Origin of the sequence: Solibacillus sp. FSL W7-1436, from assembly GCF_038007305.1 — a bacterium.
Lineage (GTDB): Bacteria > Bacillota > Bacilli > Bacillales_A > Planococcaceae > Solibacillus.
Genome location: NZ_JBBOWV010000001.1, coordinates 3,621,000 through 3,678,670, shown reverse-complemented (window position 1 = coordinate 3,678,670; position 57,671 = coordinate 3,621,000). Strand labels below are relative to the sequence as shown.

Annotated in this window: 54 protein-coding genes and 1 pseudogene (2 of these 55 cut by a window edge); 50 read left to right on the top strand and 5 right to left on the bottom strand. The window is 41.4% G+C overall.

Translation table 11 applies throughout. The features are described 5' to 3' along the window. The 16 genes from MKX73_RS18230 to ltrA all read left to right on the top strand — a co-directional run. Positions 1-448, top strand: partial view of a glycerol-3-phosphate dehydrogenase/oxidase gene (locus MKX73_RS18230; protein WP_340718677.1) — the final stretch only. 1,193 nt of this gene lie to the left of the window's left edge; the window shows 448 of its 1,641 coding nt (coding positions 1,194-1,641); its start codon lies beyond the left edge, outside the window; its stop codon occupies positions 446-448. 18 nt (positions 449-466) lie between these two features. Beyond that, positions 467-1,276 carry an MIP/aquaporin family protein gene (locus MKX73_RS18225; protein ID WP_340718676.1) on the top strand — a complete coding sequence of 270 codons (810 nt, stop codon included), beginning with the start codon at positions 467-469 and terminating at the stop codon, positions 1,274-1,276. After that, on the top strand, positions 1,276-2,766 hold the full coding sequence (gene glpK, locus MKX73_RS18220; protein WP_340718675.1) for a glycerol kinase GlpK: 1,491 nt from the start codon (positions 1,276-1,278) through the stop codon (positions 2,764-2,766). Before MKX73_RS18225 ends, glpK begins: the two co-directional genes overlap by 1 nt. 108 nt (positions 2,767-2,874) lie before the next feature. Next, positions 2,875-3,141, top strand: a complete 267-nt coding sequence (locus MKX73_RS18215; protein ID WP_340718674.1) for an aminopeptidase — start codon at positions 2,875-2,877, stop codon at positions 3,139-3,141. Positions 3,142-3,565: 424 nt separating this feature from the next. Further along, positions 3,566-3,952, top strand: a complete 387-nt coding sequence (nusB, locus tag MKX73_RS18210; protein WP_340718673.1) for a transcription antitermination factor NusB — start codon at positions 3,566-3,568, stop codon at positions 3,950-3,952. 142 nt (positions 3,953-4,094) lie between these two features. Continuing rightward, the gene (gene folD, locus MKX73_RS18205) at positions 4,095-4,958 is read left to right on the top strand and encodes a bifunctional methylenetetrahydrofolate dehydrogenase/methenyltetrahydrofolate cyclohydrolase FolD (protein ID WP_340718672.1); all 864 of its coding nucleotides are present in this window, start codon (positions 4,095-4,097) and stop codon (positions 4,956-4,958) included. A gap of 193 nt (positions 4,959-5,151) precedes the next feature. Beyond that, entirely contained in the window at positions 5,152-6,510 is a 1,359-nt protein-coding gene (gene xseA, locus MKX73_RS18200; protein ID WP_340718671.1) for an exodeoxyribonuclease VII large subunit, read from the top strand. Then, complete coding sequence (xseB, locus tag MKX73_RS18195; protein WP_008404237.1) at positions 6,507-6,734, top strand: exodeoxyribonuclease VII small subunit; 228 nt, start codon at positions 6,507-6,509, stop codon at positions 6,732-6,734. The genes xseA and xseB overlap by 4 nt, the downstream gene beginning before the upstream one ends. A gap of 3 nt (positions 6,735-6,737) precedes the next feature. Further along, positions 6,738-7,622, top strand: a complete 885-nt coding sequence (locus MKX73_RS18190; RefSeq protein ID WP_340718670.1) for a polyprenyl synthetase family protein — start codon at positions 6,738-6,740, stop codon at positions 7,620-7,622. An 89-nt stretch (positions 7,623-7,711) separates the two neighbouring features. After that, the gene (gene dxs / locus MKX73_RS18185; protein WP_340718669.1) at positions 7,712-9,610 is read left to right on the top strand and encodes a 1-deoxy-D-xylulose-5-phosphate synthase; all 1,899 of its coding nucleotides are present in this window, start codon (positions 7,712-7,714) and stop codon (positions 9,608-9,610) included. Positions 9,611-9,613: 3 nt separating this feature from the next. After that, positions 9,614-10,432 carry a TlyA family RNA methyltransferase gene (locus tag MKX73_RS18180; RefSeq protein WP_340718668.1) on the top strand — a complete coding sequence of 273 codons (819 nt, stop codon included), beginning with the start codon at positions 9,614-9,616 and terminating at the stop codon, positions 10,430-10,432. A gap of 407 nt (positions 10,433-10,839) precedes the next feature. Further along, a complete protein-coding gene (ahrC, locus tag MKX73_RS18175) occupies positions 10,840-11,289 on the top strand; it encodes a transcriptional regulator AhrC/ArgR (RefSeq protein ID WP_079527588.1) in 450 nt (149 codons plus the stop codon). Positions 11,290-11,305: 16 nt separating this feature from the next. Further along, a complete protein-coding gene (gene recN, locus MKX73_RS18170; protein ID WP_340718667.1) occupies positions 11,306-12,997 on the top strand; it encodes a DNA repair protein RecN in 1,692 nt (563 codons plus the stop codon). Between the two features lie 197 nt (positions 12,998-13,194). Further along, the gene (locus MKX73_RS18165) at positions 13,195-14,121 is read left to right on the top strand and encodes a SpoIVB peptidase S55 domain-containing protein (protein WP_340718666.1); all 927 of its coding nucleotides are present in this window, start codon (positions 13,195-13,197) and stop codon (positions 14,119-14,121) included. Between the two features lie 349 nt (positions 14,122-14,470). After that, entirely contained in the window at positions 14,471-15,262 is a 792-nt protein-coding gene (gene spo0A, locus MKX73_RS18160) for a sporulation transcription factor Spo0A (protein WP_340718665.1), read from the top strand. A 651-nt stretch (positions 15,263-15,913) separates the two neighbouring features. Next, positions 15,914-17,176: a group II intron reverse transcriptase/maturase gene (gene ltrA, locus MKX73_RS18155; protein WP_340718832.1), complete on the top strand. Its 1,263-nt coding sequence runs from the start codon at positions 15,914-15,916 to the stop codon at positions 17,174-17,176. 103 nt (positions 17,177-17,279) lie between these two features. Here ltrA and MKX73_RS18150 read toward each other — a convergent pair whose 3' ends face one another. After that, the gene (locus MKX73_RS18150) at positions 17,280-17,753 is read right to left on the bottom strand and encodes a DNA polymerase III subunit alpha (RefSeq protein ID WP_340718664.1); all 474 of its coding nucleotides are present in this window, start codon (positions 17,751-17,753) and stop codon (positions 17,280-17,282) included. A 344-nt stretch (positions 17,754-18,097) separates the two neighbouring features. On the opposite strand from MKX73_RS18150, the gene MKX73_RS18145 reads away from it, so the two are divergent. From MKX73_RS18145 to MKX73_RS18135, 3 genes are all read left to right on the top strand, one after another. Continuing rightward, complete coding sequence (locus tag MKX73_RS18145) at positions 18,098-18,532, top strand: hypothetical protein (protein ID WP_340718663.1); 435 nt, start codon at positions 18,098-18,100, stop codon at positions 18,530-18,532. 149 nt (positions 18,533-18,681) lie between these two features. Next, a complete protein-coding gene (locus MKX73_RS18140) occupies positions 18,682-20,253 on the top strand; it encodes a DUF342 domain-containing protein (RefSeq protein WP_340718662.1) in 1,572 nt (523 codons plus the stop codon). Next, positions 20,253-20,972, top strand: a complete 720-nt coding sequence (locus MKX73_RS18135; RefSeq protein ID WP_340718661.1) for a glycerophosphodiester phosphodiesterase — start codon at positions 20,253-20,255, stop codon at positions 20,970-20,972. The genes MKX73_RS18140 and MKX73_RS18135 overlap by 1 nt, the downstream gene beginning before the upstream one ends. A gap of 140 nt (positions 20,973-21,112) precedes the next feature. Here the strand turns inward: MKX73_RS18135 and MKX73_RS18130 are convergent, their stop codons facing one another. Continuing rightward, a complete protein-coding gene (locus MKX73_RS18130; RefSeq protein ID WP_251687080.1) occupies positions 21,113-21,346 on the bottom strand; it encodes a DUF2627 domain-containing protein in 234 nt (77 codons plus the stop codon). A 402-nt stretch (positions 21,347-21,748) separates the two neighbouring features. Here MKX73_RS18130 and MKX73_RS18125 point away from each other — a divergent pair, with 402 nt between their 5' ends. The 10 genes from MKX73_RS18125 to MKX73_RS18080 all read left to right on the top strand — a co-directional run bounded on the left by MKX73_RS18125 (position 21,749) and on the right by MKX73_RS18080 (position 34,348). Further along, positions 21,749-22,843, top strand: coding sequence for a Leu/Phe/Val dehydrogenase (locus MKX73_RS18125; RefSeq protein ID WP_251687082.1), 1,095 nt, complete (start codon positions 21,749-21,751; stop codon positions 22,841-22,843). A gap of 55 nt (positions 22,844-22,898) precedes the next feature. Then, positions 22,899-24,308, top strand: coding sequence for a dihydrolipoyl dehydrogenase (gene lpdA / locus MKX73_RS18120; RefSeq protein WP_340718660.1), 1,410 nt, complete (start codon positions 22,899-22,901; stop codon positions 24,306-24,308). A 20-nt stretch (positions 24,309-24,328) separates the two neighbouring features. Next, on the top strand, positions 24,329-25,339 hold the full coding sequence (locus MKX73_RS18115) for a thiamine pyrophosphate-dependent dehydrogenase E1 component subunit alpha (protein WP_340718659.1): 1,011 nt from the start codon (positions 24,329-24,331) through the stop codon (positions 25,337-25,339). Next, complete coding sequence (locus tag MKX73_RS18110; RefSeq protein WP_340718658.1) at positions 25,339-26,322, top strand: alpha-ketoacid dehydrogenase subunit beta; 984 nt, start codon at positions 25,339-25,341, stop codon at positions 26,320-26,322. The genes MKX73_RS18115 and MKX73_RS18110 overlap by 1 nt, the downstream gene beginning before the upstream one ends. Positions 26,323-26,393: 71 nt before the next feature. Beyond that, a complete protein-coding gene (locus MKX73_RS18105; protein ID WP_340718657.1) occupies positions 26,394-27,752 on the top strand; it encodes a dihydrolipoamide acetyltransferase family protein in 1,359 nt (452 codons plus the stop codon). A 126-nt stretch (positions 27,753-27,878) separates the two neighbouring features. Further along, positions 27,879-29,561 carry a methylmalonyl-CoA mutase family protein gene (locus MKX73_RS18100; RefSeq protein ID WP_340718656.1) on the top strand — a complete coding sequence of 561 codons (1,683 nt, stop codon included), beginning with the start codon at positions 27,879-27,881 and terminating at the stop codon, positions 29,559-29,561. After that, positions 29,558-31,708, top strand: a complete 2,151-nt coding sequence (gene scpA / locus MKX73_RS18095; protein WP_340718655.1) for a methylmalonyl-CoA mutase — start codon at positions 29,558-29,560, stop codon at positions 31,706-31,708. The genes MKX73_RS18100 and scpA overlap by 4 nt, the downstream gene beginning before the upstream one ends. A 2-nt stretch (positions 31,709-31,710) precedes the next feature. After that, on the top strand, positions 31,711-32,799 hold the full coding sequence (gene meaB / locus MKX73_RS18090; RefSeq protein WP_340718939.1) for a methylmalonyl Co-A mutase-associated GTPase MeaB: 1,089 nt from the start codon (positions 31,711-31,713) through the stop codon (positions 32,797-32,799). Between the two features lie 74 nt (positions 32,800-32,873). Then, positions 32,874-33,314 (top strand): BrxA/BrxB family bacilliredoxin, encoded by a 441-nt coding sequence (locus MKX73_RS18085; protein ID WP_251687094.1) that lies wholly within the window; start codon positions 32,874-32,876, stop codon positions 33,312-33,314. Between the two features lie 77 nt (positions 33,315-33,391). Then, complete coding sequence (locus tag MKX73_RS18080) at positions 33,392-34,348, top strand: aromatic acid exporter family protein (RefSeq protein ID WP_340718654.1); 957 nt, start codon at positions 33,392-33,394, stop codon at positions 34,346-34,348. 90 nt (positions 34,349-34,438) lie between these two features. Here MKX73_RS18080 and prli42 read toward each other — a convergent pair whose 3' ends face one another. After that, complete coding sequence (gene prli42 / locus MKX73_RS18075) at positions 34,439-34,534, bottom strand: stressosome-associated protein Prli42 (protein ID WP_008404197.1); 96 nt, start codon at positions 34,532-34,534, stop codon at positions 34,439-34,441. Between the two features lie 119 nt (positions 34,535-34,653). Between prli42 and mce the strand changes: the two genes are divergently transcribed. The 4 genes from mce to MKX73_RS18055 all read left to right on the top strand — a co-directional run bounded on the left by mce (position 34,654) and on the right by MKX73_RS18055 (position 37,755). Next, positions 34,654-35,067, top strand: a complete 414-nt coding sequence (mce, locus tag MKX73_RS18070) for a methylmalonyl-CoA epimerase (protein WP_251687099.1) — start codon at positions 34,654-34,656, stop codon at positions 35,065-35,067. Positions 35,068-35,069: 2 nt separating this feature from the next. Continuing rightward, the gene (locus tag MKX73_RS18065; protein WP_340718653.1) at positions 35,070-36,638 is read left to right on the top strand and encodes an acyl-CoA carboxylase subunit beta; all 1,569 of its coding nucleotides are present in this window, start codon (positions 35,070-35,072) and stop codon (positions 36,636-36,638) included. A gap of 229 nt (positions 36,639-36,867) precedes the next feature. Then, positions 36,868-37,359 carry a tetratricopeptide repeat protein gene (locus tag MKX73_RS18060; RefSeq protein ID WP_340718652.1) on the top strand — a complete coding sequence of 164 codons (492 nt, stop codon included), beginning with the start codon at positions 36,868-36,870 and terminating at the stop codon, positions 37,357-37,359. Between the two features lie 45 nt (positions 37,360-37,404). After that, positions 37,405-37,755 carry a hypothetical protein gene (locus MKX73_RS18055; protein ID WP_340718651.1) on the top strand — a complete coding sequence of 117 codons (351 nt, stop codon included), beginning with the start codon at positions 37,405-37,407 and terminating at the stop codon, positions 37,753-37,755. 2 nt (positions 37,756-37,757) lie between these two features. On the opposite strand, the gene MKX73_RS18050 is transcribed toward MKX73_RS18055, so the two are convergent. Beyond that, entirely contained in the window at positions 37,758-38,144 is a 387-nt protein-coding gene (locus tag MKX73_RS18050) for a general stress protein (protein ID WP_340718650.1), read from the bottom strand. A 147-nt stretch (positions 38,145-38,291) separates the two neighbouring features. Between MKX73_RS18050 and MKX73_RS18045 the strand changes: the two genes are divergently transcribed. The 5 genes from MKX73_RS18045 to MKX73_RS18025 all read left to right on the top strand — a co-directional run bounded on the left by MKX73_RS18045 (position 38,292) and on the right by MKX73_RS18025 (position 42,693). Further along, entirely contained in the window at positions 38,292-38,984 is a 693-nt protein-coding gene (locus MKX73_RS18045) for an AIM24 family protein (RefSeq protein WP_251687110.1), read from the top strand. Positions 38,985-39,263: 279 nt separating this feature from the next. Further along, the gene (locus MKX73_RS18040; protein WP_340718649.1) at positions 39,264-40,007 is read left to right on the top strand and encodes an AAA family ATPase; all 744 of its coding nucleotides are present in this window, start codon (positions 39,264-39,266) and stop codon (positions 40,005-40,007) included. A gap of 54 nt (positions 40,008-40,061) precedes the next feature. After that, the gene (locus tag MKX73_RS18035; RefSeq protein WP_340718648.1) at positions 40,062-41,042 is read left to right on the top strand and encodes a hypothetical protein; all 981 of its coding nucleotides are present in this window, start codon (positions 40,062-40,064) and stop codon (positions 41,040-41,042) included. Between the two features lie 47 nt (positions 41,043-41,089). Further along, positions 41,090-42,199, top strand: coding sequence for a M20/M25/M40 family metallo-hydrolase (locus tag MKX73_RS18030; protein WP_340718647.1), 1,110 nt, complete (start codon positions 41,090-41,092; stop codon positions 42,197-42,199). A gap of 11 nt (positions 42,200-42,210) precedes the next feature. After that, complete coding sequence (locus MKX73_RS18025; protein WP_340718646.1) at positions 42,211-42,693, top strand: chemotaxis protein CheW; 483 nt, start codon at positions 42,211-42,213, stop codon at positions 42,691-42,693. Positions 42,694-42,734: 41 nt separating this feature from the next. On the opposite strand, the gene MKX73_RS18020 is transcribed toward MKX73_RS18025, so the two are convergent. Continuing rightward, on the bottom strand, positions 42,735-43,388 hold the full coding sequence (locus MKX73_RS18020; protein WP_340718645.1) for a DedA family protein: 654 nt from the start codon (positions 43,386-43,388) through the stop codon (positions 42,735-42,737). 105 nt (positions 43,389-43,493) lie between these two features. Between MKX73_RS18020 and MKX73_RS18015 the strand changes: the two genes are divergently transcribed. From MKX73_RS18015 to MKX73_RS17960, 12 genes and pseudogenes are all read left to right on the top strand, one after another. After that, positions 43,494-43,994 (top strand): DUF1648 domain-containing protein, encoded by a 501-nt coding sequence (locus tag MKX73_RS18015; RefSeq protein ID WP_340718644.1) that lies wholly within the window; start codon positions 43,494-43,496, stop codon positions 43,992-43,994. 124 nt (positions 43,995-44,118) lie between these two features. Next, complete coding sequence (locus MKX73_RS18010) at positions 44,119-44,613, top strand: RNA polymerase sigma factor (RefSeq protein WP_340718643.1); 495 nt, start codon at positions 44,119-44,121, stop codon at positions 44,611-44,613. Further along, positions 44,603-45,478 (top strand): dehydrogenase, encoded by an 876-nt coding sequence (locus tag MKX73_RS18005; protein WP_340718642.1) that lies wholly within the window; start codon positions 44,603-44,605, stop codon positions 45,476-45,478. The genes MKX73_RS18010 and MKX73_RS18005 overlap by 11 nt, the downstream gene beginning before the upstream one ends. Before the next feature lie 509 nt (positions 45,479-45,987). Next, positions 45,988-46,347 (top strand): annotated as a pseudogene (locus tag MKX73_RS18000) (M23 family metallopeptidase); the annotation flags it as partial. 210 nt (positions 46,348-46,557) lie between these two features. Beyond that, positions 46,558-47,895: an RNA polymerase factor sigma-54 gene (gene rpoN, locus MKX73_RS17995; RefSeq protein ID WP_340718938.1), complete on the top strand. Its 1,338-nt coding sequence runs from the start codon at positions 46,558-46,560 to the stop codon at positions 47,893-47,895. A 174-nt stretch (positions 47,896-48,069) separates the two neighbouring features. Beyond that, a complete protein-coding gene (locus MKX73_RS17990; RefSeq protein WP_340718641.1) occupies positions 48,070-49,503 on the top strand; it encodes an amino acid permease in 1,434 nt (477 codons plus the stop codon). Positions 49,504-49,567: 64 nt separating this feature from the next. After that, positions 49,568-51,208, top strand: a complete 1,641-nt coding sequence (locus tag MKX73_RS17985; RefSeq protein WP_340718640.1) for a sigma-54 interaction domain-containing protein — start codon at positions 49,568-49,570, stop codon at positions 51,206-51,208. Between the two features lie 260 nt (positions 51,209-51,468). After that, positions 51,469-52,800 carry an aminotransferase family protein gene (locus tag MKX73_RS17980; protein ID WP_340718639.1) on the top strand — a complete coding sequence of 444 codons (1,332 nt, stop codon included), beginning with the start codon at positions 51,469-51,471 and terminating at the stop codon, positions 52,798-52,800. A gap of 4 nt (positions 52,801-52,804) precedes the next feature. Next, positions 52,805-53,932 (top strand): alanine dehydrogenase, encoded by a 1,128-nt coding sequence (ald, locus tag MKX73_RS17975; protein ID WP_340718638.1) that lies wholly within the window; start codon positions 52,805-52,807, stop codon positions 53,930-53,932. A gap of 11 nt (positions 53,933-53,943) precedes the next feature. Next, on the top strand, positions 53,944-55,335 hold the full coding sequence (locus MKX73_RS17970; protein ID WP_340718637.1) for an aldehyde dehydrogenase family protein: 1,392 nt from the start codon (positions 53,944-53,946) through the stop codon (positions 55,333-55,335). Between the two features lie 99 nt (positions 55,336-55,434). Then, positions 55,435-57,462, top strand: coding sequence for a hydantoinase/oxoprolinase family protein (locus MKX73_RS17965; RefSeq protein ID WP_340718636.1), 2,028 nt, complete (start codon positions 55,435-55,437; stop codon positions 57,460-57,462). A 21-nt stretch (positions 57,463-57,483) separates the two neighbouring features. After that, on the top strand, positions 57,484-57,671 hold the 5' portion of the coding sequence (locus tag MKX73_RS17960; protein ID WP_340718635.1) for a hydantoinase B/oxoprolinase family protein. The gene runs 1,792 nt beyond the window's last position; 188 of the gene's 1,980 nt are visible here — the first part of the coding sequence; the start codon lies at positions 57,484-57,486; its stop codon lies off the right edge, out of view.

Genomic DNA, 57,671 nt, shown 5'->3' with positions numbered 1-57,671 from the left:
CCAGATGAAATTCGGCAAATCCATTACAAAAAATCTTCCTATTTCGGGCGGGGAAACGAGCGGATCGAAGTTCTTTGAATCGTTTGTTGAAAAACGGACGATAAAAGGCCAGGATCTTGGATTAACGGAAGAACAGAGCCGTTATTTAGCAAAATTCTACGGTACAAATGTTGACAAAGTATTTGATTATATTAAACAGGCAAAAGGGAACTTACCGCCTGTTGTTTTCGGTCAGCTGTACTATGCGATAAATGAGGAATGTGCTTGTACTCCGAGCGACTTTTTCGTTCGTCGTACCGGGGCACTGTTATTTAATATCCACCTGGTAAAACAATATAAACAGCTTGTTATTGATGAAATGAGTAACTACCTAAACTGGACAGCAGAAGAAAAGCAGAAGCATACAGACCAACTAGAACAGGAACTACAAGACGTAACAATGACTTAGTGAAAAGAGGCGAAGGGAATGTCAACATTTTTAGCAGAATTAGTAGGAACAATGATCTTAATTATTTTAGGCGGCGGGGTTGTTGCTGGTTCCTTGCTGAAGTTTTCCAAAGCGGAAAATAGCGGCTGGGTTGTTATTACGATTGCCTGGGGTTTTGCTGTGGCAATCGCGGCATATACTGTAGGCGGAGTAAGTGGTGCCCACCTGAACCCTGCATTGACAATAGCATTTGCAACAATTGGTGACTTCCCATGGGCGGATGTTCCAATGTATATTATTGCACAAATATTAGGGGCAATTATTGGCGCAATCATCGTATATATTGCCTATTTGCCACACTGGTCACAAACAAAAGATCCGGATGCAAAATTAGCCGTTTTTGCTACAATTCCTGCCATTCGCCATCCTTTGGCAAATATCGTAACAGAAATGATAGGGACTTTTATTTTATTATTAGGAATTTTGGCGTTAGGCGGTAATTCTTTGGCGGATGGTATTAATCCGTTGCTTGTCGGTATTATCGTTATTGCGATTGGTATGAGTTTAGGAGGTCCAACAGGTTATGCCATCAATCCTGCCCGTGATTTAGGTCCCCGTATCGCGCATTTCTTCCTGCCGATACCAGGTAAACGTGATTCGGACTGGTCTTATGCCTTTGTGCCGATTGTCGGGCCGATAATAGGTGGAGTAACAGGCGCCCTGTTTTATAAACAGTTCTTTTTAAATGAAAATTCAGTTGCATTTTGGTTGTTTACAACGTTATTTGTTGTCATTTGTGTTATTGCATTTATTACACAATCCAAATCCGCTAAAAAGGAGATCGTATAATGGAAAAATATATTATGGCGTTAGATCAGGGTACGACTAGTTCACGTGCCATTTTATTCAATAAAAAAGGGGATATTGTTCATACAGCACAGCAGGAATTTAAACAACATTTCCCGAAATCGGGTTGGGTTGAGCATAATGCCAAGGAAATTTGGAGCTCGATTTTATCCGTCATCGCAAAAGTTTTATCGGAAAATAATATCCAAGCGTCACAAATCGAAGGAATCGGAATTACGAATCAGCGTGAGACAACGGTTGTCTGGGATAAAAATACGGGTGAACCGGTTTATAATGCAATCGTTTGGCAATCGCGCCAAACTGCGGAAATTTGCGATTCGTTAAAAGAAGCAGGACATAACGAACTGTTCCGTAATAAAACCGGCTTGCTCATCGATGCGTATTTTTCCGGCACGAAAGTAAAATGGATTTTGGACAATGTAGAAGGCACACGCGAAAAGGCGGAAGCGGGCGATCTGCTTTTCGGAACGATTGATACATGGATTATATGGAAGCTGACTGAAGGTGCTGTTCATGTAACGGACTATTCGAATGCTTCGCGAACATTAATGTACAATATTTACGAATTGAAATGGGATGAGGAATTGCTGGACATTTTAGGCGTTCCTGCATCCATGCTGCCGGAAGTAAAACCGTCCTCTGAAATTTACGGCGAAATTGCGGGTAATCACTTCTTTGGTCACCGTGTACCAATTGCGGGTATCGCCGGAGACCAGCAGGCAGCATTGTTCGGTCAAGCCTGCTATGAACAGGGCATGGTGAAAAATACTTACGGAACCGGTTGTTTCATGCTGATGAATACAGGTGAAGAAGCAGTGAAATCGGAGCACGGCCTGCTTACAACGATCGCTTGGGGATATGATGGAAAAGTGACATATGCGCTTGAAGGAAGTATCTTTGTTGCCGGTTCCGCGATACAGTGGCTTCGTGATGGCCTTCGTATGTTCCGAAAATCTTCTGAAAGTGAAGCATATGCAGCCCGTGTAAAAGATACGGACGGTGTGTATGTCGTGCCGGCATTTGTCGGACTGGGAACACCGTATTGGGATAGTGAAGTGCGCGGCTCAGTATTCGGTTTGACACGCGGCACATCGAAGGAACACTTTATTCGTGCGACACTGGAGTCACTTGCCTATCAAACGCGCGATGTACTGTCGGCGATGGAATCCGATTCGGGTATCGAGTTAAGAAAATTGCGTGTTGACGGTGGTGCTGTCATGAACGACTTTTTAATGCAATTCCAGTCGGATATTTTAAATGTCCCTGTTGAACGTCCTTCTATCAATGAAACAACCGCACTTGGTGCAGCCTATTTAGCCGGGTTGGCTGTCGGATTTTGGGAAAATCTCGACGAAGTACAGCAACATTGGCAACTTAATCGCCAATTCGAGCCGGCAATGGATGAGGAGCAACGCGAATCATTGTTCACTGGGTGGCATAAAGCAGTTAAAGCTGCACAGGCGTTTAAGTGATAAATTTAATCGGAAAAATTGTCCTCCAAGACGTATGACGGCAGTCTCCTAATCCCGATCGAAATTATGCTATAATAGGTCATTATGTAGTTGAGGAGTTAAAATGATATGAGCAAAGATTATATTCGTATAGCAAATGAAGAAGATTTAACATTGATTAACGCTTATTTTAAGCAGGCCTTGTCACACTATGAAGAAGTAGGAGAGCTGATGGCGATGCAGGACATCCGTTATTTCCTTGAAAATATGGAGCATTTCCAGTTCTACGTACTAAAAGAAACAGCTGAACAAATGACGTACCTGTTTGAGTTCCCGGAATCAGGAAACGAAAAGCGCGAAACAGGCACGCTGATGATCCCATTACAGAATAATTAATATCACCTTATAATATAAGAGGCCTTCAGTAAGTTTTATAACGAGTTGATTGGAATGGAGGGGAGGCGACTCCAGCAGGAATAGCGTGACGCCTGAGACTAGGAACAAAAGCTAAGAACGCCACATCCTGTGGCAACGCTTTTGTGACCAACATCCTGTTGGCCTCACGCCTGCGGAAAGTGTCCGACCCGCAATGGAAATCAACTACCTAATATAAAAACCAGGTATTTTATTAACGAAAATAATTTAGACGACATGTTGATTTATCTCGAACATGTCGTTTTTTTATCGCAAATTTCACCATTTTAAGGAAGTATACAAAAATCTCTTTTAACCGCCAAAAATTTTCTGTCAAACTGTGCGATGCCTTGCAAAATATGCTATGATAACAAGTAATGCTACTTATGAAGGAGAGCTATTATTTATGAAACGAACAGAGGCGCGTCAAAAAGCGTTACAAGCTTTGTTTCAGTTAGACAGCACAGAATTAACAATAGAAGAGGCGATCGGCCATGTTCTTGAAGAAGAACAAAAATCGAATCCCTTTTTGGAGCAATTAGTTCGTGGGACAACTGAAAATCTCGAAGCAATTGATGCAGCGCTAGAAAAAAACCTGGAAAAATGGACGATTAACCGTCTGCCAAAAATTGAAAGAACAATTTTGCGTTTAGCTGTATTTGAATTATTATACGAAGAAGAAACGCCAAACAGAGTTATCATGAACGAAGCTATCGAGCTTTCTAAAACATTCGGTGACGAGAAATCAAGCAAGTTCGTCAATGGTGTACTTTCGAAATTTACTGAGCAATAAATCAACAAATGTATTCAATTCTATAAAGATTAATATATCAAGATTTAACAGGTAGGTTGTCATAACAAGCGTCAGTGTTTATTAAACATACAAGCAACAGGCAGCCTTTCCGATTGTCGTAATCACTGGAAGGAGCAACAACATGTCAAGCGTAATTATTAATGGTAAAGAAATCGGTCAAGAAATTCGAACAGGGGTCGCTACTCGTGTACAGGCGTTAAAAGAAAAAGGGATCACACCCGGCTTAGCTGTCATTTTAGTAGGGGACAATCCCGCATCCAAAACATATGTAGCAAACAAGCAAAAGTCTTGTGAGCAAATCGGGATGTATTCGGAACTTGTCAAACTACCTGAAGATATTTCAGAACAGGCTTTACTTGAAAAAATTGGTGAATTAAACGAACGTGCTTCAATTCACGGTATTCTCGTTCAGCTTCCATTACCGAAACATATCAACGAGGATAAAGTTATCCAAACGATCTCTCCGGAGAAAGACGTGGATGGATTCTCACCGATTAGTGTAGGGAAAATGATGCTTGGACAGGATACATACTTGCCATGTACTCCTTATGGGGTTATGAAAATGCTCGAACATGCGGGAATAGATGTTGCAGGAAAGCATGCGGTCATCGTAGGACGCAGCCATATCGTCGGGAAACCGATGGGGCAACTATTGTTGCAAAAAGACGCTACAGTTACGTATACACATTCTAAAACACCGGATTTACCGTCCTTTACGAAACAGGCCGATATTTTAATCGCGGCTGTCGGTCGTGCGAACTTTATTACAAGTGAGCATATTAAAGAAGGTGCGGTTGTCATTGATGTTGGGATTAACCGCAATCAGGACAACCGTTTATGCGGGGATGTCGACTTTGACGATGTTCTTGGAATTGCTTCACATATTACACCCGTTCCAGGTGGTGTTGGTCCAATGACGATTACGATGTTACTGGAAAACACGGTACAAGCAGCTGAAAAAGAGTTAGAAGGTCAAGAGAAATAATCTAACTTCAAAAATCACGATTTTGATGTAGATCAAAATCGTGATTTTTAGCTTATAGGGTACTATAAGGAATACTTAAGGATAAATATTTCGCTTATTTTCCCTCTTTATTTATTGATGAACCGGCAATACCGCCGTTCGCATCAAAATCACTTATACGAAATAAGAACTACCGTAAAGGAGCAATACGTTTATGACATCGAATTCTTATTTATCCGTAAAAGCATTAACAAAATATATTAAACGAAAATTTGATGCCGATCCGCATTTACGTGATGTGTACGTAACGGGAGAGCTTTCAAATGTAAAAGTACATAGTTCAGGTCATATTTATTTTACGCTGAAAGATGACAGTTCACGTATTAACGCCACGATGTTCCGTTCACAGGCATCGAAACTTTCTTTTAAGCCTGAAGAAGGAATGAAAGTATTTATTCGTGGCGATGTCAATGTCTACGAAGCAAGCGGCGCGTATCAGCTTTATGCACAGACGATGGAGCCGGACGGGATTGGCGGATTGTTCGTCGCCTTTAATCAGTTGAAGGAACGCCTTCAAAAAGAAGGACTATTCAATCCGAATTTCAAACAGCCGATTCCGCAATTCCCGAAAACAATCGGAGTATTAACAGCGACGACTGGTGCAGCCATCCGCGATATTTGTACAACGATTAACCGTCGCTATCCGCAGGCTGAAATATTAATTTATCCGACGCTTGTTCAGGGAGCAGGCGCGGCGCCGAATATTACTGAAAATATTTATTTAGCGAACCGCCATGGATTTTGTGATGTACTCATTGTTGGTCGTGGTGGCGGATCAATTGAAGATTTATGGGCATTCAATGAAGAGATCGTCGCACGGGCGATTTTTGAAAGCCGTATTCCGGTTATTAGTGCTGTCGGGCATGAAACCGATACGACGATTGCCGATTTTGTCGCGGATCTGCGTGCACCGACACCGACCGCTGCGGCAGAACTGGCCGTCCCGAATCAGCAGCAGCTGTATCAGCAGATCCTTCATCATCAGTCGATTCTTCATCAAATGATGACATCAAAGGTCAATTTTGAACGCAATCGCTTAACAAAACTGCAAAATTCCTATCCGCTTGCAACACCTGAGCGATTATATCGTCCTTTTATTGAAAGGCTAGTTCAGGTGGATTTATCACTGCAAAATGCAGCGAAGCTTTATATGATGAATGAAAAATCAAAACTGCAGACAATAGACAGCAGGATGAAGCTGTATTCGCCGGTGCATCAGTTAACTGCGGCCAAGCAGCAGCTCGCACACCGTACGCAAACATTAACGAATCGAATGCAGCAGCAGCTTGCACAAAATAAAGTCGCTTTTACAAATCAGCTGCGTATGCTGGAGGCGTTAAATCCGCTCGCATTAATGAGTAAAGGCTTCAGCGTGGCATATAAAGAGAAAAACGTAGTAAAATCAGTTCACGAGCTGGAAAAAGGCGACGTGATTCAGGTGACGTTTCAGGATGGATATGCCGAAGCGAAAATTGAGAAAAAGCATGTGCAAAAGGAAGGGGAAGCAAAGTGACAAAACCGACATTTGCGACAGCAATGACAGAATTAGAAGAAGTTGTACGGAAGCTTGAACAGGGCGATGTTCCTCTGGAAGAAGCAATTGACCTTTATAAAAAGGGAATGGAACTATCAAAACTTTGTCATGATACATTGCAAAACGCAGAACAGCAATTAATTTCAATCGTTGGAGAAGATGGTGAAAAGAAAGCTTTCCAACAAGGGAATGGAGAAGACTAACAGATGGAAAACACGTTAAAGCAGTTTATTGATCATAATATACCGCAGCTGGAAACGACAATGTATGAACTTGTTGAATCGATACAAGCACCGGCACACTTAAAAGAGTCGATGCTGTATTCATTAAAAGCAGGAGGCAAACGAATTCGTCCACTATTTGTTGTGGCGGTCTGCGAAATGTATAATCAGTCTCTTGAGGAAAGTTATTCAGTAGGTTCTGCTGTTGAAATGATCCATACGTATTCGTTAATCCATGATGACCTGCCGAGTATGGATGATGATGAATTGCGCCGGGGCAAGCCAACGAACCATGTCGTATATGGTGAAGCATTGGCAACTTTGGCTGGTGATGCATTAAACACATTGGCATTTGGTGTTATCGCACGTCTAAATCATCTTTCTGCAGAAAAACGCATTGAGCTTGTCAATCTGTTAAGTATTGCGGCAGGTGCTGAAGGTATGGTCGGCGGACAAGTGCTCGATATGGACGGAGAAAAACGTCTATTAAATTTACAGGAGCTTGAAACGGTTCATGTAAACAAAACAGGCGCATTACTTCGATTTAGTATTGAAGCAGGTGCCGTGCTGGCAAATGCTAGCAGTTCTGACCGTGAAGCATTAGTGGAATATGCGCACCATATCGGTTTAGCCTTCCAAATTCAAGATGATATTTTAGATATTGAGGGAACTTCGGAACAGCTGGGGAAAACAGCAGGAAAAGACGTTGCAAGCGAAAAAAGTACATACCCTGCTTTACTTACATTAGACGGTGCAAAGCAAAAGCTGGATGAGCATTATGAACTGGCGATTGAAGCATTGCAAAAAATCGACACTGATACGACATTGCTTCGACAATTTGCGCAGTATATTGTGAGACGTAGTAACTAAAATGTGTTAAACTTTTGTCTTGTGTTGTACATTGATATAATAGAAAAATCACAACGGTGAATAAACTGATGAAAAGGTGTGTGGATGAGATGGATTTAACGAAAATTTCTAGTCCATCCTTTTTGAAAGACTTGAATAAAAAGCAACTAGAAGCGCTGGCTGGAGAAATTCGCGCTTTTCTGATCGAAAAATGTTCAATTACGGGTGGTCATATTGGCCCGAATTTAGGTGTCGTTGAGCTGACGATTGCACTGCATAAAGCTTTTAACAGTCCAAAGGATAAATTTTTATGGGATGTCGGGCATCAAGCATATGTCCACAAAATTTTAACAGGCCGGGCAAGTCAATTTGACACATTGCGTCAATTTAAAGGACTATGCGGTTTCCCGAAGCTTGTCGAAAGTGAACACGATATGTGGGAAACAGGACATAGTTCCACGTCTTTATCTGCAGCGATGGGTATGGCTGCGGCGAGAGATATTAAAGGGGACAAAAATTTTGTTGTTCCGATTATTGGCGATGGTGCATTGACAGGCGGTATGGCACTGGAAGCATTGAACCATATTGGTCATGAAAAAACGAATATGATCGTTATTTTAAATGATAACGAAATGTCGATTGCACCGAACGTTGGGGCATTGCATGACGTTTTAGGGCGTCTGCGTACGGCAAAGGAATATTCACGTGCAAAAGAAGATTTGGAATCATTAATTCACAAAATTCCAATGGTTGGCGACAAGCTGGCCGCTACTGCTGAACGTGTGAAAGACAGCCTAAAGTACCTAGTTGTTTCAGGTGTATTCTTTGAGGAATTGGGATTCAAATATTTAGGTCCGATTGACGGGCATGATTTTGAAGCACTGGAAAAAACATTGGAATATGCGAAAAAAGTACAAGGTCCTGTACTTGTCCATGTGTTGACGAAAAAAGGTAAAGGCTACAAACCTGCCGAAGACGATACAATCGGTACTTGGCATGGTACGGGTCCATATAAAATGGAAACAGGTGCTTTCGTCAAATCTTCAACAAAAGGTCCGGCGTGGAGCAGCTTAGTCGCAGAATCGGTTCGTAAATGCATGAAGGAAGATAACCGAATTGTTACGATTACACCGGCGATGCCTGTCGGTTCGAAACTTGAAGGCATTCAAAAAGACTTCCCGAATCGTTTCTTTGATGTCGGGATTGCCGAACAGCATGCAACAACAATGGCGGCAGGTCTTGCAACACAGCAAATGAAACCGTTTTTATCAATTTATTCGACGTTTTTACAGCGTGCGTATGATCAGGTGCTGCATGATATTGCACGCCCGAATCTGAATGTTTTCATCGGTATCGACCGTGCAGGCCTTGTTGGCGCGGACGGCGAAACACATCAAGGCGTATTTGATATTTCGTTTTTACGTCATATCCCGAATATCGTCCTGATGATGCCTAAAGATGAAAATGAAGGTCAGCATATGGTAAAAACAGCAATTGATTATAATGATGGTCCAATCGCACTTCGCTACCCTCGCGGAAATGGCTCAGGTGTTGAGATGGATGCGGAAATGAAAGCATTGCCGATCGGTTCATGGGAAGTGCTGCGTGAAGGCTCGGATGCAGTTATTCTGACATTCGGTACAACGATTCCAATGGCATTGAAGGCAGCGGAACAGCTGGCATACCAAGGTATTGATGTACGCGTTGTGAATGCACGTTTCATTAAACCGATGGATGAAGTGATGCTGCATGAAATTATGCAGGAAAACTTGCCGATCCTAACTATTGAAGAATCATTGCTTCAAGGCGGATTTGGCAGTGCAGTGCTGGAATTTGCAATGGATAAGAAATACCGCAATGTTCAAATTGAACGTATCGGGATTCCGGATGAATTTATCGAGCATGGTGAAGTTGATTTATTATTAGAAGAAATAAACGTGACAGCTGAAGAAGCGGTAAAACGCATTACACAGCTTGTACCGAATAAACAGTCGGATAGGGTTAAATAAAGAATGACAAAGCAAAAAAAAGAACGAGTAGATATAATGCTTGTGGAACGCGGTTTATGTGAGACGCGTGAAAAGGCAAAGCGCTCGATTATGGCTGGTCTCGTGTTCTCAAACGAAATCCGCATTGACAAAGCAGGGGAAAAAATCGAAATCGATGCACCACTGCAAGTAAAAGGCTCACAGTTAAAATATGTGTCACGAGGCGGATTGAAGCTGGAAAAGGCACTTGAAATTTTTGATCTATCTGTTGAAGGTAAGCTAATGCTTGATATCGGCTCTTCTACAGGCGGATTTACGGATTGTGCACTGCAGAACGGCGCGCGTCATTGCTATGCACTGGATGTCGGTTCGAACCAGCTTGCATGGAAAATCCGTTCAGACGAGCGTGTAACGGTTATGGAAAAAACAAATTTCCGTTACACAAAGCCGGAAGATTTAGTGGAAGGCTTACCAAGTTTCGCGACAATCGATGTTTCGTTCATTTCGCTATCGTTAATTCTGCCTGTGCTGAAAACGATTTTAGTGCAAGGTGGCGATGTTATGGCACTTGTAAAGCCGCAATTCGAAGCAGGTCGTGAAAATGTAGGGAAAAAAGGAATTGTCCGTGAACCGAAAGTCCATTTAGCTGTTTTAGAAGAAACAGCTAAAATGGCAACGGAAATCGGATTTGTTGTAAAGGATGCTTCGTATTCACCGATTACAGGCGGGGAAGGGAATATTGAATTTTTATTCCATTTATATAATCCGCATGATGGTGAAGAGGTAGAAGCTTTTACAAACTTCGAACAAGTCGTAAAAGAAGCGCATATGCAGCTGAAATAATGGAAAGCACAAAACAGATTCTTAAGGATTTGTTTTGTGCTTTTTTTGATTATATTAATAAGTAGTACAAATGTAGGGCTTAAACGGGAATTGATTGGAATGAAGGGCGGCGACTCCTGCAGGAAAAGCGTGAGGGAGAGACTACAGGCTCGAGCCGCGCCCGCGGAAAGCGTCCGCCCGAAATGGAAATCAATGGACCATGAAAAAGTCGTAAAACAAATTTTTATCTAGATAAAACAGAACAAATTTTATACGAAATTTGAAGCTGTTTTTCGTCTTTTTTTTGTAGAAAACAGTCGGAAAAAACGGATTTTTGAACATATGTACGGTTTTTTCTTGTTTTTCCTTTATGCAAATGGTAGTGTAAATATACATATATTCCTATACATTTTAATGAGGTGACTTTTGTGAACAAAGGACAGCGCCATATACGCATCCGTGATATTATTACAAATAACGAAATCGAGACACAGGACGATTTAGTCGATCAGCTGAAGAATGCTGGATACAACGTCACTCAAGCAACGGTTTCACGAGATATTAAAGAATTGCATTTAGTAAAAGTACCGTTACAGGACGGACGTTATAAATATAGTTTACCAGCAGACCAGCGTTTCAACCCGATTCAAAAATTGCATCGTTCGTTGGCAGATGCATTCGTTTCGATTGATGGTGCCTCACACTTTCTAGTAATGAAAACATTGCCGGGCAATGCGAATGCAATCGGATCATTATTGGACCATCTGGACTGGTCGGAAATTTTAGGTACGATTTGCGGGGACGATACGATTTTAATCATGTGTCGAACAGAGGACGAACGTGAAGAAATAAAAAATCGCTTATTAGATATGCTGTAAACCGAGGTGGAATGGTTTGTTAAGAGAATTAAGCATTCGAAATTTTGCTATTATTGATGATTTGACCGTTAGTTTTTTCGGTGGTCTGACTGTTTTGACAGGTGAAACAGGTGCCGGAAAATCGATCATTATTGATGCGGTTAATATATTGGCTGGCGGACGCGGCTCAACCGAGTTTATCCGTCACGGAGAGAAAAAGGCGGAACTTGGCGGATTATTTCATGTGAATAATAGCCAGCATCCGATTTTTGCAAAACTCGAAGAACATGGGATTGAATCAGAAGAAGATACAATTATTTTAAGACGTGATTTGCATGATTCGGGAAAAAGTGTTTGCAGAGTGAACGGCAAACTTGTTCCATTATCCGTTTTACGGGATATTGGCGGCAGTTTAATCGATATTCATGGGCAACATGAAAATCAGGAGCTTATGGATGAAAAATTCCATATCAATTTACTGGACCATTATGCACATAATAAGCTTCAGCCGGTGAAAGCAAAATACGATGAAGCATTTGAAGCATATCGCCAGTTAAAAAGAGAAGTGGCCGAGCTGAGTATGGACGAGCAGCGGATGGCACAGCGCATTGATTTATATCAATTCCAAATCCAGGAGCTGGAACAGGCCGGTTTGAAGATGGATGAAGAAGAGGCATTGGATGAAGAACGCCTCCGTTTAATGAATTTCCATAAAATATTCGAACGTGCAAACATTGCGTATTCAGCGATTTCCGATGATGGAACAGGACTGGATTTCATCGGGAATGCGATGAATGCACTGGAAGACATTGTAGCGCTCGATTCGAATTTCAAAGAGGCTTCAGAAGCGGTTACATCCAGCTTCTATGCATTGCAGGATGCGGCATATCAGGTGAAAAATGTGCTCGATGATTTAGAGTATGACGCAGAGCGCTTAAATGAGGTCGAACAGCGTCTTGCTTTATATCAAACTATGAAACGTAAATATGGTACAACAGTTGAAGAGATTTTAACATATCATGAAAAAATCGAGGAAGAGCTAAGCCAGCTTATAAACCGTGATGAAACATTGCAGAAAAATGAGCAATTGCTGGCGAAAATGGAAGCGGATCTGAATAAAATTGCAGAACAATTGACGACAATCCGCAAAGAAAGTGCGATTAAGCTTAGTGATGCCATTATGAATGAGCTGCGTATGCTTCATATGGAAAAAGCGCAGTTTATTGTTAAATTCGAGCCGCTTAATCAGCTGGACGCGAACGGCAAGGATTTTGTCGCATTCTACATTTCCACAAACGTTGGGGAACCACCGAAGTCGCTCCCTAAAGTTGCTTCCGGCGGGGAACTTTCCCGTATGATGCTGGCGCTGAAAACTATTTTTTCTTCGTCAAACGGCATTACGTCGATTATTTTCGATGAGGTCGATACAGGGGTCAGCGGACGTGTCGCTCAGGCTATTGCCGAAAAGATTGCCGCAATTTCAGTTAATTCTCAAGTTTTATGTATTTCTCATTTGCCGCAAGTTGCCGCAATGGCGGATCATCATTACTACATTAAAAAGCAGGTTGAGCATAACCGCACATTCACATCGATAACGGAAATGGAAGAAAAAGAACGGATTGTGGAAATCAGCCGCATGATGAGCGGAGCTGAAATTACAGATCTGACATTACAACATGCTTCAGAATTAATCCACATGGCCAATGACCGTAAGGAAACGATGAATTAAGATGAATTAAATCGACAAAACCGTCTAAAATTATTAAAAATTTTGGACGGTTTTTTATTTTTTAAAACGTATAAATTTCAAGGTCGCCAAGCAGCAAGGATTCCGGCGAATACATTCTAATTTTTCCTCATATCAACAAAATTTTTCCGTTCATAACTCCGTCAAATTTTCACATAGTAAGCGCATAGAGGAGGTGAATGATGATTAAAAAATGGTCGATACTCGTTGCATTGCTTTTTATGTTATCACCAATACAAGTATTGGGAAAATCATTAATTCCAATGGGCCATTCAATTGGCGTTCAGTTGGAGATGCCCTATGTAATGGTTGCACAGGACGTATTATTGGAAAATAGTGAGTGGTTGAAAAAGGGAGAACATATTTTAAAACTTAATGGTGAAAAAGTGAGCCAGTTAGAAGATATTGCCGGCAAAGGCGAATCATTTACACTGACCGTTGAGAATGGAAAGCAACAACGAGAGATCAACGTATCAGCTCATGAACTGGTGCATTTAAAACCATTTTTGAAAAGTGAAACAGATGGAATAGGGACATTAACGTATATCGATCCTGAAACGATGGAATACGGAGCGCTTGGACATCAAATTGTAGATTCTACAATGAAGCAGCCTCCGAAATTCAATGATGGTGCAATCTTTGAAGCATCAATCTCACAAGTGAAGAAAAGTACGCCTGGACAGCCAGGGTACAAAATTTCAGTTGTGGATAAATCACAAATGCCACTCGGTTCAGTCATAAGCAATGATGTATACGGAATTTTTGGTAATTGGAAACAATCATTACATGACAGTTTGCATCCGCCGTTGGAAATTATACATGCAAATGAGTTAAAAAAGGGAAAAGCACAAATCTTAACGGCAATCGACGGGGAAGAAGTCAATTTGTTCGATATCGAAATTGACAAACAAACGGATAATACGTTTACCTTCAACGTTGTCGATGAACGTCTTATAAAGAAAACGGGCGGTATTGTTCAAGGGATGAGCGGAAGTCCCATTATACAGAATAACCAGTTCGTTGGTGCAGTAACGCATATGTTTATCGAAGAACCAACAAAAGGTGCCGGTATTCTTGTTATTGAAATGCTGAAAAAGAGCCCGTAATAAAATACTTTGGACTATACTTTTTAATAAAGTGTAGTCTTTTTTTGCTTTTTTCATTACAATGGTACTTAATGATAAATCGACAATTGATGAACCATATATTTCCTTGTCGAGAAACAGAGAAAAGATAATACTTGTTACTTATTTTTTATGAAAGAAAAGGAAATTTAGTAATTCTGTCGAAACTTCACTAAAGGACAATGCAAAATAAGAGAGATCGAAAGACAACTGTCGCTCATTTTTGTTACAATTGTATTACACAAGAAGTTTAGACATTTGTAAGAAAGCTCATACAATTTGCCATTGTAATGAATATATAAGAGATAGAATTATAAAAGGGGGATTTTTTTTGTCAAAGGTGAAAATTGCGATTGCTGATGATAATCGCGAATTAGTAAAAATGATGGAAGTATATTTTACGAATCATCCGCAAATTGAAATTGTTGCAACAGCATCCAACGGAAAAATATGTATTAAGATGTTGGAAGAGCATAAAATCGATGTTTTGCTTTTGGATATCATTATGCCTCATTTGGATGGGCTGGCTGTATTGGAAGAGATGTATAATGATGAGCGTCATACACAGACACAAGTTATTATGCTGACTGCTTTTGGCCAGGAGGATGTAATGAAGCAGGCTGTCAATTTCGGCGCTTCTTACTTCATGTTAAAGCCATTTGAATTTGAGCAGCTTGTTCAAAAAATTCTGCATTGTGCAGGCAAGAAAGTCGAACAGGAAAAACGTGTTCCGGTTTTAACGACAAGTACCCCTGCGAAAATGGATACACGCTTACTGGATACAACGATTACAGGCATCATTAAAGAGATTGGTGTCCCTGCACATATAAAAGGATATGCTTATTTACGTGAAGCAATCCAGATGGTTTACAATGATATCGAGTTATTGAGCTCGGTTACAAAAATTTTATATCCGGAAATCGCGAAAAAATTCGGAACTACCCCGTCACGTGTGGAACGTGCGATTCGCCATGCCATTGAAGTAGCATGGAACCGGGGCAGCTATGAAAATATTTCGGAGCTGTTCGGCTATACCGTGCACCATATGAAATCAAAACCGACTAACTCGGAGTTCATTGCGATGATCGCGGACAAGATCCGTATTGAGATGGTAGCGAGCTAATTATTTGTAGGAAATGGCCTCGGAAACTTGTTTTTAGTTACGAGGATAGTACGTTACAGAGCCTTTTTAAACAGTGACTGTTTAAGAAGGCTTTTTTATGTGCGCCCGGCATGCGTACGAACTATAGGGTGCAAGTCCCGAACCCCGAAGACAGAAGTAGAGGTTAGCCAAGAGCAAGGGTGTCCGTGGTGACGCGGAATCTGAAGGAAGCTGGAGGCAAAACACCGGTCCGAGGAACACGAATCTCATAGAAGGCTAGGTGTGATTGGATGAGTTTGCATAACAAAACAAAGTCCCTTCTGTCGAAGGTCATATTTAGTAAATGAGGCGGATAGATGGTGTGAAAGTGCGTACGCTTACCCGGGGAGGTCTGACAGGAATGTGAAGTACCCTTCATAACCTACTTGGTGACAAGTAGCTGAACTGTCAGAAGTCAGCAGAGGTCATAGTACAAGTAAGTCTAGAATTACTTGGAAGGACTGAACAATTAAGAGAGAATAGCCCTTGGCTTTCCAACCTGGACGGATGAACACAGAAAACAGGAGAAACCTCACGCTTAGAAAGTAGTGGTGAATCCCACGAGGGTATTTGCGGAGGGTGTAGTCCAGTTGGGCAAGAGAAGAACAGCTATTCACGGAAAGGAACAAAATGGTGATGTTGAATCAAATTTTGGAACGGCAAAACATGATACAAGCATTAAAGCGAGTAGAAGCGAATAAAGGAAGCCATGGAGTAGACATGATGCCCGTACAAACCTTACGACAGCACATCCTCGAAAATTGGGAAACCATAAAATCGCAGATTTTGAATGGTACCTACGAACCGCAACCAGTCCGTCGTGTCGAAATCCCGAAACCAGACGGCGGTGTGCGTCTATTAGGAATACCAACCGTGACGGACCGTTTGATTCAGCAAGCCATCTCGCAGATTTTATCAAAAGAATATGACCCAACATTTTCGGACCACAGCTATGGATTCCGTCCAAATCGGAGTGCTCATGATGCGGTGAGGAAGGCAAAAGGCTATTTAAAAGAGGGATACCGATGGGTAATTGATATGGATTTAGAGAAATTCTTTGATAAGGTTAATCATGACCGCCTAATGGGAACATTAGCAAAACGAATTTCAGATAAACCGTTATTAAAACTTATTCGTAAATATCTCCAAGCGGGTGTCATGATTAATGGAGTAATTTCAAGTACAGAAGAAGGGACCCCTCAAGGTGGTCCTTTAAGTCCGCTACTTTCTAATATCGTCTTAGATGAACTCGATAAAGAGCTAGAGAAACGAGGACATAAATTCGTTCGCTACGCAGATGATTGCAATATTTATGTGAAAACCGAACGTGCTGGATTACGGGTGATGGCAAGTGTACAGCGATTCATCGAGGGTAAACTTCGTTTAAAAGTAAATGAAAAGAAATCAGCAGTAGACCGTCCATGGAATCGTAAATTCCTAGGTTTTAGTTTTACGAATCATAAAGAACCGAAAGTTCGCATTGCGAAATTAAGTCTCGTACGAATGAAGAAGAAAATACGAGAAATTACCTCAAGAAAGATGCCTTATTCCATAGAATACCGAATTGAAAAGTTGAACCAATATCTGATAGGGTGGTGTGGATATTTCGCTTTAGCGGATACTCCTTCAATATTTAAAGCATTAGATGGATGGATTAAACGAAGATTACGTATGTGTCTATGGAAGAATTGGAAGAACCCCCGAACAAGAGTCAGAAATCTTATTCGTTTAAAAGTACCTTATGGGAAAGCATACGAATGGGGAAACACCCGAAAAGGGTACTGGCGCATTTCTAAAAGCCCCATATTACACAGAACCCTCGGCAATTCCTATTGGGAAAGCCAAGGGCTGAAAAGTCTGCAAGTTCGTTATGAAACTTTGCGTTATTCATCTTAATTGAACCGCCGTATACGGATCCGTACGTACGGTGGTGTGAGAGGTCGGGAGTTAATCACTCCCTCCTACTCGATTGTTCTAGAAAGGTACCAATCGATTTCCGTTATACCGTTCCAAAAGAATTATCAATCCTTTCCGCAATAATTGAAATGTCTTCATCAACGAATATGTACGTATCCCTGATTATTATATAACTGTCAACAGCCCGTTCTAGATGCTCATCATCTTCAAGTATTTCCTTTAAGTTCTCGCTAATATAGTAGCAATCATCGGAACTCTTAAATTTACAATCTTCTATCTCATCAAGGTCGACATCTTTAAAGTATTGATCCATTTTCTCCAAAATATTATATAATTTCTTATCAGAGAAATACTTGTATTCATTGCCATCAAGCATCTTAATATATAAATATTCGAACTTGTATTCACTCCAGAGTTCCTCTTCATTCATCAAGAACAGGAAAAGAAACCTTTCCTCTGCTTTTTCATTGCGATAATAGATTTTTTCGGTGTTCAGCTCATAACCTTTAATCCTTTTTAGAAAAAGTCTTTTGTTATCTAGTACAATAACACTCAATTCATAATCATCCTTTTTTCTTTCATGATAATTTACGATTATTCTAACCAGAAAAGAGATTTTTTAGACTTTGTGAAACTATAATTGTGCAACTCGTGTAAAAAATTTATATTTAACGTTTAACAAAAAATAACAACGGGTAAAATTAGATAGCAAGGCTAAGAAATTCTTCGTCTTCGTTTTACCTCCTTTCTTTGGATAATATGTTTGAAAACGTATTGTTCTATTTGTGTCTAGCTGGTGCTGGGCACTTTTTTTGTTGTCATAGGATTTTAATATTAATTTCACATTATTAATATAATTCCGCAGTAGAATAGGGGGACAACTATAAGGAGCGATGAAAAATGAAACGATGGAAATATCTTATTATTATTCTCGGCGTCCTGACGTTTTTTCTGCTTGTAAGATTTCCGCAAGATTTTGATGCATCTCAAACAATAACGGCCAATTCTCCTGATGAGATTGTCAAGAAATACAAAGAAGAATTACATGTACAACGTGAGACATGCTATAACGATATATTACTGCTAGGTACATTAAGCAACACGCAACTTCGAACAATGGAAATTGAGCTTGAAAATTATTTGAACGAGCTGGGCACATTAAGAAATGAGATTATCGAAAATAATATAAACCACCAAAATTTAACCAATTCAATCGAACTAGATATTCTAATGATCAATCGTACGCTTAGGGCTATTGAAACAAGGGATGAAAGGTATTTAAAAGACATATCAGATATGTATCATAATTTACTCCAATTCCAACGTTCACTATAATAATATATTTTAGGTAGTTATAACTTATGAGTCAGATATTTAATCCTTCATTGAGAGGATATGCTAAAAACCCTCCTTGCACGCCAATATTTAACTAAACAAATAGCGAAAAAATGTATATACTGTTATGTATGGGGAGGTGGAATGGCATGGTTATTCATGAAAATCATTTTTTTGAAATAATAAAAAATGATAGAAAAGTATATTTGCAAACACGAAAACCAGGTTTTATGCTAAAAGACTTCGAAACGATTGTGCGCCAAAATCCTCGTATTAAACTTACGAATTTTGCATTATTGAAAAAGGGACTAAATGAAGTGAGTGAATCCCCTGTTGAAATTGGTATGTGGCTGCCATCGATGGTAATCGGAATTTCCCGAGATAAAATGTCGGCATCGCTTTTTGTATATGAGACAGCGGAGCATATAAAAGAGAATGTGCAATCCATTCAGAATAAGATTCAGAAACTTTTAGCTGATGAGAACATAACGCACGGAATTTTAAATGTGAAACCTGAAGCCATTGTCACGGCAAAAGCAATATTGATTGCGCAAGGTACGCCATCTGTTAAAGGTGAAGATGCACAACTTGCCTATTTAGAACTACCTGAGCGAAAACCGGTCATAAGAGAAGACGGGAAAGCGGATTATTATGATATGAATTTCATTTATGAAATTGAAGAAGGCGCATGGCTTGGTGAGAAAATTCATGCATTGCCGGGTATTCCGGGAATAAATATTTATGGGGAAGCAATTCCTGCTCCATCGGGGAGTGACCTGCCGTTGAAGTATGACCGGAAATCGGCGTATGAAGTTGAAGAAGACGGCAAAACCGTACTACGCTCGAAAATTAACGGGGTAGTTGAAGAGCATGAAGGGATGGTAAGTGTTAATCAACATTTACCGATTGTTGGAGATGTCGGCATTGAAACCGGAAATATTGAATTTAATGGTTCTGTCTCGATTAAAGGAACAGTCCAGCCAGGTTTTTCGGTGACTGCAAATGGCGATATTTCAATCGAACATCCGGAAGGTGTATCCGGCGCAAAACTGATTAAGTCCTTAAACGGGGATATTTTTATTCGTGGAGGTATCTTCGGATTAGGCGAAACACAAGTAGAAGCTGCCGGTGATATATTCGTTAAACATATAAATGATGCCCATTTGGTCGCAGGTCGAAATCTGAATATTGGATTTTATTCATTAGGTTCTAATTTATGTGCGCATTCCATATCGGTCGATGAACGAAAAGGGAAAATCATTGGGGGAACTGCAATCGCAAAAAGCACAATCGTTGCGGCATTTACAGGAAACCGATTGGAAAGACCGACTGAACTCATCATCAATAGCATAAACAAAGCGGAAAGTCTTGAGGGCATTCAATTCAAGGCATCGCTGCTAAAATCAATGCAGGAAGACATCGTGCATCTTGAGTCACAAATAGAACGCATCGTTCCCGTTATACATACGTTAACACAACGACAAACGGAAGCACTGGAGCTAACAAAGCAAAAGCACGCTTCCAATAAAGAAACAGCGCTGAATTTAGATCGGGAAATTAAACAGTTAATGAGCGATTTGCGCAAAGTTAGTAAAGCAGAGATACATGTAACGAAAGAAGCATATCCTGGTACATATATACAGATCGGCAAAAAGTCCACTGTTTTGACGTCTACAACGAATGGACGATTTTTAATAGAAAATGGAGAGTTGAATGTATAATGAATAACATACCCATTTTTGCCCACCGTGGGGCATCGAGCTTTCACTTGGAAAATACGTTTGCTGCCTTTAAAAAGGCGAAAGAACTTGGGGCGGATGGCATTGAACTGGATCTCCAAGTTTCAAATGATGGGATTTTAGTCGTGTTTCATGACAATGACTTAAAGAGACTTGCCGGCATTAACAAAATGGTTAATCAGTGCTCCTATGACGAACTGATCCACTACAAATTAGGACCGCGGTTTAAAAGGTTGTTTCGCCGTGACCACATGGTTGCTTTTGCCGACGTACTGGAGTGGGCGAATGCCGAAAATATAGCGTTGAATGTGGAGCTGAAAGAGTCGCTGTTAACGAACGAGCATGTGCTGAAGGAATTACTGCAAACGATTACTTTACCTGAAAACAGCCACTTCTCGTCATTCCATGAATCTTTGCTAAGAATTGTGAAAGAGATTCGACCGGATATCGAAACAGGGTATATCATTACGAAAAAATTCTATTGGGCCACATTGGCGGAGCAAAATTTTTTCGATGCAATCCATGCACATAAACGTTACTATAAAGGTGAATATTTAGAAGCTTGTAAAACGGCCAATATTGGAATGCGTTTTTATGCAATCCAGGGAAATGAATCCTTTTTGAAAAATCCGCATTCTATCGTAAAAGGGTGGATCACTGATTTTCCGGATTTAGTTCAGCAAGCCCAAATAAATTCCTGAATTAGTACCCGATTTGTTTATACCTTAATAATTTTGCGGCATAGTACAATTCCCTTACTTTTCCGGAAAGAAAAATTAACTGAATAAACGAAAAAAATCAAATTTCTCATTTAAAAGAAATTTGATTTTTTATTAGGATATTATTTCTGCCAACGCTCTGATACCTTACCGCGCTTTCGATCGCGATAAAGTAAAAAGCCTGCAAAAAATAAAAACGAAACGGCAAAAAAGATGGCACCAACAACGAATTGCAACCAAATCCACGGAAATGGTGAAATTAAAATACCGAATAATGTATCTCGCATAAATTTTATCCCGGCTGCCATTAAAATTGCGGGAATGACTAGTACGATAAATGCAGCCATACGTGCCATTTACATTCCTCCTCCAGACAGAAAACAGTGATTGGAACATTGTCACCGATTATTTTAGTATCACTTAATTTTACAATGCAGGCAGAGAAAGTCAATAATCGGGTATAGAATCATAGAATGGAAATAAGGGAAGAGTTCAGTAATACATAAAACATTATATCAAAATAATTTTTAATGGCATATAATTACCCGTTTTAAAGGGGGATTTTCGGTTAAAAATTGTCCGAATATTCTAATTTAAGTCAAATTAGGGATTTCTAGTTGCATCCTTTTAGATTTATAAGTATTGTAAAAATAACGATAATAAAATTATACAAATTTGAGTATTTATTATCTTTAATTGACAGAAATTAATAATATACGAGAAAGTAAGCGCTTTCTTGAGTGGAGGGGTATAGTGTTATGGAAATTTTCAAGTACATGCAGAAATATGATTTTGAACAGGTAGTCTTTTGCCAAGATGAGGCATCGGGGTTAAAAGCGGTAATTGCTATTCATGATACAACATTGGGTCCAGCTCTTGGGGGTTCGCGCATGTGGACATATGCCTCAGAGGAAGCGGCTATTGAAGATGCACTTCGTCTAGCACGCGGTATGACTTATAAAAATGCGGCGGCAGGCTTAAATTTAGGTGGCGGTAAAACAGTTATTATTGGTGATCCGTTCAAGGATAAAAATGAAGAAATGTTCCGTGCATTGGGACGTTTCATTCAAGGTTTGAATGGTCGATATATTACGGCGGAAGATGTTGGTACAACGGTTGCCGATATGGATTTGATCCACGAAGAAACAAATTATGTAACAGGTATTTCGCCGGCATTCGGAAGCTCAGGCAATCCATCGCCAATTACAGCGTATGGTGTATTTTTAGGAATGAAGGCAGCAGCGAAAGAAGCGTTTGGTGACGATTCACTTGCAGGCCGTAAAGTAGCGGTTCAAGGTCTTGGGAATGTCGCGTACACTTTATGTGAATACTTGCATAAAGAAGGAGCGAAACTAATCGTAACGGACATTAATCAGCAGGCAATCGACCGTGTCGTTGCGGACTTTGGAGCGGTAGCTGTAGCACCTGACGAGATTTACGCACAAGATGTAGACATTTTCTCACCATGTGCTCTTGGCGCAATTGTTAATGATCAGACGATTCCGACGTTCAAAGCGAAAGTTATCGCCGGATCTGCAAACAATCAGCTGGCCGAATCAAGACATGGTAAAGTACTGCATGATTTAGGAATTGTGTATGCACCGGATTACGTGATTAATGCAGGCGGTGTTATTAACGTAGCAGATGAGTTATACGGCTATAATCGCGAGCGCGCCATGAAACGCGTTGAAACGATCTACACAAGTCTGGAAAAGATTTTTGCAATTTCAAAAGAAGAAGATATACCAACTTATTTAGCGGCAAACCGTTTAGCGGAAGAGCGTATTGCTCGTGTAGCGAAATCCCGCAGTCAGTTCCTTCAAAACGAAAAAAATATTTTAAACGGCCGCTAATACGCGTTACCGAAAGAAGTAATTGATTTTGTAACTGGAAAAAGGGGTGTCGGTTATGGCGAAAGATTATGATGTCGTTATTTTAGGCGGAGGCACGGGCGGTTATGTAGCCGCGATTCGTGCCTCTCAGCTCGGATTGAAAACGGCAATCGTCGAAAAAAATAAAATGGGGGGTACATGCCTGCATGCGGGATGTATTCCGACTAAAGCATTGCTCCGAAGTGCTGAAGTATATGTGCAATCGAAAAAGGCACTTGATTTTGGGGTGGAAGTGAACGATGTCAAAATCGACTTTGAACGTGTCCAACAAAGAAAGGCTACCGTAGTAGATAAACTTTACAAAGGTGTCCAGCATTTGATGAAAAAAGGAAAAATCGATGTGTATGACGGTTTTGGCCGCATTTTAGGGCCATCAATATTCTCGCCGATGCCAGGTACGATTTCGGTGGAGATGAACGACGGTACAGAAAATGAAATGCTTGTGCCGCAAAATGTCATCATTGCGACGGGTTCTCGTCCCCGAACATTGGATGGATTGAAGGTTGATGGGAAAAAGGTGTTCACATCAGATGAATTTCTGACGATCGAAAAACTTCCGAAGTCAGCCATTATTATCGGTGGCGGCGTAATTGGTGTCGAATGGGCGTCGATGCTTACTGATTTCGATGTCGAAGTCACGATTATCGAGTTGGGTGACCGCCTGTTGCCGACCGAAGATGCAGCCATTTCCGCAGAGATGCTGAAATCTTTGAAAAAGCGCGGTGTTAATGTTCATTTCAATGTCAAACTCGATCCGTCAGCAATCGATACAAAAGAAGATGTGACGCTTCAAGTGAATGATGAAACCATTTCAGCTGAAGCACTTTTACTATCAGTCGGAAGGGTAGCGAACACATCAAACATCGGTTTGGAAAACACGGAAATCGAACTGGACAAAGGATATATTTCAGTAAACGAACATTTCCAGACGAAAGAACGTCATATATATGCTATAGGAGACGTGATCGGAGGCATGCAGTTGGCACATGTCGCTTCACATGAAGGGATTCGTGCTGTCGAGCATATTGCGGGACAGAATTCGATTCCAATGCATTATGCCAATATTGCACGAGGCGTCTACAGTAATCCGGAAGTCGCAAGTGTCGGCCTGACGGAAGAACAAGCAAAAAATAACGGCTATAAAGTTGTTACAACAACATTCCCGTTTAAAGCGATCGGTAAAGCGATTGTATATGGTGAAACAGCAGGCTTTGTGAAAGTAGTTGCGGATGAAAGCTCGAACGATGTTGTCGGCGTCCATTTGATCGGACCGCATGCAACGGATCTGATTTCCGAAGCTGCACTTGGCTTGTTTTTAAATGCCTCACCATGGGAAGTTGGACAGATGGTGCATTTGCATCCTTCGTTAAGCGAAATCATCGGGGAAGCCGCGCTGGCGATTGAAGGCAAAGCAATTCATTTTTAACAGTGACAAGGGGGTATTTTATGACGGACACTAATATTACACATGAACAATTGGGATTGACGAATGAAGATGTACTGAAAATGTACGAAACAATGCTGATGGCACGCCGTATTGATGAGCGGATGTGGCTGTTGAACCGTGCAGGCAAAATACCATTTGTTATTTCATGCCAAGGACAGGAGGCGGCTCAAGTAGGTGCTGCCTTTGCCCTTGATCATACAAAGGATTATATTGCCCCGTATTATCGTGATATGGGGGTTGTCCTTCATTTTGGGATGACGGCAAAGGATTTAATGCTTTCGGCATTTGCGAAAGCGGAAGATCCGAACTCCGGCGGGCGTCAAATGCCGGGGCATTTCGGACAAAAGAAAAATCGTATACTTACGGGTTCTTCTCCTGTAACGACACAAGTACCGCACGCGGTCGGTGTCGCACTTGCAGGAAAAATGCAGCAAAAGGACTTTATCACATTTGTAACACTCGGTGAAGGATCGTCAAACCAAGGGGACTTCCATGAAGGAGCAAACTTTGCGGGTGTGCATAAACTGCCGGTTATTATCATGGTAGAAAACAACCAATATGCAATTTCTGTTCCGGTTGAGCGTCAACTGGGCTGTGCACAAGTATCAGACCGTGCAATCGGCTACGGGATGCCTGGTGTAACGGTAGACGGCAAAAACCCGCTGGAAGTATACAAAGTGGTGAAAGAAGCGGCTGATCGAGCACGTCGCGGTGAAGGGCCTTCACTGATCGAAACGGTTTCGTTCCGACTGACAGCCCATTCTTCGGATGATGATGATCGTCAATATCGTACAGCTGAGGATATTGCAGAAGGAAAAGCAAAAGACCCGATTATTTTATTTGAAACATACTTAAAAGACAACGGGATAGCGGACGATGCGCTATTGGAAGAAATGAATAAAAAAATTATGGATACTGTCAATGAAGCGACAGATTATGCAGAAAATGCAGCCTATGCCTCGCCAGAACATGCATTGCGTTTTGTGTATGCGGAAGGAGAAGATGCGTAATGCCGGTAATTTCTTATATTGATGCGATTAACTTAGCGATGAAAGAAGAAATGGAGCGAGATGACCGCGTCTTCGTATTAGGTGAAGATGTCGGGTTAAAAGGCGGCGTGTTCAAAGCGACAACGGGCCTGTATGACCAGTTCGGCGAAGCGCGTGTACTGGATACACCGTTAGCGGAAAGTGCGATTGCCGGTGTTGCAATCGGTGCAGCGATGTACGGCATGCGCCCGATTGCTGAAATGCAGTTTGCGGACTTTATCATGCCTGCTGTAAACCAGATTGTTTCGGAAGCGGCAAAAATCCGTTACCGTTCCAACAATGACTGGAGCTGTCCATTAGTTGTGCGCGCGCCATTTGGTGGGGGGATTCATGGTGCCCTTTATCATTCACAATCGGTTGAAGCAATGTTTGCAGGGACACCAGGATTGAAGATTGTCATTCCGTCAACACCATATGACGCGAAAGGACTGTTGAAAGCAGCTATTCGCGATCCGGATCCTGTACTGTTTTTCGAACATAAACGTGCATACCGCCTTATTAAAGGGGAAGTGCCGACAGATGATTATACATTGCCGATCGGAAAAGCCGATGTGAAGCGTGAAGGTGATGATGTAACGGTCATTACGTACGGCCTTGCAGTGCATTTTGCATTACAGGCAGCAGAACGCCTTGCAAAAGACGGCATCGAAACGCATATTTTAGATTTGCGTACCGTTTACCCGTTGGATCAGGAAGCTATTATTGAAGCGGCAAGAAAAACAGGAAAAGTCCTTCTAATTACAGAGGATAACAAAGAGGGCAGCATTCTCGGTGAAGTGGCAGCCATTATTGCAGAGCATTGCCTATTTGAACTGGATGCACCGATCAAGCGTCTCGCAGGTCCGGATGTACCTGCAATGCCATACGCACCAACAATGGAAAAGTTCTTCATGATTAATCCTGACAAAGTAGAAAAAGCAATTCGCGAACTCGCTGAATTCTAGTTAATAGAATTGGGTTGTATAAGAATCCTAAATAAACAGCAGAGGCCTATTAGTTAAAGGGGGATTGTTAAATGACAATTCAAAATATCGTCATGCCGCAACTTGGAGAAAGCGTGACAGAAGGTAAGATTGAACGCTGGCTTGTCCAAGTGGGAGATAAAGTAAACAAATATGATCCATTAGCAGAAGTAACAACAGATAAAGTAAGTGCCGAAATCCCTTCATCGTTTGCAGGGGTAATTACAGAGTTAATCGCAAACGAAGGCGAAACATTGCCGGTAGGCGCAGTTGTATGCACCATCGAAGTGGAAGGCTCTGAAATGCCGCCAGCACCGGCGGAAAAGAAGTCGAATGTCAGCTCGGCAATTCTTAATGCCGGTACACAGAAAAAAGAAGAAGAAAAACCGGCAGTGAAAAAAGAAGAAAAACCGGTGCGCACAGAACGCAAGCCTGGTCGTTTTTCTCCTGCTGTTTTAGCATTGGCAAACGAACATGATGTCGACTTGGCACAAATTACAGGCACAGGTGCAGGCAATCGAATCACAAGAAAAGATGTTGAAGCTTATGTTGCTGCAGGGAAGCCGACAAGTCAGGATATTTCGAATGACGAGCAACCAACAGCATTCACGGAGCCAAAACAAGAGTCGTCTTCACAAGCCCCAGCACAAGGCACAACTCAGGCACCGGCATCTTCATCCCAGCCAAAACAGGAAATTCCTGTTGCTGCCGGAGATATTGAAATTCCGGTTACGCAAGTGCGTAAAGCGATTGCGAAAAATATGCTGCGCAGCACACATGAAATTCCGCATGCGTGGATGATGATGGAAGTTGATGTAACAGAGCTTGTTGAATACCGCGACAGCATAAAAGAAGATTTCAAGAAAAAAGAAGGTTTCAACCTGACGTATTTTGCATTCTTCCTAAAAGCGGTCTCCCAGGCGCTAAAAGAATTCCCGATCATCAATTCGGTTTGGGCTGAAGACAAGATCATTCAGAAAAAAGATATTAATTTATCGATTGCCGTAGCAACCGATGATGCATTATTCGTACCGGTCATCAAAAATGTCGATGAAAAATCGATTAAAGGCATTGCGAAGGAAATTCACGAATATGCACATCTTGTACGCAACGGGAAACTGAAAATGGAGCATATGCAAGGTGGTACATTTACGGTCAACAATACCGGATCATTTGGTTCTGTTCAGTCAATGGGCATTATCAATCATCCGCAGGCAGCGATTTTGCAGGTGGAAAGTATTGTAAAAAGACCTGTAATAGTACAGGGTAATATGATTGCTCCACGCTCTATGGTGAATTTATGTTTATCTTTGGACCATAGAATTTTAGATGGCATGATTTGTGGTAAATTCTTATCTCGTGTGAAAGAAATTCTCGAAAATGTCGATAAACAGAAGATGTCAGTCTACTGAAAATGCCGTGAAAGCCTATGAAATAAGGCTTTCACGTTTTTTTTCTCTTTATTGTCAGAACATTCTCGTGTAAACTATAGTACAGAAATATAACAAGGGGGGAAGCTACTTAGCGACCACATGTCAATGAATATGAAAGAGATCGAATTTCAAACAGCCAGCTATGAGCAGTGGAAGGAAGAAGCGGTAAAAGCATTAAAAGGAAAACCGTTTGAATCCTTATTTACAAAGACAATTGAAAATATCACGCTTGACCCACTTTATACAGAAGAAAGCTTAATCGAAAAATTGGGAGACCAACTGGAGAAACAAGTATCTACAATCCGTTCTTTAACAAAACAGACAAGCTTCACTGTTGCACAGCAAATCGCCGGCGATGATGCAGTCAGCTTTTTTGCCAATATCGAGGAAAGCTTATCACGCGGCAATGAAATGATTACGATCAACAGCCCGGTTGCATTTGACTGGTCTGAACAGGACAGCGAAAAACTCGCTTCTTATTTATCGGAAAATTCATTTAAATTTACTGTCGCTTCTGCTGAAGATGCAGTGCTGGATGTATTCAACTATATTGACGAGGCTAAACGCAATGACGTTGTAGGCTATATTGTTTCACCTGAAACAGTAGTATTGGCTGACTATCCAAACGTCCGCACGTTTGGTGCAAATACGATTCCGTTCCATAATGACGGCGCAAATGCGGTACAAGAGCTTGCGATTGCGCTTGCACAAGCAGCTAAGCTTGCCAATACGGTAGAAGATTTTAAAGCATTTGAACAGAAGTTTTTCGTACAGTTCGCTGTCGATACACAATTCTTTGCAGAAGTCGCAAAACTTCGTGCCTTCAAAGTAATATGGAAAGCGTTTGCTTCAGCATTCGGCAATGAAGCAAGTGCTGTACCGGTCGTAGTGGAAACTTCGGTGCGCAGCTTCTCGAAATATGATGTGTATGTAAACTTATTACGTGCAGGCAATGAAGCGTTCTCGGCAGCAATCGGCGGTGCAGATGTTATTACAGTACATCCGCATGATGCATTGACAGGTGTTTCGGGGCAGTCGGTCCGAATTGCTCGTAATGTTTCCCTTGTTACGAAAGAAGAGTCGCATGTAACAAATGTCATCGATCCATCAGGCGGTTCGTACTTTATCGAATCATTAACAGCAGACTATGTTAAAGAAGCATGGGCACTGTTTTTGGAAATCGAAATTGCCGGCGGACTGGAAGCATACGGTATCAGTGCACAAATTGAGGAAGTATATCAGGCGCGCATGAAACAAGTGGAAACACGCAAGCATTCACTGATCGGTACAAATATTTATGCAAATCCGCAAGATACAGTAGCAACAACTGAAAATGCTCAGTTTGCAGATGTGAAACGTCTTGCCGTTCCATTTGAAAACTTGCGTGCTACTTATGCACAAACTGGAATCAAGACAGCGATTTTAACATTCGGCGAACTGAAAAACTACAAGCCGCGAGCAGATTTTGTACAAGGATTCTTCGCAACAGCAGGCGTTGTAGCATATCAAACAGCAGGATTCCAAACAATTGAGGATGCAACAACTTGGCTGGCAAGTGCCGACTATGACTATGTAGTCGTAGCTGCAACAGATGAAGATACAAAAGCGATTATGCCGGCATTACTTGAAAACAAAAAACAATCGGTTGTATTGGATGCAGCAGGTAAATATAAAGAAGATGAAGCGGCATGGACTGCAAACGGCTTGAACGGCTTTATCTATGCAGGTCAGAATATCGCCCGCAAGCTGTCGGATGTCGTGATGAGCGTGAAGGGGGTACAACAATGAGTAAAGCAAATTTCGCAACGGTTGTCATTGAAGATGTATTAAAACAAGAGCAACTTACTTCTACAGGCTCGTACGTGACAAATGAAGGCATCGAAGTGAATTCTGTCTACAATAAAGAAGATATTCAGAACGCAAAACATTTAAAAGATGTGGCTGGTATTGCACCAAATACTCGTGGTCCATATCCGACAATGTATGTAGCGCGTCCATGGACAGTGCGTCAATATGCAGGTTTCTCGACTGCGGAAGAATCAAATGCTTTCTACCGTCGTAACTTGGCAATGGGTCAAAAAGGTCTTTCAGTAGCATTCGACTTGGCAACACACCGCGGTTATGACTCGGATCACCCACGCGTAACAGGGGATGTCGGAAAAGCGGGCGTTGCGATCGATTCGGTTGAAGATGCGAAAATTCTGTTCGACGGCATTCCACTTGATCAAATGTCGGTATCGATGACGATGAACGGCGCGGTTTTACCGATTCTTGCATTCTACATCGTTGCAGCAGAAGAGCAGGGGGTATCGCCTGATAAATTGGCCGGTACGATCCAAAACGACATTTTAAAAGAATACATGGTACGTAACACATATATTTACCCACCGGCAATGTCGATGAAAATCATTGCAGACATTTTTGAGTATACGGCGAAATTCATGCCGAAATTCAACTCGATTTCCATTTCGGGTTACCATATTCAAGAAGCGGGTGCGACAAATGATATCGAGCTTGCCTATACATTGGCAGACGGTCTTGAATATGTACGTACAGGTTTAAAAGCGGGCATTGATATTGATGCATTTGCACCGCGTTTATCGTTCTTCTGGGCGATCGGCATGAACTATTACATGGAAGTTGCGAAAATGCGTGCAGCACGCCGTATTTGGGCACAAATGATGTCTACATTCAATCCGAAAAACTCGAAGTCTCTTGCACTGCGTACACACTCGCAAACTTCAGGCTGGAGTTTAACAGAGCAAGATCCGTTCAATAACGTAACTCGTACATTGATCGAAGCAAACGCGGCAGCGATGGGTCATACACAGTCACTTCATACGAACGCACTGGATGAGGCCATTGCTTTACCGACAGACTTCTCGGCTCGTATTGCACGTAATACACAGTTATTCCTGCAGGAAGAAACAGGAATGACAAAAGTAATCGATCCATGGGGCGGCTCGTACTATGTTGAAAAACTGACAGAAGAGCTGACAGAAAAAGCATGGGCATTAATCGAAGAAATCGAAGCGCTTGGAGGAATGGCAAAAGCGATCGAGACAGGACTTCCAAAAATGAAAGTTGAAGAAGCAGCGGCTAAACGCCAGGCGAAAATCGATTCAAAAACAGAAACGATTGTCGGCGTAAACAAATACCGTCTTGCTGAAGAAGATCCAATCGACATTTTGGATATCGACAATGCGATCGTACGCGAATCACAAATTGCACGTCTTGAAAAAATGAAGGCAACACGTGATGAAGCGGAAGTACAGAAACATTTAGCACGTTTAACAAAAGCGGCTGAAGACGGCTCTGAAAACTTATTGGCTGTTGCGGTGGATGCGGCAAGAGCACGTGCATCCCTTGGTGAAATCTCGGATGCGATTGAAGCAGTATCTGGCCGTCATAAAGCGATAATCCGTTCAATTTCAGGTGTCTACTCTGCAAACTTCTCGGACGATGAAATGATTTCAGAAGTGAAGCAAATGACAGAAGACTTCCTGGAAGCAGAAGGTCGCCGTCCACGTATTTTAGTGGCGAAGATGGGACAAGACGGACATGACCGCGGTGCGAAGGTTGTTGCAACCGGCTATGCGGACTTAGGTTTTGATGTCGATATTTCTCCATTGTTCATGACACCGGAAGAAACAGCGCAAATGGCAAATGAAAACGACGTACACTGTATCGGAGTATCTTCTTTAGCGGCGGGTCATAAAACATTAGTGCCTGAACTTGTAGCTGAATTGAAGAAATTAGGTCGCGAGGACATCATTGTCATCTGCGGCGGTGTAATCCCGGCCCAGGACTATGATTATCTGTATAAAGCAGGTGCAGCGGCGATCTTCGGACCAGGTACTGTAATTCCGGTATCGGCAATCCGTATTATTGAAGAAATTTATAAAAAGTTAGGTTATGAGGAAGTGGCAGAGTAGTGATGCCACAAGACGAGAAGAGCGCTTTATTTGTCATGGATGGTGTGAAGGGTGGTCATGATGGTATGAGCTATTCAAACCCGAAAAAGTTCCGGAAAAAAAAGCAGGATACACTTGATCTACAGACGCTGGCAGGCGAAGTACGTGCGGGTAACCGTACTTCGCTCGCAAAAGCGATAACACTCATTGAAAGCTCGAATAATGCCCATAAGGAAGAAGCACAGAAGCTGCTGCAGGAGTTATTGCCATATACGGGCAATTCAATCCGAATTGGCATTACCGGTGTACCGGGTGCCGGGAAAAGTTCATTTATCGAAGCATTCGGTACGATGCTGTGCAAAATGGGCAAGCGCGTTGCGGTTCTTGCAATCGACCCGAGCTCATCACTTTCAGGGGGCAGTATTTTAGGGGACAAAACACGGATGGAAGAACTGGTACGCCAGGAAAATGCTTTTGTCCGTCCATCACCGAGTGCCGGTACATTGGGCGGTGTCCATAAAAAATCCCGTGAAACGATGCTGTTATGCGAAGCGGCAGGCTATGACGTCATTTTGATTGAAACAGTCGGTGTCGGTCAAAGTGAAACATATGTACGCGGCATGGTCGACTTCTTTCTGCTATTAGTCTTAACAGGTGCCGGAGATGAGCTACAAGGGATGAAGAAAGGCATTATGGAGCTTGCTGACGGCATTATCGTCCATAAAGCGGACGGGGACAATGTACGCCCTGCACGCCGGACAATGCAGGAATACAAGCAGATTCTTCATTTCCTTCAGCCGTCCACTCCTGGCTGGCTCAGTACGTCACTGACCGTATCGTCCCTTGAAAAAACGGGGCTCGACAAAGTATGGGATATGCTGATGGAGTTTGAGCAGACGATTAAACAGACGAATTATTGGACGATACGTCGCCATGAACAGACGCGCGACTGGTTCCATACGATGATTACCGATCATTTAATCGACTCGTTCTATCAAAATCCTGAACGTAAAAAGCAGGTCCGGTCACTTGAGGAAGAAATATTGCATGGACAGCTAACGGTTACACAAGGGGTTAATGCATTATTTAATGAGAAAAATGAAGGTAAATGATAATCAAGAGTCTTTGCACATCTATCGTAACCTTGCTATGATAAAAAGGAACATAGAAAGGGGCTAAAAAGCTTATGAACATGGATTATGATTTATTTATGCAACAAATTACAACGACTGCACGTGCAGAGATGGAAGCAGCAGGTTATGAACAACTGCGCACTCCGGAAGATGTGGAAGCAGCGTTTGCTCGTAAAGGAACAACTCTTGTTATGGTGAATTCTGTATGTGGTTGTGCTGGCGGTATTGCACGTCCTGCAGCAACACATGCTGTACATTACGATAAGCGTCCTGACCATTTAGTAACAGTATTTGCCGGTCAAGATAAAGAGGCAACAGCAGCTGCACGTTATTATTTCGGTGAAGATCACATCCCATCATCACCATCATTCATTTTATTGAAAGATGGACAAGTTGTAGGAGAAGTCGGCCGCTTTGAAATCGAAGGACATGACCCAATGAGTGTTGTAACAAACCTTCAAGGTCACTTCGAGGAAAACTGCGAAGAAATCTAATACTACAAGAGTTATTGTGTAACGGGTGCGTATTGAACGTACCCGCTGCACACCTATAACGGGGGAGTTCAACCGATATGAAGAAATTTTCAATCGGCTATCGTACATTAAAAACAGCCATTGGTGCTGCTGTTGCGATAGCAATTGCCCAATATTTTGATTTGCAGTTTTTCACGGCAGCTGGTATTCTGACGATTTTAAGCATTCAACCAACAAAACGTAAATCTCTCCATGCAGTGTATACCCGGATTGTTTCAACATTTATCGGGATCGCTTATGCATTTATATTTTTCGAAATATTCGGTTATTCGCCGGTTGTTTTGGGGATTGTTATGATTCTTTTCATTCCGACAATTGTTTCACTGAAAGTTGTGGAAGGTTTTATCTCCAGTTCGGTCATTATGATGCACATTTATTTGACTGCCAATTTTACGGTCGATTTGCTAATTAATGAATTTTGCTTAATGGCAATCGGTTATGGGGTTGGGTTAGTCGTAAATATGTACATGCCGGATATCCAGCAGGGCCTGTATTATCACCGCGAAAAATTGGAGTCGCTATTGAAGAAAATTCTTGCGGAAATCGCCGGATATTTGAGAGATGGCGATACATTATGGGACGGTCATGAACTGATTGAGATGGCAAAAGTGGTCGAGGCAGGAAAAGCGCTGGCATTCCAGGATGTTGAAAACCACGTGACTCGTAAGGAAAATACATTTTATCTGTATTTTGATATGCGTGAAAGACAGCTGGAAATTATCGAGCGGGTTTTGCCGAAAATTACGACACTGCCGGTGATGACCGAGCAGGCTACATTAATTGCAGCTTTTATTGAGGACTTGAGCGAGAACGTCCACTCGGGAAATACGGCAAGCCGCTTTTTGGAAAAGCTCGACAAAGTAAAAGAAGAGTTCGCCAAAATGCCATTGCCAAATGATCACGAAACATTCCTCGCAATGGCCGCATTGTACCAGTTCATCGAAGAAATGGATGAATACCTGGTCATCAAGCAATCGTTCAGGGGGATGAAATAATACGGAACAGGGTGGCGGAACCGTCCGACCCTTCATTCCAATCAACTTCAGAAACCGGAGTAAATAAAAAAATGGATGCATAGACATCCATTACATAATTGCTGCGACACCCATTGCAACAGTTGAGATTAACATGATAACAACCATTGAATAAACGACTATTTTTTGAAACTTTTTGTTGCTCATTCTTTTCGCTCCTTCAATATGAACTAGTACTAGTTTATCAAATTTGAAGGAATTCTCAAGTACCTTGGATTTTACATTTTCGAAATTTTAAAATTTTTATTCAAAAGGGAGTCAGTACCGTGGAAAAAGTGGATCATATCGGCATTGCCGTACGTAATATCGAAGAACGTATTACATATTACACAGAAACGTTAGGCTTGAAATTATTAAAGATGGAAGAAGTAGAATCTCAGCAAGTAAAAGTTGCTTTTATCGATGCAGGCAACGTAAAAATTGAGCTGCTTGAGCCAATGAGTGAAAAGAGCGCAATCCACGGCTTTTTGGAAAAGCGCGGAGAAGGCATTCACCATGTTGCATTCGGTGTAACAGGTATTCGCGAGCGCATGGCTGAACTTCGTGAGAAAGGTGTACGACTATTATCGGAAGAGCCAGGCCCAGGTGCTGGCGGCGCGGAAGTAGCATTTTTACACCCGAAAGACTCATATGGTGTACTTTATGAATTATGCGATAAAAGCGGAAAAGGGGATAAATAACGATGACAACGACGACAGTAACTCCAGATATGTTTGATAAAATTAATGAGCTTTATGACCGTAAAGAAGCGATCCAGCTTGGTGGCGGGGATGCGCGTATCGAAAAGCAGCATGAAAAAGGGAAAATGACTGCCCGTGAACGTATTGATATGTTATTGGATGAAGGGTCATTCGTTGAAATCAATCCTTTCATCACACACCGTACTGTTGATTTCGGTATGGACAAACTGGAAGGCCCTGGTGACGGCGTAGTTACTGGTTTCGGTAAAATCAATGGGCGTAATGTGTATTTATTTGCACAGGACTTCACAGTATTCGGTGGTGCGCTTGGTGAAATGCACGCGAAAAAAATCGCAGCAGTAATGGATTTGGCAGCGAAAAACGGTACGCCGTTTATCGGCATTAACGATTCAGGCGGGGCGCGTATTCAAGAAGGTGTATTATCACTTGACGGGTACGGTCACATCTTCTACCGTAACTCAATCTATTCAGGTGTAATTCCGCAAATCTCGGTAATTATGGGACCTTGTGCGGGTGGTGCTGTTTATTCACCAGCGATTACAGACTTTATTTTAATGGTTGATAAAACATCCCAAATGTTCATTACAGGTCCTAAAGTAATTGAAACAGTTACAGGCGAGAAAATTTCGGCAGAAGGTCTTGGCGGTTCTAAAGTGCATAACGCGACTTCAGGGAATGCCCACTTCCGTGCTGAAAACGAAGAAGCTGCCATTGCACAAATTCAGCAATTACTTTCTTACTTACCACAGAACAACAGGGAAAAAGCACCGAAACAAGCTGCTCCTGAAGGCGATAACTTCCGTTCAGAACTTGTTGATGTTGTGCCGATCGACCAAACAAAATCTTATGATGTTCGTAAAGTAGTAGAACAAGTAGTTGATGAAGGTTCATTCATGGAAGTGCAAAAAGAATTCGCGAAAAATATCGTTGTTGGTTTTGCACGTATCGCGGGCGAATCAGTTGGTCTAGTATGTAACCAGCCGAAGTTCCTTGCTGGCGGATTGGATATCGATTCATCTGATAAATTAGCACGTTTCGTGCGTACTTGTGACGCATTCAATGTGCCTGTCATTACATTTGAGGACGTATCCGGTTTCTTCCCGGGTGTTAAACAGGAACACGGCGGGATTATCCGTCACGGTGCGAAAATCCTTTATGCTTACTCTGAAGCAACTGTACCGAAAATTACAGTCATTTTACGTAAAGCATACGGTGGTGCGTACGTAGCATTGAACTCGAAAGCAATTGGCGCGGACTTAGTATTTGCTTGGCCGAATGCTGAAATCGCTGTAATGGGTGCTGCTGGTGCGGCAAACATTATTCATGCAGGTGAAATTGCGAAGTCGGCTGATCCGGAAGCAACACGTGCAGCGAAAATTGAAGAATACAAAGAAAAATTCGCTAATCCTTATGTAGCGGCATCACGCGGTATGGTTGACGATGTTATCGATCCACGTGAAACACGTATTAAGCTGATCCAGGCATTGGATATGCTTTCAACAAAGCAGGAAGACCGTCCATACAAAAAGCACGGAAATATTCCGCTATAATTTTTAATTAAAATACACTAAGAAACATCTCTTGAATGATTGACAATCCAATCATTTTTGAGGTGTTTTTTTAGTTCAGGCTATAATAATTTTAAACAAAACAGTTTGTAATACAAAAAAATTATCAAAAATTACTGACCATTAAATTGTAAATCCTCCTTTTTTATTATAGTGAAATTTACGAGAAGCCATTATGCTATTTAAAGAGAAATTCTAGGAGGATAAATGCATGAAGGAAATCAATCAACTACAAAGAGCAATTGATTTAAGGAGTGAGGGGGAATTACGACAATCCAACCAACAATTATTGAGTTTGGTTGAACAACATCCGAAAGATGGCTATGTAAATTATCAGTGTGCATGGAGCTATGATATGCTAGGAGAAGAGTCCAAAGCTGTACCGTACTATGAAAAGGCGATTCAAGGTAATTTGAAAGAAGAAGATTTAGCGAATGCTTATTTAGGTCTCGGCAGTACATACAGAACACTGGGAGAATACGAAAGTTCAAAACATACACTTGAAGAAGGGCTGGAGAAGTTTCCGCACAATTTAGCCATTCAAGTATTTTATGCCATGACGCTGTTTAACTTGAATGAACATGAGCGTTCACTGGAGCTTCTATTGAAAAACTTAGCGACTACTTCATCTGACCCTCAAATTCAGAAATACAAAAATGCGATAAATTTTTATAGTGATAAATTAAATGAAGTGTGGAAATGAATGCGCATTTCATTGCAGAAAACTTTTAGGGTGGTCGGCAACACAATGAAAATAATTAAAATTGTAAACTGCATCCTCTATACGGCGATGGTCAGCCTGATCGGCTACAGCTGTTATTTCCTATCAATGTTGTTTATCATGGGGATGCTGTTTACCGCTGCTGATGCTCCACCCGGAGACATTTCAAATTCAGGCAGGCTGCTGACCATTGCCTTTCAAGCTTTTGGAACGTTAATTGCGCTATTTGTTTACAGTCTCATTCACTGGACCATTGCATCGCTTTTAAAAATACCGTTTCCAAAGGGATTTGTGCTTATTTTGAACGGGATCATTATCAGTTTGGTCGTTGGTGCATTAATCGTAAAATTCATTATGATCGACGGCAGTTCTTTATAAAATTATTCCACCGCATTAAGATTGAATGCTGCATGCTGTTTATTCGGTTCCTTTTCATACGGGTGCTCGTGCTCGGCAAACAGAAAGATTGCCCCAAGTTCAATGCCATGCCCGTAATGGGCGGTTTCTTCCGGAGTGAGATGCAAAATACGCAAGCTCACTTCATAAACATTTTGACGCGTCACAAAGCTGATGAGCTGGTCGAGCCAGTTGCCGGCAAGGTGGACTTGAATGTCGGTATACATTTTCAGAGATTGTAACGGGTGAAGATCTTTTGAAAACACATGGATTTCATGCTCGGAAAAACCGTGCCCTCTAATCATGTTCAGCTTTGTCATAGCTTCCTCAACACTGTACACTAAAGCGATTTCACGTCGGTACTCCATCATGATCACCTCTTTTTTTTATTGTAATGCAAATATTATTCAGATGGTAGTGATTGAAAACAATCGTGCCTTAATACAATTACAAAATGCAGAAAATTCGAAACTTATCCAGTATCTAATCCGTAGAACATGAAAAGGGAGGTTTTACTGATGGGGAACTATTCCATTCGTGATTTTGTCAACAAGACGCAGCAAGACCAGAATGAAAATGATTATTTTGAATTGGAAACCGATCGTGTACTTGAAGTAAATCTGAACGGGGAAGTATGGTCGAAAATGGGCGCAATGATTGCCTACGTCGGTTCGATCAAGTTTGAGCGTGAGCGCATGCTGGAGCACGGCGTGTCGAAAATGTTCAAGAAAGCATTGACCGGTGAAGGTACGCAATTGATGAAGGCTAAAGGGAAAGGCCGGTTATATTTAGCTGACCAAGGAAAAAAGATTACCATTTTTGATTTGCAGAACGAAAGTCTGTGTGTGAACGGCAATGACCTGCTTGCATTTGAACCGTCAATCAATTGGGATATACGACTTATGCGCAAAATGGCCGGTATGATGGCAGGCGGCTTATTCAACGTCATGCTGGACGGCAAAGGAAAAGTGGCGATTACAACCCATTTTGAACCGCTGACACTGATCGTTAAGCCGGGTGAAACAGTGTATACCGACCCGAATGCGACAGTCGCATGGTCCGGGAATTTGAAGCCGGAATTTGTAACGGATATTACGTTCCGCACACTCATTGGACGCGGCAGCAATGAATCGATCCAAATGGCCTTTTCCGGTGAAGGATTCGTCATCATTCAGCCATTTGAAGAAGTGTATTTATCGTCGGAATCATAATGGCTGTGTTAATAGGAATAGATACCGCTTTGAAGTAAGAATGAATAAAAAGGCGATTGGAATGGAGGGGAGGCAACCCCAACGGCAATAGCGTAATTTATTTTGCGACGAAAGCGAAGCGACAGGAGCACTGACGCCTGAGACTAGGAACAAAAGCTAAGAACGCCACGTCCTGTAGCAACGCTTTTGTGACCAACTTCGTGTTGGCCTCACGCCCGCGGAAAGCGTCCGACCCGGAATGGAAATCACCACTTTTTTATTGATTTAAGGAGAAAACAGATGTTTTTAAAATCAGTCAAACTTAAAAAAGAAGAAATAACGGACTATAGCGAATACCCGTTTTCGATTCCGTTTATTCGCCATATGGATGAATTGGATGTGGACGCAAGGGTCACGTTTTTCGTCGGAGAAAACGGGGCGGGTAAATCGACATTGCTCGAAGCCATTGCAGATCAGATCGGCTTCAATCCGGCAGGGGGCAGCACACAAAACTATAAGGCATATGAAGTGGATCAATCCGAATCCGCGCTTGGCGATTATGTGAAGCTCTCGTGGTGGCCAAAAGTAACGAACGGCTTTTTTCTGCGTGCCGAGACATTTTATCAGTTTGCGTCGCATTTGGATGAAACCGATGAGAACGGCTACAAAGCATACGGGGGAAAATCGCTTCATCATCAGTCACACGGGGAATCTTTTTTCTCGCTGTTCCAGCACCGGTTTACAGGGCAGGCCATCTATTTGCTGGATGAGCCGGAAGCCGCATTATCCCCGACAAGACAGCTGGCGTTTTTAACATTGATGAATGATTTGGTAAAGCAGGGAAATGTGCAATTCATCATCGCAACACATTCGCCGATTTTACTCGGATTCCCGGAGGCGGTCATCTATCAATTTGATGAGCATGGCATCGAGCAGGTAAAGTATGAAGAAACCGAACATTATCAGGTAACCTCGTATTTTTTGCAGCACCGTGATAAAATGCTGCAAAATTTGTTTGAAGACAATGAGGATGAACTGGATTAGCAATCGATTACAGATGTCGGGTAACTATAAAGGATTTATAAAGGAGTGAAGAATATGGGATGGCAGCAATTGCAGCAGCAATCAGAACAGCATTACATTCAACTTTTGGAAGCGGAAAAACTGAGCAAAAAAATCGAAAGTCTTGAACAGCAGATCCAGCATACCGAGCAGGATATTGAGCAGCATGAACAGAATCTGCAAAAGGCACGCCAGCAATTGAATAAGCTCGAGGGGTTTTCGTTCGTGAATCTATTTCGCGGCTGGTCCGGGAAAAAGGATGAGCTGATCGAACAGAATATGGACCAGGTTGCCGTTTCAGAGCTGAAGCTGGTCGAAGCGCAGCTGACGTTTAAGGATTTACAGGAAGACCGGGGTAAACTCGTTCAGCGATTAAGCGCAATAGATGTTTCAACTATACGTGAGCAGCTGAAGAAAATAGAAAATGAAAAACAAGTGTGGCTGATGGCAAATGCACCTGCAGCAGCGAAGGAATTAACGGGCATCATTGAACAGGAGCTTTTATGCAAACAGCTGAAAACCGAAATCCATGAAGCGATTGATGCGGGTAAACAGGCATTCAATAAGCTGACGGATGCCGGCTCGAAATTGCAGGATGCCAAATCCTACTCGACATGGGATACATTTTTAGGCGGAGGCTTTATCGCAACGGCATTAAAGCATGACAAGCTGGAAGAGACGAACGGCTATTTGCACGAAGCACAGATGGCCCTTCAACGATTCCAAAACGAACTGCTCGATATTAAAGAGATGCGCCAAAATACACTGGAAGTTCATACGGATGGTTTTATCATGTTTACGGATTACTTTTTCGATAATATTTTTACCGACTGGTCGGTTCATTCGAAAATTACAACTGCAATCGATCAGCTTTTGCGTGTACAGGATGATGTGGCGAATACACTTCGGGATTTGAAGCAAAAACTGAGCATGACAACCGAAAAAGAACAGGCGCTGCAAGAGGAAAAACAAAGCATTTTAACTGCCGATGATCAATCATTGTTTTTTCAAAAATAGAGGCGTACAATAAAGCGTAAACTAGTTATTTAAAGGAGTTATCGATTATGAACCGAGTAGTAGAAGAGTTTCTGGAATTAGTGCAAATTGATTCTGAAACGAAACACGAAGAAGTAATTGCACCAATCTTAGTAAAAAAATTAGAAGAAATGGGCTTTGATGTTTTTCAGGATGATGCACATACACGAAATGGTCACGGTGCAGGCAATATTATCGCAACATTAAAAGGTGATGAGTCTATCGAGCCAATCTACTTTACAGTACATATGGATACAGTCGTACCGGGCAAAGGCATTAAACCGGAAATTCGTGAAGACGGCTATATTTATTCTGACGGCACAACGATTCTAGGTGCGGATGATAAAGCAGGTATCGCAGCATTATTCGAAATGGCGCGTCGTTTAAAAGAAAAAGACAGCGCACACGGCACAATCCAGTTCATCATTACAGCGGGTGAAGAAAGCGGATTAGTCGGAGCCAAAGAACTGGATCCTTCAAAAATCATCGCCAAATACGGTTTTGCGGTTGATAGTGACGGCAAAGTAGGCGGCATTGTAGTAGCAGCACCGTTCCAGGCAAAAGTATTTGCGAAAATCATCGGTAAAACAGCACATGCAGGCGTTGCACCTGAAAAGGGGATTTCCGCAATTACGGTTGCAGCAAAAGCGGTTGCCCAAATGAAATTAGGCCGTCTTGATGAAGAAACAACAGCGAATATCGGACGTTTCGAAGGCGGGAAAGCAACGAATATCGTATGTGATGAAGTATCGATTCTTGCGGAAGCCCGTTCGATCGATGAAACAAAACTGAATGCCCAAACGGACCATATGAAAGAAACATTTGAACGTGTCGCACAAGAAATGGGTGCGCGCGCTGAAGTGGAAGTAAAGTTAATGTACCCAGGTTTCCGTGCGACAGAAGAAGATCAGGTTGTGAAAGTTGCGAAAGCGGCGGTAGAAGCGATCGATCGCACACCGCAGCTTGGTATTTCAGGCGGCGGCAGCGATGCAAACGTTATCGCCGGGTTCGGAATCCCTACTGTAAACTTATCGGTCGGCTATGAGGAAATTCATACGACAAACGAAAGAATGCCGGTGGAAGAACTGGAAAAACTGGCTGATTTATTGGAAGAAATCGTTGTTCAAACAATGAAATAAGAGGTATGAATATGAGCATTGAAAAAGCAGTCGTATTTTTATGCGGCACAGAAGAATATGCCGTTCCGGTTGGGCAGGTTGTTTCGATTGAAAAGCTGGAGCGCGTAACTCCGATTCCTCATTTGCCGAACTACTTGCTCGGCTTTGCGCGAATTCGCGGGGAACTTACACCGATCATCGATTTTCAGACCATTTTATACAATCGCCCGACAAATACACAAACGGCTAAAATCATTGTGTTGAAGACAGAGTTGATTAATTACGGATTGGTCGTTGCCGATGCGAAAGAAATTATCGACTTTGAAGAAGGCGTATTAAAACAGATGGGGCTTGTCAATTACGAAAAGACGAAATATTTTACTGCGGTTGCCAATTTGGAAGACCGCATGATTTCTTGTATCGACCCGAATATTCTCGTTCACTCATTGGACGGCATCCGTGAAATTATCGAATATATGCATGAAATGAACCAGCAGGAAAATCAGACAAACTAAAAAAAGGAGCTTATCATCTGAACGTGATAGGCTCCATTTTTTCAATCGGCAGTAACCGCTTTCTTTTTTTTGAATTGTTTAACGTACGCATAACCTGTGAAGCTAAATACGAAGATGGAAATAATCGTGAGTGTCAGGACGAGATTTTCTTCAACCCATGGTATATTTCCGAGTAAAAAGCCGCCGCCAAGCCATACAACGGTCCAAAGTACGGCCCCCATGAAGTTATAGCGTAAAAATGTCCCATACGAAAAGCCCGAATATCCGCATATAAACGGTGTCATTGTCCGCATCAACGGCACAAACCTTGAAAACGTAATGGCAATCCGGTCGTAGTCTTCCAGGAATTTCAGTGCTTTTTCAGTAGTTTCCTCTGATAAAAAACGCATGAACAGATTGCGCTTCGGCGGAATTTTCCGTATCGATTTTCCGATAAGGTAGTTGCTGCTGTCGGCAAGCGTTGTCGCAACGATGAAGATGATCAGCAATGTCAGAAAATCAAGCTTATCGATCGCTGCCAATGTCCCGCTTGTGAACACCGTACTATCCCCGGGTAAAAATGTTAAAATTACAAAGGCCGTTTTCGTGAAAACAACCGCAAACAGCAAAATATAAATATACAGTCCGAGCTCTTTTATGTAATAAAATATGACCTGGTCGATTTCCCGTAAAAATTGAATGATGTCAAGTAGCATAAGTAGTTCTCCCATCAAGAGGATGATTAAATTCAAGTATAGCGGATGTTGGCAAAATATTGTTATAAAAAGTGCTGAGTAAAAAAATTAAAAGAGGTGATGGAAATGAGTTTGACGAAACGCCCTAAGATCAAGATTCCGAAAACGAAATCCGAATGGCTGATGGATCTTATCGGGTATATCGCATTGGCAATCATGTTCGCTGTACTATTCGTGAACTGGAGCGAACTGCCTAAAGAAATACCTGCCCACTTTGACGGCAGCGGCAATGTCGACCGGTGGGGCTCTAAATGGGAGCTGTTAATATTACCGGGCATCGGGATTGCCATGCATTTCTTTTTAATGATTTTGGAAAAATTCCCTGAAACGCACAACTATCCGGAACGCTTCAATGAATCCAATGCCGAGGTCTTTTACAGAAATAGTCGCCAAACATTAAATTATATGCGTAACATCATCAATATATTATTCGCCTACATCGTATACCGCATCATGATGATTGCTTTAGAAGAAGCAACAACGATCGGCTGGCCGTTTTTCGTCATTTTGGCAGCGCTGTTTATTGTACTCATTTGGAAGATGGTTAAGATATTTAAGATCAGGTAAAGCAGAATTTCTTTCGAATACCGGAAGCATCTCATAAAGGAGGTGCTTTTTTCATGAAAAACTTTAAATTAAATTACATATTTTTGATTTTCATTCGTCTATAGAAGTAAGAGAGGTGATGGACATGGATTTCGACGAGCTTTATGAGCAGGAGTTCCGCAAGACGTATCAATACATACGCTACATGGTATCGAATGCACAAGTAGCCGAAGATTTAACGCAGGATACGTTTGTGCGGATTTATAAAACGGATTTGACCAAAGTGACCAATTTCCAGACTTATACGAGGCAAGTCGCCCGGAATCTTGTTTATGACTATTACCGGAAGAGAGCATTAATTAAGTGGCTTCCATTTACAATTGCCCCGGAGCAGCAGGATTTTCACTACGTTCCGCATGATTGGCTCATTCAGGAAGAAGACCGGAAACGATTGTACGAGGCACTGCAAAAGTTAAAGCCGGTCCAACGCGAAGTTATTATTTACCGGAAAATCGAGGAGCTTTCGATTCAGGAAACGTGCGACATTATGGGGTTAACTTCGATGAAAGTCGCAAATACACAGCGAAGTGCGATGCTGGCATTGCAGAAAATTTTAGGAGGTGAAATCGATGAAGCTTGACGATCGCTTAAAACAGTTAAATGAATTCCCTGAAAATGAGGCATTAAAAAAATCCATCTATTACAACATCCATAAAAAGCCTGTCAAAAGACGCAATCCTTTGAAAACATTCCGTGAACTAGGTGTGATGGCGGCGATTTGTTTCATTGGTCTGTTTTTACTGTTCACCTCGAACAATCTTAATAATCAGGCAGCATCCGGTGAGATCGTGAAAATTACTTCCTATGAAAATAACGGAGAAAAGGGGTTTCGGGGCAGAGCATCGACATTTTTCATTGGGGTTGAAAATGTGACGACAGATGAAATGGTTACTTTATTCGAAAACATTTCAGCGCTTCCAGCTGTCATGGCTCCTCCGAATAGCGATGAGCATTATGACATTGTTGTGTTGTATAGAAACGGTGAACAGAGAAAATTTGAATTGGCATGGAACTATTTGTATGACGTGACGAATGATGCGTACTATCCCGGGCATGAACAATATCCGTCCGCTGTTTTATCTGACCTGGAAAATGCACATGACCGACTACAATTTCCTTCTATATTTATTGGTCTAGGCATTTTAGTGATGATTCTGGTGGCCTCCAGCTACTATAGCCGCCGACAAATTGAACTGCCGAAAAAAATACGCGGAATGGGTATTGCTATGACTATTTACTTGATCGTTGTGGCGATTATGGGATATTACTATTTTATAATCGGACCGTTTTACAAGCCCTTGGTTCTCCTTTTATTGTTTGTATATGGATTCAGCATGTGGTGGCTCATAAAAAGAGAAGTGACAAACTTGAACATATTGAAAGTGGAAAAGTACAAAATCCTATTTATTGTGCTATGGTTCCTTATTTGGATAGGCATGGCATAATAATAAAAATGAAGGCCGTTTTCGTAAAGAGTTACTTCTCACAAAAAAACTAATTTTGATTATTTTAGCCACCTTTGTTTCAAAATCATTACGATATTAATACCTGACAAAAGAAATAACAAAGGTAAAAACAAAGAAGATAGGAAAACGTAAGGAAACATTGCCGAATTTGCGTTAAATCCATCAAATAACATGCCTAAAATAAATGGAACTATGGAAAATATTGTTGAAACAACTGTTATTATTATCGAAGCCCCTTTGTACTTTTTTTTGAGAAATAGTGGGGAAACTAGGTTTATTAACATTGCGGCAACGATTAGTATTAACATTCAAACAACTCCAATTTTTAATAAAATTAATGTATTTTCAATATATTCCACTTTCCCTTTGAAAGCAATATACTTAGCGAAAACAACCAAAATGAAAATGCATGGCCCTTCATAAAGAAGCGGCCTTTTTTTGTTTATCAACTTATAAAAGGAATTTAAGAAAATTTAGCAGGTAACTATTGTACCATTGCACATGAACACAATGAATACAGTATGATTGCCCATTTTAAGCAGGATTCGATTTGTGTGAAAACAGGAGATAAAGTGAAGGCAGGTCAACTGCTCGGATTATGCGGGAATCCGGGCAATTCCTCGGAAGCACATATCCATTTTCAAGTGATGGATCATCCGGATTTTCTGCAGGCAAAATCGCTGCGGATTCAGTTTCATGGGGGAGCAGAACCCATTCAGGGGGATTTTGTACTGCCGAACTCAGCAAGCACGGCAGAATCCGGCACGTTTGATAAAATTGAAAACTCTTTAACAGCTGGTGAACTGCTGTTATTAATTCCCCGAATTATTGGGCAGTTTTTTAAATAGTGTATGCAGTCAAAAATGTAGTACAGCTCTGCTTGATAGAGGACCTGTGCTATGTTTATTTTTTTCTAAGGAAAGACCATCCGTCATGAACAACTAACGAATAATCTATCTTATGAAATTCTTATCCATTCGCCGAACGAAGAAAAGGAGGGATAAACTAGCATTAAAATGATATAATGTAGAAAAATATGGAATTGGAGGCTGATAGTGATGCAAATGATTTTAAACAATTCACAGAAGCTTACACAGGTTTTGTCAGCGAAATTGTTGCAGCATTTAGAAATACTTCAATTTTCTACTAACGAATTAGAGCAATACATTTATGAAAAGGCAAATGAGAACCCGCTGCTTTCTGTTATCGACGCAAAGGTAAAAGGAAATTATGAGGAAATAATGAAACTGGCAAGGAGTTCAATCAGCACGCAGTTTTCACCCTTGCATGGATCGGGAAAAGAGCAATTTAATATTATTGAAAAAACACTCGCGGAAAAAGTAAGCTATGAACTTTTTCTTATGGAACAGGTTCCGGTGCATAGTAATTTATCCGAAACGGATTTGAAAATTTTAACTTTTTTGATCCGGTCTTTAGATGATCGGTTATTTTTAGAAACGGATCTAGAATTTGTATCCGAAAAATTTAATACGAGTATGGTTCATGTCGAGGCGATATTAAATTTGCTCCAAACTTTTGAGCCAGTCGGAGTTGGCGCCCGCAACTATACAGAGTATTTGTTGATTCAGATTAATCGTGACCCGTCTGCTCCGGAAATGGCAGTCAAATTTATCAATGATGATTTAAAATTGGTCGCAGCACAGGCATTCAAAAGGTTAAGTAAAAAATATAAAATGCCACTTCAAGAGGTACAACAGACTGTTACTTACATTAAAAATTTGAACCCGATGATTGCAGGAGATAAAGTGGAAGCCATTCCGTATATCATACCGGATTTAACGGTCAAAAATATTGAAGGTGAATGGATCATCAAATTAAACCGTCACTATTTGCCATCTGTTACAATTGATGAATCCTATGTGAAACTGCTTAAAAACGATGCGAACAATCAAACTTATTACCGAGATTCAATAAAAGATGCGCTTGCATTAATGGAGGGCATTGAACAGCGGGATAAGACCCTGTACGATTTGGCTCGATTGCTCGTACAAATTCAGGAAGATTTTTTTGCAAAAGGAATGGATTTAATCAAACCGATGCGTTTAAAGGATGTATCTGAAGTACTTGGTGTGCACGAATCAACAGTCAGCAGGGCTATCCGAGGAAAATATATTCAAACACCGCATGGAATTTATGCTTTGCAGTCCTTGTTTACAAAAGGGTTAACGAATGCTTCAGGCAAAATGGATTCCGTAACGTATATTAAGAAACGGATAAAAGAACTGGTTGAAGAAGAAGACAAAAATAAACCATTATCGGATCAGCAAATGACTAATATTCTTTGTAAGGAAGGAATTCAAATCTCCAGACGAACCGTCGCAAAATACCGGGAAGAATTGAGAATTGTCAATTCAGCTAATCGTACTTGCGGATAGATGATGCAATATGTAGCAAGTTGATGCTAAAAATACAATAATGGAATTTTTTTATTTAACTTAATTTAACTGAATTTTTAAAATTCGGCATGAAAATTGCTCCTTGTAAAGTAGACATTGAATTAGAGGAAGGGGTTTATAAATGTCAGCATTCAAACACTGAGGGGTGAATAAATGGGCACTTTACAAAAATCATTAAAAACGCGTCATATTACGATGATCTCAATCGGAGGAGTCATAGGGACAGGGCTATTTGTAGGAACCGGTAAAAATATTTTAAGTACGGGTCCTGCAGCTGTTGTATCATATGCAATTGCATGTATGCTGATTGTCCTGATTATGCAAATGGTTGGGGAAATGGCGACAGGTGAACTTGCACTAGGGAAAAGTAGAGGCAGTTCTGCAGAGCTCGGTTCATTTGCTTCCTATGCGGGAAGGTATATTGGTCCATGGGCAGGATTTACAGTAGGCTGGCTATACTGGGCAAGCTGGGTGTTTATTGTTGGGCTGGAAGCGGCGCTAATTGGAGGTATATTGCATAACTGGTTCCCGGTTATTCCGGTCTGGGTTGGCGGTGTAGGGATTACCTTACTAATGACAGTCGTTAATATTTATTCTGTCAAGTCATTCGGTGAATTTGAATATTGGCTGTCGTTCATTAAAGTCACGGCTATTATTGTATTTTTACTTGTTGGTCTTTTAATGATTGTTGGTTTATGGCCAAATTATGAGTCGAGAAGTTTAGAACTATTAACATCGTACGGCGGATTTGCTCCAAATGGAATTGTCCCTGTTGCGACAGCGATTGTATTCGTAATCTTCTCTATTTGTGGTGCTGAGGTTGCAGCGATAGCAGCGGCAGAATCTGAAAATCCGGCGAAAAATATTGTACGTGCCATCCGGAACGTTGTATTCCGTCTAGGATTATTCTTTGTCGGATCTGTAGCTATTATGATTCTGATTGTTCCGTGGAACGACACGGCTATGCTAGCAGCACCTTATGCAAATATTTTAACGTTGGCCGGATTACCGGTTGCAGCACAAATCATTCAGATTGTTATTTTTATTTCTCTAATTTCTGTATTGAATTCGGCTTTATATACGAGTTCGCGTATGTTGCTTGAAATGTCGCGTCAAGGTGATGCACCGAAAATGTTCTCACAAATTAAAAATAAGCGTGGTGCACCGGTACATGCCATTATTGGCAGTACAGTTGTCGCCTATATTTGTGCACTAATGTATTTCGTTTCACCGGAAGTGATCTTTTACTTTTTAGGAAACAGTGTCGGGGGGTTAATGATTGTTGTTTATATTTTCATTGCCATTTCGCAAATCCGTTTCCGTCGCCACTATGAAAAAGTCTCGAATGAGCCGCTTGCGATAAAAATGTGGCTGTTTCCGTATTTATCTTATATTACAATCGGTGTTTTGGCAGTCGTTTATTTATGCCAGATGTTAATTGAATCTTTACGCTCCCAATTTTACTTGAGCACATTAGTATTGATAGGTTCGGTTTGTTTATTTTTTGTCATGCGAAAGTTCTCTGTCAAATCGGCTGTACAGAAAGAAAAAGCAGAGGAAATAGAGGAGAACTTACTATCCGAATAGAATAGGTGAAGAATACCCTTAGATACAGGCTGTCTAAGGGTATTTTAGAGAGGATGTGACCATTATGCCAATAGTAGGGTTCCATAAAGGAGAGCATTTTTTTGTAGTTAAAAACGGTGAAATTATAGCAAAAAGCGAAATACAGCCGGACTTAATCGAAAATATTATCAACGAATATAAAAATGAAAAAGAATTATTTGAGGTAGATGGCTATTTTGTACAAGTACTGGAGTCGGTACAGGGGGATTTATTTAATGTGCGGTCATTAAAACAGTTCAGCGACAGCGATTTTATGAATCCGCTTTCGACTAAAGTGTTAAACTCCATCTCCGACGGCATTACAATTTGTGATCGCCAAGGCAAAATTTTGTTTCAGAATAAAAGCGATATTGAAATTGTCGGCATTGATCTAATGGGAAGATATGCGAAAGATGCAATGGCAGAGGGATTGATGAGTGATTCCATTTCGATGAAAGTGATTGAATCCAAAGAAAAAGTAACGATTTTGCAGACGTTTATTAATGGCAAGTGCTTTTTAGTAACGGGAAAGCCGATATTCGATGAGGCAGGGGAACTGCAATATGTAGTTGCCATTACCCGTGATATGACCGAACTGAAAATATTGGAACAAGAAGTGCAGAAGCTGGAAATACAAAATGAAAATTTTAAAAACAAATTGCAGGCGATACATACAAAAGAAACGAATATTATTTCGATGTCCTGTGCCATGGAACAAGTAGTAGATCGCGCGATGAGAGTAGCAGAAGTGGACTCTACTGTATTAATCAGTGGTGAGTCGGGAGTAGGGAAAGAAGAAATTACAAAGCTCATCCATACATCCAGCAGGCGCAGTGAAAAGCAATTATTAACGATTAACTGCAGTGCGATACCGGATACATTATTGGAATCGGAACTTTTTGGTTACGAAGCAGGTGCCTTTACTGGTGCCATTAAAGGTGGAAAAGCAGGGCTGTTTGAAATTGCTTCAGGCGGTACAGTGTTTTTAGATGAAATTGGCGAAATGCCCTTGCTGTTACAGGTGAAATTATTGCGCGTGTTGCAGGAATGCGAGGTTCAGCGCATCGGCAGCGGAAAGCCGATTCCGATAGATGTACGGATTATAGCCGCAACAAACAGAAACTTGGCAGAAATGGTAAAGCAGGGCAGTTTCCGGGAAGATTTGTATTACCGCTTGAATATTATTCCTATAGAAGTCCCGCCGTTAAGACAGCGCCGGGAAGATATTATTCCGCTTGTAAATCATTTTCTAGCATTAATTAATAAAAAATATGGCATCCACCGGACGATTAAAAAAGACGCATTGAAAATCTTTAAGGCATATGACTGGCCCGGTAATGTCCGGCAGCTCAAAAATATCGTAGAACGGATTTGCCTGCTTGCTGTTCAGCCGGAAATAACTGTGAACATGGTAAAACAGGAATTGGACAGCAATCCGGATATTGTGCATATTTTAAAAAATCAGCACGATGAGAACTTTGAAACTAAACAAACTGTGCATCCCAAGTTTGCGGGGACGCTGAAAGAACAAGTGGCTCTATTTGAAAAACAGCTGATTAAACAAGCATTATCTGAACATCCAAGCATTCGTGAAACAGCTAAGTCTCTCGGGTGTGATCAGTCAACATTAGTCCGGAAAATACAAAAATATCAGTTGACACGCAATATTTCGTATGAAGATAGATGATGCGTTTTTGCATCAAATTTGCAGTTCTGAATTTAAAATGTATAAATAAATAAAATGTATGATGTTATACAACTTTGTTGAAAAAATACAAATCATATATATAGAAAAGCCAAAAAAATATAACAGCTAAGACATCACTTATCATCTAGTGATGTCTTTTAGTTGAAAGATTTATATTTTATTCCCTTCAAATAAAAGTTGGCACGAGAATTGCTCATTAGTAGGTGTAGGTAAATAAATCGAAATGAGGGGAACTATTTATGACAATTCAGTTAAAAGAAACATTAAAAGTATTGGATCAGAAACATTTTCTCCACCCGACATCTTCTATTGAACAACAGCAAGCTGATGGACCGGCTGCAATTTTTACTGAAGGTGAGGGAATTTATTTAAAAGATATGGAAGGCAAAGTGTATATTGACGGGATGTCTTCTTTATGGAATGTCAATGTTGGACATGGCCGTGAAGAAATCGCGGAAGCGGCAAAGGAGCAGATGGGAAAGTTGGCATTCAGTTCGTGTTTTGCAACGTTTAGTAATGAACCGGCCATTCGCTTAGCGTCCAAAATTGCATCGATGGCCCCTGGAAATTTAAACACAGTATTCTTCACGTCTGGCGGTTCAGAGTCTAATGACACAGCGATTAAATTAGCACGTCATTACTGGGTACTGAAAGGTCAGCCACAGCGCCAGACAATTATTTCACGTACACAGTCTTACCATGGAGTAGCAATGGGAGCAACAAATGCAACTGGGTTAAAAGCATTCCGTGACTTTACTAATTCACATGCACCTGGCTTCCATTATGTCTACAATCAGTCTGCACGTAATTTACGAGACACAATTGAACAGCTAGGACCTGAAACAGTTGCAGCGTTCATGTCAGAGCCAGTACAAGGAGCAGGTGGAGTAAATATCGCCCAGGAAAATTATTTTAAAGAAGTCCGTGAAATTTGTGATGAGTACGGCATTTTATTTATTGCGGATGAAGTAATCACTGGTTTCGGTCGTACAGGTAAATTATTCGGCATGCAGCATTACGATGTAGTTCCGGATATGATTACATTCGCAAAAGGCGTATCAAGCGGCTATGCACAACTTGGCGGCGTTGTCATTTCGGAAAATATTCACCAGGATTTATGTGAGCTGTCGAAAGGGACATTAATGCATGGCTATACTTACAGCGGCCATGCAATGGCATGTGCAGTCGGGTTGAAAAATATTGAAATTATTGAACGTGAAAACCTTGTGGAAAATGCAGCAAAAATGGGTGAAGCAATGCTGGAGGGCTTCCGTGTTCTACAGGATAAATACAGTTTTATCGGCCGTGTGCGCACACTCGGTTTACTTGGAGCGATTGAGTTAGTAAAAAGCCGCGAGACGGGTGAACTGTTCGACACATTACTAAGCCCGATTTTTGTACAGGAAACGATGAAAAGAGGTTTAATCTTGCGAACGGTTACGTATGAACAAGATACGATTGTGTTTGCGCCCCCACTAATTTTATCGCAAGCAGAATTGAACGAAATATTAAGAATTTTAGACGAGACATTTGAATTTGTGCGTAAAAATATTGTGGAGAAAGAAGGCTAAGCGAATGATTATCGGGATTCCAAAGGAAATAAAAAATAATGAATACCGTGTCGGAATGACTCCCGGAGGTGTTTTTGAACTTCAAAAAAGTGGTCATAGCATAAAGGTGGAGACGGGTGCAGGCTTAGCAAGCGGATTTACAGATGAAGCCTATACAGAAGTCGGTGCAGAAATTGTGGCGACTGCTGAAGAAGCTTGGAATGCTGAAATGGTTATTAAAGTAAAAGAACCATTACAACAGGAATTTCATTTCTTTAAGAAAAATTTAATTTTGTTCACCTATTTACATTTGGCGCCAGAACCTGAATTAACGAAACAGCTTATTGAAAAAGAAGTGACTGCGATTGCTTATGAAACAATCCAGCTTCCAAATGGTACATTACCTTTATTAACGCCAATGAGCGAAGTGGCAGGACGTATGGCTGTACAACTAGGTGCGCATTTCCTTGAAAAACATGAAGGCGGAAAAGGAACGCTTTTAGGTGGTGTTCCGGGAGTATCCCCAGCAAAAGTCGTAATTATTGGTGGTGGTATCGTCGGGACAAATGCTGCGAAAATGGCGGTAGGAGCTGGAGCCGATGTGACGATTTTGGATACGAATGTTGATCGACTGCGTCAATTAGATGATCAGTTTGCAGGTCGATTAAAAACACGTATGTCCAATAGTTTCAACATTTCGGAGGAAGTAAAGACAGCGGATTTATTAATAGGTGCCGTGCTGATTCCGGGGGCACGTGCACCACGTTTAGTAACAGAAAGTATGGTAAAGACGATGTCAAAAGGCTCTGTAATTATCGATGTTGCGGTGGATCAGGGCGGTTCAATTGAAACTGTCGACCGGATTACAACACATAGCGAGCCTGTTTATGTAAAGCATGGCGTATTACATTATGCCGTTTCAAATATACCGGGTGCCGTGGCAAGGACGTCAACGATTGCATTAACAAATGTCACATTACCGTATGCACTTCAAATTGCAAACAAAGGCTTTGAAAAAGCTGTGATTGAAAACGATGCATTAGCAAAAGGATTGAATACCGTAACCGGAAAAGTTACGTATGAAGCAGTTGCCCACGCTCACAACCTGCCGTATTCGCCTTTAAAAGAAGTACTACAAACTGTGTCTATTTAAGGAGGAATTTTATGACAACCATTATTAGAGAAATCCGTGAACAATTCAATCCAGCCAATCCGGCTGAATGTATCGGCCAAGTTGAACTTCTGACGGTAGACGAAACGAAAGCAGTCGTTGCATCAGCACATCAGGCATTTGAGGAATGGAAAAATAAATCTTCTGTTGCTCGCGGCGAAATTTTGCGTGTGATGGCGGATTTACTGGAAGAAGAAATAGATCTTGTAGCGGAAACAGCTTCGCGTGAAATGGGAAAAACAAAAAATGAAATGATCGGAGAAGTAAAGCGTGGTGCTTCGATTTTACGTTACTATGCCCAGGAAGGGATGCGGGCAACAGGTGAAGTACTGCCTTCAGCCAGTGAAGATAAGATTTTGTATACGAAGCGTGTACCGCTTGGCGTAATTGCAGCAATTACTCCTTGGAATTTCCCTGTAGCCATTCCGCTGTGGAAAATGGCACCAGCCTTAGTTTACGGAAATACTGTAGTTTGGAAGCCTTCAGTTGAAGCAGCATTGACCGGAAAGCTGCTAGGCGAATTATTTGAACGGGCTGGATTCCCGAAATCCGTCGTCAATGTTGTACAGGGGCGCGGTTCAAAAGTCGGGCAAGTTTTATTGGAAGCCCCTGAAGTAAAGGCAATAACATTTACAGGTTCAAATGGCGTCGGACAAAGTATTTTAAATACAGCCGGATCGACAAACAAAAAAATTCAGCTGGAGCTTGGCGGGAAAAATGCGGCGATTATTTTAGCGGACGCCGATTTAAAATCAGCAGCAAAATTGACAATCGAAGGTGCGATGAAACAGACGGGTCAGCGCTGCACAGCCACAAGCCGTGTTTATATCGAACAGGCGGTTTATGAAGAAGTACTGGCGTTATTAATTGAAGAAACGAAGAAAATTGAAGTTGGTGTAACGATGGGACCTGTTGTTTCACAAGGACAATATGAAAATATTTTAGCGGCAATAGAAAAGGCGAAATCTGAAGGCGCAGAACTTATTTACGGTGGTGAACCGGCTCCAAATGAAACAGAGGGCTACTATATTCAGCCGACGATTTTTAAAAATGTGACTCATGAAATGGCAATTGCACGCGAAGAAATTTTCGGGCCGGTGCTGGCTGTCGTAAAAGTGAAAGATTACGAGGAAGCAATTCAATTATCGAATGATTCGGAGTTTGGATTAAGTGCTTCAATCTATACTGAAAATATCCAAAAAGCGTTTGATTTTATTAAGCGCAGTGAAGTAGGGCTTGTCCAGGTAAATGATGAAACAGGCGGAGCAGAACCACAAGCCCCGTTTGGCGGTGTGAAAAATTCTAGTACAGGTGCCCGTGAACAAGGTCAGGCGGCGAAAGAATTTTTCACGACAATGAAAACCGTTACGATCAATATGAAATAGCAGGTTTTTTTATCTGACTATTCACTTAATTTAATTATAAAAACGACCAATACTGTCCGGTTCATTACAATAAACTTCCTTATGAAAGAAGGTATCTCTATGACACATACTCGTTTAGCTATTGATGTTGGTGGAACTTTTACAGATGTTTTTGTATTTAACGAAAATACGGGAGAAGTGTTTGTAACGAAAACATCTTCTACACCATCAAACCCGGAAGAAGGCATTATTAATGGAATTGAGAAGGCCCGATTAGACGGCAAGGATATAAAAATATTTTCTCATGGCACTACAGTAGGCACGAATGCGCTGATTGAACGGAAGTTACCGAAAACAGCACTGATCACAACAAAAGGCTTTCGGGATGTAACTGAAATTCGACGTGGTACAAAAGAAGACATATGGGATACGTATAAAGATACAGCAAAACCTTATATTCAACGGCGTGATCGATTTGAGGTCACGGAACGGACAGATTATGAAGGCAATATTTTAGAAGCAATTCAGGAGGACGAAATTCGCGCATTAGCAAAAAAGCTGAAACGCAGAAATACCGAATCTATTGCCGTCTGCTTTATTAATGCCTATGTTAATGGAGAAAATGAAGCAAAAGTAAAGGAAATTTTAAAAGAGGAACTGCCGGATGTCTATGTTTGTATATCCAGTGAAGTCTTGCCGGAAATTTTTGAACATGAACGGATGAGCACGACGATTATTAATGCCGTTCTAGGACCGATTATGAGCAGATATATTAGTAAGTTAAGCGATGAAATGCAGAAAAAAGGCTATGAAGAGGAAATTTTAGTACTGCATTCAGGCGGCGGGGTAATGACGTCGAGTACAGTTCCTCGTTATGCTGCAAGATTAGCAAGCTCAGGGATTGCTGCAGGAGCGATTGCAAGTAAACATATTGCCAAATTATGCGGATTTGATAATGCGATCGGTTTGGATATGGGCGGAACGAGTACCGACATCTCCTTAATGTTCGAGGGAGATATTCGCATTACAAAAGACTGGTCGATTGAATACGGTTATCCGATAGGGTTCCCGAGTATTGAAATATTAACGATTGGAGCAGGTGGGGGCAGCCTTGCATGGAAAGATGAAGGCGGATCATTACGAAACGGACCACAAAGCGCCGGTGCTGCACCAGGCCCTGCTTGTTATGGTCGTGGAGGAACAGAACCAACCAACTCAGATGCGAATTTAGTGTTAGGCCGTTTAGGTGTTAATTTACTGGATGGCACAATGCAACTGGATAAATCTGCTGCAACTCAGGCAGTGAAGTCCATTGCGGATGAATTTAACCAGTCTGTTGAAGAAGCCGCAAATGCGATTATCCAAGTGGCCAACGCCAATATGAGCGATGCCGTTCGATTAATTTCGGTACGTCGAGGGTATGACCCGCGTGATTTTGCTCTCGTAGCATTCGGTGGTGCAGGACCATTGCACGGTGCTTATTTAGCAAAAGATTTAAATATCCCGAAAGTAATTATCCCGACACATCCGGGCGTCGCTGCTGCAATGGGTTGTCTGCTCGTTGATGTGCGTCATGATATTTCAAAAACGTACGTGAAAAAAGTGACGGATGTATCAGTTGAAGAGTTAACTGAACAGTTCAGCGAGTTGAGAACTGAGGCGAAAGCGCTGCTGGAAGAAGAGGGGATTTCCGAAGAAACTTCAACGTTGATGAACTATATTGACCTTCGCTATAAGGGGCAATGGCGATCATTGGCTGTAGTTGTTCCGGATGAATTGACTTCATTAGAAGATGTACTGGCTGCTTTCCATAAAGAACATGAACGTGAATTTGCTTTCTCTGATCCTGAACAGACGGTGGAAATTTACGGATTGCGTGTAACAGCCATTGGAACGGTGCCAAAACCGGAATTTCTGCAATATGAACAAGAAGGAACGTTAGAAGATGCTTATAAAGAGACACGTCCTGTTTATTTCGAAGGGGAATTTGTCGATACGAAAGTATATCACCGCGATAAAATTCCGGTCTACACACAAATACAAGGTCCGGCAATCGTAGATCAGTTAGATACGACGACAGTAATCCCACCAGGATTTACGGCGGAAGTAGATGTCTATAAAAATATCATTATTACGGTGAACGAATAAACGATAAGGAGGATGAAGTCTATGAGTACAATGAAATTAGCAGAACATAATCAAGTGCAAAATCTAGATCCCGTAACATTTGAAGTGTTGAAAAACGGGTTTGTCAATCTGGTCGATCAGATGGCAGAGCAAATGTTGCGTACATGTTATTCGTTTGTGATTTATAACCGTGATTTTAGTTGTGCACTATGTGATGCCGATGGAAATAC

What these genes read in the sequence shown, in the direction of transcription:
- MKX73_RS18225 (WP_340718676.1), top strand. Translation starts at nt 467, where the DNA reads ATGTCAACATTTTTAGCAGAATTAGTAGGAACAATGATCTTAATTATT.
- glpK (WP_340718675.1), top strand. Translation starts at nt 1,276, where the DNA reads ATGGAAAAATATATTATGGCGTTAGATCAGGGTACGACTAGTTCACGT.
- MKX73_RS18215 (WP_340718674.1), top strand. Translation starts at nt 2,875, where the DNA reads ATGAGCAAAGATTATATTCGTATAGCAAATGAAGAAGATTTAACATTG.
- nusB (WP_340718673.1), top strand. Translation starts at nt 3,566, where the DNA reads ATGAAACGAACAGAGGCGCGTCAAAAAGCGTTACAAGCTTTGTTTCAG.
- folD (WP_340718672.1), top strand. Translation starts at nt 4,095, where the DNA reads ATGTCAAGCGTAATTATTAATGGTAAAGAAATCGGTCAAGAAATTCGA.
- xseA (WP_340718671.1), top strand. Translation starts at nt 5,152, where the DNA reads ATGACATCGAATTCTTATTTATCCGTAAAAGCATTAACAAAATATATT.
- MKX73_RS18190 (WP_340718670.1), top strand. Translation starts at nt 6,738, where the DNA reads ATGGAAAACACGTTAAAGCAGTTTATTGATCATAATATACCGCAGCTG.
- dxs (WP_340718669.1), top strand. Translation starts at nt 7,712, where the DNA reads ATGGATTTAACGAAAATTTCTAGTCCATCCTTTTTGAAAGACTTGAAT.
- MKX73_RS18180 (WP_340718668.1), top strand. Translation starts at nt 9,614, where the DNA reads ATGACAAAGCAAAAAAAAGAACGAGTAGATATAATGCTTGTGGAACGC.
- MKX73_RS18165 (WP_340718666.1), top strand. Translation starts at nt 13,195, where the DNA reads ATGATGATTAAAAAATGGTCGATACTCGTTGCATTGCTTTTTATGTTA.
- MKX73_RS18145 (WP_340718663.1), top strand. Translation starts at nt 18,098, where the DNA reads ATGAAACGATGGAAATATCTTATTATTATTCTCGGCGTCCTGACGTTT.
- MKX73_RS18140 (WP_340718662.1), top strand. Translation starts at nt 18,682, where the DNA reads ATGGTTATTCATGAAAATCATTTTTTTGAAATAATAAAAAATGATAGA.
- MKX73_RS18135 (WP_340718661.1), top strand. Translation starts at nt 20,253, where the DNA reads ATGAATAACATACCCATTTTTGCCCACCGTGGGGCATCGAGCTTTCAC.
- MKX73_RS18130 (WP_251687080.1), bottom strand. Translation starts at nt 21,346, where the DNA reads ATGGCACGTATGGCTGCATTTATCGTACTAGTCATTCCCGCAATTTTA.
- MKX73_RS18125 (WP_251687082.1), top strand. Translation starts at nt 21,749, where the DNA reads ATGGAAATTTTCAAGTACATGCAGAAATATGATTTTGAACAGGTAGTC.
- lpdA (WP_340718660.1), top strand. Translation starts at nt 22,899, where the DNA reads ATGGCGAAAGATTATGATGTCGTTATTTTAGGCGGAGGCACGGGCGGT.
- MKX73_RS18115 (WP_340718659.1), top strand. Translation starts at nt 24,329, where the DNA reads ATGACGGACACTAATATTACACATGAACAATTGGGATTGACGAATGAA.
- MKX73_RS18110 (WP_340718658.1), top strand. Translation starts at nt 25,339, where the DNA reads ATGCCGGTAATTTCTTATATTGATGCGATTAACTTAGCGATGAAAGAA.
- MKX73_RS18105 (WP_340718657.1), top strand. Translation starts at nt 26,394, where the DNA reads ATGACAATTCAAAATATCGTCATGCCGCAACTTGGAGAAAGCGTGACA.
- MKX73_RS18100 (WP_340718656.1), top strand. Translation starts at nt 27,879, where the DNA reads ATGAATATGAAAGAGATCGAATTTCAAACAGCCAGCTATGAGCAGTGG.
- scpA (WP_340718655.1), top strand. Translation starts at nt 29,558, where the DNA reads ATGAGTAAAGCAAATTTCGCAACGGTTGTCATTGAAGATGTATTAAAA.
- meaB (WP_340718939.1), top strand. Translation starts at nt 31,711, where the DNA reads ATGCCACAAGACGAGAAGAGCGCTTTATTTGTCATGGATGGTGTGAAG.
- MKX73_RS18085 (WP_251687094.1), top strand. Translation starts at nt 32,874, where the DNA reads ATGAACATGGATTATGATTTATTTATGCAACAAATTACAACGACTGCA.
- MKX73_RS18080 (WP_340718654.1), top strand. Translation starts at nt 33,392, where the DNA reads ATGAAGAAATTTTCAATCGGCTATCGTACATTAAAAACAGCCATTGGT.
- prli42 (WP_008404197.1), bottom strand. Translation starts at nt 34,534, where the DNA reads ATGAGCAACAAAAAGTTTCAAAAAATAGTCGTTTATTCAATGGTTGTT.
- MKX73_RS18065 (WP_340718653.1), top strand. Translation starts at nt 35,070, where the DNA reads ATGACAACGACGACAGTAACTCCAGATATGTTTGATAAAATTAATGAG.
- MKX73_RS18060 (WP_340718652.1), top strand. Translation starts at nt 36,868, where the DNA reads ATGAAGGAAATCAATCAACTACAAAGAGCAATTGATTTAAGGAGTGAG.
- MKX73_RS18055 (WP_340718651.1), top strand. Translation starts at nt 37,405, where the DNA reads ATGAAAATAATTAAAATTGTAAACTGCATCCTCTATACGGCGATGGTC.
- MKX73_RS18050 (WP_340718650.1), bottom strand. Translation starts at nt 38,144, where the DNA reads ATGATGGAGTACCGACGTGAAATCGCTTTAGTGTACAGTGTTGAGGAA.
- MKX73_RS18045 (WP_251687110.1), top strand. Translation starts at nt 38,292, where the DNA reads ATGGGGAACTATTCCATTCGTGATTTTGTCAACAAGACGCAGCAAGAC.
- MKX73_RS18040 (WP_340718649.1), top strand. Translation starts at nt 39,264, where the DNA reads ATGTTTTTAAAATCAGTCAAACTTAAAAAAGAAGAAATAACGGACTAT.
- MKX73_RS18035 (WP_340718648.1), top strand. Translation starts at nt 40,062, where the DNA reads ATGGGATGGCAGCAATTGCAGCAGCAATCAGAACAGCATTACATTCAA.
- MKX73_RS18030 (WP_340718647.1), top strand. Translation starts at nt 41,090, where the DNA reads ATGAACCGAGTAGTAGAAGAGTTTCTGGAATTAGTGCAAATTGATTCT.
- MKX73_RS18025 (WP_340718646.1), top strand. Translation starts at nt 42,211, where the DNA reads ATGAGCATTGAAAAAGCAGTCGTATTTTTATGCGGCACAGAAGAATAT.
- MKX73_RS18020 (WP_340718645.1), bottom strand. Translation starts at nt 43,388, where the DNA reads ATGCTACTTGACATCATTCAATTTTTACGGGAAATCGACCAGGTCATA.
- MKX73_RS18015 (WP_340718644.1), top strand. Translation starts at nt 43,494, where the DNA reads ATGAGTTTGACGAAACGCCCTAAGATCAAGATTCCGAAAACGAAATCC.
- MKX73_RS18010 (WP_340718643.1), top strand. Translation starts at nt 44,119, where the DNA reads ATGGATTTCGACGAGCTTTATGAGCAGGAGTTCCGCAAGACGTATCAA.
- MKX73_RS18005 (WP_340718642.1), top strand. Translation starts at nt 44,603, where the DNA reads ATGAAGCTTGACGATCGCTTAAAACAGTTAAATGAATTCCCTGAAAAT.
- rpoN (WP_340718938.1), top strand. Translation starts at nt 46,558, where the DNA reads ATGCAAATGATTTTAAACAATTCACAGAAGCTTACACAGGTTTTGTCA.
- MKX73_RS17990 (WP_340718641.1), top strand. Translation starts at nt 48,070, where the DNA reads ATGGGCACTTTACAAAAATCATTAAAAACGCGTCATATTACGATGATC.
- MKX73_RS17985 (WP_340718640.1), top strand. Translation starts at nt 49,568, where the DNA reads ATGCCAATAGTAGGGTTCCATAAAGGAGAGCATTTTTTTGTAGTTAAA.
- MKX73_RS17980 (WP_340718639.1), top strand. Translation starts at nt 51,469, where the DNA reads ATGACAATTCAGTTAAAAGAAACATTAAAAGTATTGGATCAGAAACAT.
- ald (WP_340718638.1), top strand. Translation starts at nt 52,805, where the DNA reads ATGATTATCGGGATTCCAAAGGAAATAAAAAATAATGAATACCGTGTC.
- MKX73_RS17970 (WP_340718637.1), top strand. Translation starts at nt 53,944, where the DNA reads ATGACAACCATTATTAGAGAAATCCGTGAACAATTCAATCCAGCCAAT.
- MKX73_RS17965 (WP_340718636.1), top strand. Translation starts at nt 55,435, where the DNA reads ATGACACATACTCGTTTAGCTATTGATGTTGGTGGAACTTTTACAGAT.